Source organism: Streptomyces sp. NBC_01591 (assembly GCF_035918155.1).
Lineage (GTDB): Bacteria > Actinomycetota > Actinomycetes > Streptomycetales > Streptomycetaceae > Streptomyces.
Genome location: NZ_CP109327.1, coordinates 980,191 through 1,037,861, shown reverse-complemented (window position 1 = coordinate 1,037,861; position 57,671 = coordinate 980,191). Strand labels below are relative to the sequence as shown.

The following is a 57,671-nucleotide window of genomic DNA, read 5'->3' as shown; positions in this document are numbered from 1 at the left end:
GAAGGTGTCGCCGAGCGCCGCCCAGTCCAGCTCGGCCGGGGTCGCGCTCTCGAAGAGCACCACTTCGATCCGTACCCCGTCGGCGCGCGGGACCAGCCGGGCCGTCGGCGTACGGCCACCGAAGTCGCCCCCGGCCAGCCTGAAGTCCAGCCGGGCCGTTCCGAGGTCGAGTTCGACACTGCCGTCGATCGCGGTCGTCCCCGCCACGGGCGGCGCGCCGATCGCGTCCACCACCAGGCGCAGCGACCGTGCCCGGAACCGGTCGCCCGGCTCGATCATGTCGAGGTGGTGGTGCCGGTCGCCCGCCGGGCAGGCGAACCCCGTCAGCCAGGCCACATGCGGACCGCTCTGCACGGTGGAGAGCACACCCGAGGCGAAGTCGAAGTCCTCCGCCCCGTCGTCCTTCATCAGATGGACGTGCAGATGCCCGGAAGTCCCGTCCGGGCGCACCCAGTGGCCGAACAGCGGCCGTCGCTGCAGCCAGGTGTCCTGGTGATTCACGCTGCCCAAGGTGGTGACCGCGTCCAGCCAGGTGGTGCCGGTCTCCGGCGCCGGGCTCTCGGTGAACAGCTCCCGGTGCTCGTGCTCGCCCTCCAGCTCCAGCAGCCGGGGCCGGACCCAGTCGGGCATCCGGTAGTCCACACAGGAGTCCATCCCGGTCGACATCTCGCCGCGGACGGGGCGGGGCTCCGGCGCGCCGAGCACCCCGCGCACCGCCTTCACCAGGAACGGCGGCACGCCCAGGTCGTTGCTGTAGCAGCGGGCCATCGGGCCGGAGAGCTGGCGGGTCGGCGGGTGCCAGCGGGCCAGGAAGTGCAGCCAGAGGCGGTCGTGCAGCCGGTCGTTGAGCTGCAGCACCTCCTCGTCGTCGACATGCTCCCTGATCAGGGTCAGGGTCTGGAGCACGACGCCCCAGTAGGACGGGCTGTTGAACTCGGTGAAGCTCCCGGTGCCGTCGATGGCCTGCGAGAGCCGCACCATGCGGTCCTTGCCGTACGCGAACAGCTCCTCGTCGTCGAGGAGTTTCCCGGCGGCGAGCGTCACGAACGTCCCCATGACGGCGACGTTCGTGTACGTCATGTGCACATTCCTGCGGACGATCGACGCGGCCGCGTGCCGTAGCGACTCCCGCAGTTCGTGCCGCACCTCGGCCGGCAGGCCGTCGCCGTGGCGGGCGTGCACCAGCAGCAGGGCGATGCCGAGGAAGTCCGCCCAGTTCCAGTCGGCCGGGTCCATCTCCGCCGCCGGTTCCTCGGCGTAGTAGCCCCAGATTCCGTAGGTGGCGTTCTCCGGCGACCGGTCCTGGAGCCCGGCGATCCGCAGGATCACGGCGTGGGCGCGTTCGGCGTCGCCCTCGCCGCCCCGTTCCAGCAGGAGGAGGGCGTACTGCAGGGAGTTGCGGGTGGGGTGAGCGGGGCCGCCCTTGATGTTGGTGTGGATGGGGTTGTACGGGGCTTCGACCTGCAGCAGGTTCGCCTCGGCGTCCCAGCAGCGGTCGCCCTCGGCAAGGGCGGCTCGCAGCAGGGCGCGGTCGTACTCGGCGGCCGACCAGGCAGGGTGCACGGGATGTCCTCCAGCTCGCGATCGTCGGACCGACGATCTTCGGGAAACGCTTGGGAAACGTTTTCCAGAGGCTAAGCCGACATCAACGCTCCGGCAAGGGGCATGCGGTTGGCTCCGGGACAGAACTCCGGCCCTAACCCATTGACGCGGCGATATCGGGCGGTGCAAGGTGACCCCGGCTGGAAAACGCTTTCCAGCCGGTTTCCGGTCTGCCCTTGAATGGAGTCCCCGATGAGACCCTCCCTGCGCATCGCCCTGACGGGCGTCACCGCGGGTGCGCTCGTCTGCGTGCTTGCCTCGTGTTCCGGTTCCGGCAGCGACGCGGCCGCCGACGGCACGGTGACGATCACCGTCTCCGGGCGCCCGCCCGCCACCAACGCGGCCGCGCTCAAGACGTTCGACGCGCGGGTGGCGGAGTTCCAGAAGGCAAACCCCAAGATCAAGATCAAGACGAACGAGTACCAGTACGACCAGCAGAGCTTCCAGACCAAGGTGGGCGGCGGCAGCCTGGAGACGATCGTACGGGTACCGCTGACCGAGATGTCGGGCCTGATCAAGCGCAAGCAGATCGCCGACCTGACCTCGGACTTCAAGTCGCTGAAGCACAGCGAGGACTTCAACGACGTCGCGCTCGGGCCCGCGAAGGGTGTGGACGGCAAGCTCTACGGCATTCCCACCGAGGAGTACGCCCTCGGTCTGGTCTACAACCGGGACCTGTTCGAGAAGGCCGGACTCGACCCGGACAAGCCGCCGACCAGCTGGTCCGAGGTCCGTTCGGCGGCCAAGGCGATCTCCGAGAATACCGACGCCACCGGTTACGCGCAGATGACCAAGGAGAACACCGGCGGCTGGATGCTCACAGCGATGGCGTACTCCTTCGGTGACAGCATGCAGGAGCAGTCCGGCGGCAAGTGGGCCAACACCTTCGACCGTCCCGGCAGTGGCGCGGAGAAGTCGCTGAAGGCGCTGAAGGACATGCGCTGGACGGACGACTCGATGGGCAAGAACCAGCTGCGCAACATCACCGACATGGAGAAGGACTTCTCCGCCGGGAAGATCGGGATGACGATCGCCGGACCGAGCATGGTCGGCCACTACATCCAGCAGTACAAGGGCGACCCGAAGACCATCGGCCTCGGCGCCATGCCCGTCGACGGCAGCAGCAAGCAGACCCTGGCCGGCGGCACCATCGCGGTGATCAGCCCCAGGGCCACCGCGCAGCAGCGCGAGGCCGCGGCGAAGTTCATCGACTTCTACTACCTCTCCACCAAGTACGACGTCGCGCTCGCCGCGAAGGACGCGGTGGTCAAGAAGAAGGACGGCGCCGCCATCGGCGTGCCGTCCGTGCCGTTCTACAAGCCGGCCATCGCCGACCCGGTCCAGGCCGCGGTCGACAAGGAGGCCAACGTGCCGATCGAGAACTTCGCCCCGTACAGCAAGACGCTCGGCGACTACGAACTGCGCATCGAGCCGCCCGTCGAGGCGCAGAACGTCTACAAGGCCCTCGACAGCGCCGTACAGGCCGTACTGACCCGCCAGGACGCCGACCCGGCGGAGCAGTTGAAGAAGGCCGCGGCACAGGTCAAGTCCCAGGTGGAGCGGGCTCAGAACTAGAACACCCTCCCGGCAGCCGGAGCGTGTCCGGCACATCAGGCAGTGAGCACAGCACGAGGAGAGGCGAGGAGACGTCAATGAGCAGGTCGCAAGCGCCTGCGGCGCCCGCCGGGAACCGCACCCAGAAGGACCGGACGAAGAAACAACGTTCCGCCGACCCGTCCGCCGACCCGTCCGCGGCCCGGCCGCGGACCCCCGACGGGCCGCCGCGCACCGCCTCCCCGCACCGCGGCGGCCCGGCGGAACGCTTCGTCCGCTGGGTCAGGCAAGGAGGTGTCACCACCATCCTGTTCGGCCTGCCGATGGTGCTGTGCTTCGCCTACTTCTCATGGTGGCCGATCGTCCAGAGCGTGCAGCTCAGTTTCCAGCAGACCAATCTGGTCGACCCCGCCACCTGGGTGGGCCTGGACAACTTCCGGCACGTGCTGGACGACCCGCTGCTGTGGAAGGCCGTCCAGAACACCGCGCTGTTCGCCGCGCTCGCCCTGGTGATCGGCTTCCCGGTGCCGCTCTTCCTCGCGGTTCTCATCGCCGAACTGCGGCGCGGCGGCACGCTGTTCCGCATCCTCGCCTACCTTCCGGTGGCGATCCCGCCGGTCGTGTCGGTCCTGCTCTGGAAGGTGTTCTACGACCCGGACGCCGGCCTGTTCAACCAGCTGCTGGCCCATGTGGGCCTCGGCCCGTACCCCTGGCTGCAGTCCACCGACACCGCGATGCTGTCGATCGTGCTGGAAGCCACCTGGGCCGGCTTCGGCTCCACGGTGATCATCTACCTGGCGGCGCTCGGCTCCGTGCCGACCGAGCTGTACGAGGCCGCCGAGATCGACGCCGCGGGCATCTGGCGCCGGGTCTGGCACATCACCCTGCCGTCGCTGCGCGGGGTCATCCTGATCATGCTGCTGCTCCAGATCATCGGCACCCTGCAGATCTTCACCGAACCCTTTGTGATGACGGATGGCGGCCCGGAGGACTCCACTCTCACCGTCCTGATGCTGATCTACAACTACGCCTTCCAGAACGGCGACTTCGGAGCCGCGACCGCACTCAGTGTCATGCTGGCCCTCGTGCTCGGCGTGCTCTCGGCGATCTATCTGCGGGCGACGAGGAGCTGGAGCAACTGATGGCCGTACAGACCCCCGTTCGCGCCCGCCGCAGGAACCGCCCCGAGGAGAGCGCCCGCGGACTCATATCCGGCGCCGACCGGCGGCGGACGTCCGTACGCATCTCGCTCCGCTCCGTGCAGACCCTCTCGCTCCTGCTGCTGCTCGCCTTCGGAGCGGCGCCCCTCTACTGGACGTTCAAGGGCGCCGTCTCACCGACCCAGGAGCTGCTGCGCGACCCGCTGGCGCTCTGGCCCGACCACGCGCAATGGGACAACCTCTCCCGCGCCTGGAACGAACTCCAGGTCGGCCAGTACCTCTGGAACACCGTGGTCCTGGTCACCGGCTCGGTCATCGCCCACCTCGTCGTCGCCACCACCGGCGGCTACGTCCTGTCGGTGCTGCGCCCCAAGTGGGCGGCGCCCGTGCGCTGGATGGTGCTCGCCACCCTCTTCATCCCCGGCTCCATCTCCCTGGTGGCGCTCTACCTCACCGTGCTCGACCTGCCGGGCCTCGGTATCTCCCTCGCCAACAGCCCGTGGGGGGTCTGGCTGCCGCACGCGGCCAGCGCCTTCACCGTGCTGATCGTGATGAAGTTCTTCGACGGCATCCCGCGCGAACTCTTCGAGGCCGCCAAGGTCGACGGGGCGGGGCCGTTCACCATCTTCCGCCGGATCGTGCTGCCCATGTCACGGCCGATCCTCGCGGTGGTGACCTTGCTGACGGTCATGAACTCCTGGAAGGATTTCCTCTGGCCGCTGATCGTCATCCCGGACACCGAGAAGCAGCCCATCTCCGCCGCACTGCCGCGCCTCGCGGAAACGGCGGAACAGTCGCTGCTCATCGCCGGGATGCTGCTCGCCATCCTGCCCCCGGTCGTGCTGTTCCTGATCTTCCAGCGGCAGATCGTACGCGGCGGGGGAGGCTTCACCGGCCTCAAGGGATGAGGATCACCCGGGGCAAGGGCGCGGACCCCCGTCCGCGCCGGCCGACGGCGGCAGCGGTGCGCGCCGACGGCACACGGGCCGGTGTGCTCCGCCGGGGTACAGCCGACGGAGCACACCCCCACCCGGGAACCACCGATACGCACCGCGCCGATCCGATCGAGAGGATGCCTCGATGGAACAGAACGGCACGATCCGGCCAGGTCCTCTGGCTCCGGCCAGAATAAGGGGTCGCTCCAGACGGTCCGCCGCATGGGGCAGCGCCGCTGCCCTGCTCGGCTGTCTGCTGGTGGCGGCGCCGCTGCCCGGCACGGCCCCGGCCGCCCACGCGGCCGGTACCCTCACTGTCACCTCGCCCGACCTGATCTTCATCAAGGGCCAGGCGAAGATCACCCTGACCTCCGACCAGGCCTCGGTGGCCTGGAAGGCCATCGACGACCAGGGCCTGACCGTCGCGTCGGGCACCGCCCCGGTCTCGGGCGGCACGGCCACCGTCGATGTCACCAAGCTCGGCAGCGGCTACTACACGCTCACGGCGACCGCCGGCGGCACCACCCGTACCGCCAACTTCGGCGTGCTGACCGCGCTGACCGGCAAGGAACAGCAGGACAAGCGCTTCGGCACCGGCATCCACTACGGGTGGAACGACGGCGACGACCAGAAACTGCTGCGTTCGGTCAAGCTGATGGGCATGCACGGGATCCGCTCCGACATCAACTGGGGCGCCATCGAGAAGACTCCCGGCACGTACTCCTGGAGCAACTACTCCACCGACCAGCACATCCCGTATGCCAAGTCGCAGGGGCTGACCGCCCTGCCCATCTCCGGTTACCGGAACCCCAATTACGACGGCAACCGGACGCCCGCGTCCGACGAGGCGCTGGAGGCGTACGGGAAGTTCACGGCCGCCGCCGTGGAGAAGTACCAGCAGTCCTCGAAGGAAATCGAGATCTACAACGAGTACAACTCGACCGGCTTCAACAACGGCACCTGCGGAATCACCGCCGACTGCTACCTCAAGCTGCTCCAGGCGAGCTACGGCAAGGTGCACGCCAAGGTCCCGGACGCCACCGTCGTCGGCGGCGGCCTGGCCGGTCTTCAGACCGACTGGCTGAAGCGGCTGTACGCGATCGGCGGCCTGAAGTACATGAACGCGCTCAGCGTTCACCACTACGGCTACCCGAGCCCGCCCGAGACCGCGCTGGAGAAGCTGCCGCAGGTACGCGCCGATCTGGACGCGGCAGGCGGCAAGAACTTCCCGCTGTGGATCACCGAGAACGGCTACCCGACCCACAGCGACGGCGTCACCCCCGCTCAGCAGGCCGCGTACGTGCCGCGCGCCCAGATCTTCTCGTTCGCCTCGGGCGTCAACCGCTACTACTGGTACGACCTCACCAACGACGGCACCGACGCCACCAACAAGGAACACAACTTCGGCGCCTTCAAGCGCCCCACCGCGGAGGTCAAGGCCTGGCAGCCCAAGCCGTCCGTGGTCACCGAGGGCGTGCTGATCCGGCAGCTCGCGGGCCGCGCCTATGCGGGCCGTGACGACGCCGGTTCCGCCGATGTCCGCTCGTACCGCTTCGGCACCGGAACCGACACGGTCCGGGCCCTGTACACCACGGCCGCGACACCGGGAACGGCGGAACTGTCAGCCACCGGCCCGGTCACCGTCACGGACCAGATGGGCCACGACAAGACCTACCTCCCGGTCGGCGGCAAGGTACAGGTCGGCATCGACGGCAAGGTGCTGTACGTCAAGGGCGCGGTGAGCGCGGTCAAGACCGTGAGCGGCCCCGTGTTCTCGCTCCGGCTGCCGCAGCACTCCAACACTGAGGAGGCCGTCGACGCGGTGCTCCAGGTGGACGGCACCAAGGGCCGGACGCTGCCGCTGCGCTACGACTTCCGGATCGCCGGGGAGAAGCACCGGGTGACCGCCGAGCCCGGCAAGGTCGTCCGTCAGAACGTGCAACTGCCCACCTCGGCCCTCACCGGCCCGCGCACGGTCAGCGGCACGGTCGGACTCGGGCCGGTGAACCTCGCCCGCCTCACCTCCGACACCGAGGTGGTGCCGCCGACCCAGGTCACCTTCGACCCGGTGGTGAAGAAGGCGGCCCCGTTCGCCGCCGCGCTCAAGGTGACCGTCACCAACAACCGCGTCCACAGCCCGCTCGAACTCACCAAGCTGGACTGGCAGGTGAACTCGGGCGACACCTACCTGGACCGGGGCACCGTCGACGGGCCGATCAAGGTCGGCGCCGACTCCAGCGCCTCGTACACCGTGGACGCGCGCAACATCAAGCAGTGGAAGCGCTACTGGACGGCCGCCTACATCAACACCCCCGACGGCGCCAGGACCGCCGTGGGTGCCTGGAACGGCTGGGGCGCCGTCCAGCCGGCCGGCACCGACACCACCACACCCATCGACGTCATCGCTGACGGATCCGTGAGCTACAAGGGCGGCTACAACGGCGCGGCCGACCTGTCCGGCGCCATCCGGCCCCAGTACACCGACGCCGGACTCGTGCTCAAGGGCGCGATCACGGACAACGCCCTGGCACAGCCCGCCACCACCGCCGAGAACATGTGGCAGGGCGACAGCATCCAGTTCGCCGTCACCCCCCAGGTGCCGGGCCGCAGCAAGCAGTACGTCGAGTTCGGCGCCTCGCTCGTGGGTGGCAAGCCGCAGGTCCACACCTGGCGGGCACCCTCCGGCCAGTCCGCCGGTCCGACCCCGGGTGCCACCGCACAGATCACCCGTGACGGCACCACCACCCGCTACACGGTGACGGTGCCGTGGGCGTCGCTCGGCCTCGCCGGCAAGCCGACCCAATCCATCGGACTCGGCTTCGTCGTCAACGACAGCGACAACGACGGCCGGGCGCGCGGCTGGACGGAGTGGGGCGGGTCCATCGCCAACAACTCCAAGAGCGCCGCCGGCCTGAGGGCCGTCCAGCTGACCGACTGATCCACCCCATGACGGGCGGGGCCGGGTGCACCTGACAGCACCCGGCCCCGCCGCTCCATGCCGTATTGCCGCACGGCACACTGTTTCCGAGTCCCACCGTGAGGAGACCAGCTCCATGGCCCTGTTCGACATGCCGCTGCCCGAACTCCGCGCCTACCGGCCGCAGATCGACGAACCGGACGACTTCGACGCCTTCTGGGCGAAGACCCTCGCCGAGACCCGCGCCCACGACCTTGCGGTCTCCTTCGAACCCGTCGAGACCGGACTGAGCGGCCTGCGCACCTGGGACGTCACGTTCGCCGGCTTCGGCGGCCACCCGATCAAGGGCTGGTTCAGCGCTCCCGCGAACGCCGAGGGCCCGCTCCCGCTCGTCGTCCAGTTCCACGGCTACAACGGCGGCCGCAGCCTGCCGCACTGCTGGGGCATGTGGCCGCTGGCCGGCTTCGCCCACTTCATCATGGACGTGCGTGGCCAGGGCAGCGGCGGCAACGTCGGCGACACCCCCGACCCGGTCGGCTCGGGCCCCTCCCACGCGGGCTTCATGACCAGGGGCATCGAGGACCCGGAGAGCTACTACTACCGCCGGGTCTACGCCGATGCGGTACGTGCCGTCGAGGCGGCCCGGTCCCATCCGCTCGCCGACCCCGCCCGCACCGTCGCGCTCGGCGGCAGCCAGGGCGGCGGCATCACCCTCGCGGTCGGCGGACTCGTCCCCGACCTGGCGGCCATCGCCGCCGACGTCCCGTTCCTCTGCCACTTCGGACGGGCCGTCACGCTCACCGACTCCAACCCGTACGCGGAGATAGCCCGCTACCTCAAGATGCACCGCGGCAAGGAGGAGACCGTCCTGCGCACCCTGTCGTACTTCGACGGGGTGTCCTTCGCCGCCCGCGGCAGCGCCCCCGCGCTCTTCTCCGTCGCGCTGATGGACCAGGTCTGCCCGCCGTCCACGGTCTTCGCCGCCCACAACGCGTACCCGGGTGAGAAGGAGATCGAGGTCTACCCGTTCAACGGACACGAGGGCGGTGCCATGTTCCAGGAGGCCGCCCAGCTCCGCTGGGTACCGAAGGCGCTGAACAGGGCGGTCTGAGCCCTGCCGGGCTCCGGTCGGCGTGGTGTGGATCACGGACAGGGTGTGGACAGCACGTATATGGTCCACCGGGGCGCGTCCATGCCCCGTGACATGGCGAGGACGAGGGCGGACAGTGCGGCAGAAAGCCTATGCGCAGGCGATGCGCGTCATCGCCTGCGCGCTGATGGCGTGGCAGGTCTGGATGATGTGGTACATCTCCAGCCACGAGGCGGTGGGGGTGAAATGGACCTGTGACGCGGCCGGGGGCTGCGCCAGTGACCAGCTCGCGTCCATGTCCCCGATGCTCGGAATCGTCTTCGCCGTCGCCCTCGGTCTGCTCTGCGCCCGGTACCTGCACCGGGCGGCACCGGGCGCGATGATTGCACTCTCCGCGGTCGCGGCCGCAGCCGGCTGGTACGACGCGCTGGCGGAGGGCCTGGTCGAGCGGAGCACCGTCACCAGCTTCCACATCCTTCTTCCGCTCGGCGACTTCTCCGTCTCCCAATGGCTCACCTTCCTGTGGTCCGTCGCGGGCGTGGGCTGCCTCGCCGCCTGGTGGGGCGCGGCAGTGAGCCTGCGGCGCACCGCGGGGTTGCGCAGGCTGTCCCGCCGCTACACCACGGCGGACGCGGTGCTGGAGGGCTGGCGGTCGGTGGGCCGCAAGTACGGTGAGGTCACTGTGGTGTTCGACGACGAGGACGGGGTGAGTCACGAGGTCCCGGCCGTCGTGGAACGCGTCGCTCTCAAGCGGGACGTCCTCGCCCTGTACGACGCCGACCGACCCGACGACCCGGCCCTCACCGGGGTCGTCATTCCCCGCCGGAAGGTGCTGCGGCGCTCATGAAAGCGACGACCTCTCTCGCGTCCTCCCTGCGCAGCTTCTTCAGGCTGTTCACCGTGGTCTCCGCGATCGGCACCGGCCTCGCGCTCACCGCGGTGGTCCAGGGTGCCGTGGACGGCCCCCGCTGGCTGCTGATGCTCGGGCTCCCCGTGACGGCCCTGGCCCTGACGGCGTTCGGCAGGGTGGCCGAGGACATGAAGTCGGGCGTCGCCCCCGGGCTGCGCTCCGGCGGCCCGCGCGCCTTCGCGCCCGCCGTGGTCAACGGGGTGCAGGCCGTGAACAAGGAGAACGGGCGGCCGGCCACCGACGGGCAGGCCGTGAAATCCGTGTTCGCCTTCGACCTGACCGTGCTGACCGACGATCTGCCCCCGTACCGGATCGAGGTCCGTCACCCCCTCGACCTGCAGGGGTTGCTGCACAGATCCAGGGCGGTCGTCGAGTACGACCCCGAGCAGCCCTGGCGGGTCGTCATCCCCAACAACCCGCCGCGCGAGTGGCTGGCCCGCGCGAACAGCCTCACCCCGCCGACGGCCGAGGTGAAGCGCCGCGGCGGCGGTGTGCCGGCCGGCTTCCGCGCACTGGTGTCGGGCGTCGTGATCGCGGCCGTGCTGCTGGTGCTGGTACGGGTGTTGGGCTGAGCCGCCGCGGGCTCAGCCGTTGCGCGGGTACTTCTTGAGCACCTTGCCGTTGATGTCGGCCCGCAGATAGGCACCGCCGTACTCGTCCGAGACGTAGACGCTGAGCGTCGGCCGGTAGTTGTCGAACGGGGAAGCCGGATCGATGTCCACGTAGTGAGTGGTGGGCTCGGCGACGCCGAGCTCCTTGTCCGCCCGGCGTATCAGCCCCGGGAGGGCGTCCCAGTTGACCTTCTCCAGGTCCACGGACTTGGCGTCCGGTGCGAGGGTGCCGCCCGCGCGTTCGCGGGTGGCCTCGCCGTCCCGGTACGTGTAGACGTCGTACAGGCCCTTGTTCTTCGCGACCGGGGCCTCGACGCTCGCGTGTACGTCGAACAGCGTGAACGACGTGACCCTGGTGCCGCCCATCACCGGCTTGAGCGCCGCGATGACGGACCGCGCGGCGGAGGGCGTCAGCAGATCCTTGGCCGGCGCCGCGGCCTGCTGCGGGCTTTCCTTCTCCTCGGCGGCCGAGGAAGCGCCGGAGTCCCGGACCGAGGCGGACGGGGTGCCGCCGGAAGTCTTCGCGTCCGAGTCGGGCACCAGCGACCACACCAGGGCGCCGGTCAGGGCGGTCCCGGCGAGCGCGGTGGTGACCGCGACTACACGGCCCCGCCGGACCCGGCGACGGATCTCCTGGGTCCCCAGCGTCGCGGGCTCCGGGCGCGGGGGAGCGGCGTCGGCCCGGCGGCCGGGCCCGGACGCACCGGCCGGACGCTGGACGGGGGCGGCGGGCAGGACAGTGGTCGGACCGGGCGCACGGTAGCCCGGCGGGACCGCGTCCTGCCGGGTGGGCGGGTCCTGACGAGGCGGTACGGCATCCTGCCGCGCCGCACGGCTCGGTCCGGGCGCCGCGGCCGGCTCGCTCACCGGCGTGATCACCGATGCCAGCATCCGGTCGAGCTCCTCGGGACCGGGCCTGGTGGCCGTGTCCCGGGTCAGCAGCGCGTTCAGCACCGGAGTCAGCGGACCGGCCTGCCGGGGCGGCGGGATCTCCTCGTCCAGCACGGCCGCCAGCGTCGCCAATGTGGTGGCCTTGCGCAGCGGATGCCGGCCCTCCACGGCGACGTACATCATCATGCCGAGCGACCACAGGTCCGACGTGGGTTCTCCCTCCTCGCCGCGGATGCGCTCGGGCGCCATGTAGTCGGGGGAGCCGATGATGGAACCGGTCGCCGTCAGACTGGTGGACTCGCGGATCGCCGCGATGCCGAAGTCGGTGAGCACCGGGCTCCCGTCGGCCCGCAGCAGTACGTTGGCGGGCTTGACGTCGCGGTGCAGGATTCCGGCGGCATGGGCGGCCCGCAGCGCGGACAGCACCCCGCGGCCCAGCTCGGCGGCCTCGACCGGGGTGAGCGTTCCCTCGGCCAGGCGCTCCGCGAGCGAGGCGCCGGGCACCAGCTCCATCACGATCCACGGGTACGTCCCGGCGCCGCCGTCCACGATGTGATGGACCGTGACCACACCCGGGTGGTCGAGCCGGGCCAGCGCACGGGCCTCACGCAGCACCCGCTCACGCAGCAGCCGGGCCGACTCCGGATCGTTCTCGGTGAGCGCCGGGTCCGGGGGCCGCACTTCCTTGAGCGCCACATCACGGTGCAGCGCCAGGTCGTGGGCCCGCCAGACCATGCCCATTCCGCCACTGCCGAGCCGGTTCACCAGCTCGAAACGGTCGTCGATCACACGGCGCACAGGCCCCCCAGCGTTCATGGAAAAAGAGTACGGGGCGGGTGCGCGGCGGTGCGCACCCACCCCGTGGGCCGCAGAGGCGGTCGGGTGACCTCTGGACCGGGCGGCCACGCCCTGGCACGCACTCCCCCAAGGCCCCAAGGGCCAGGGGGGACCCCCCTCCGCGTTGTCGTCGGTCGACGACGCTCCGCGTCGCCTCCCCCCTCCGCGTTGTCGTCGGTCGACGACGCTCCGCGTCGCCTCCCCCCCTCCGCGTTGTCGTCGGTCGACGACGCTCCGCGTCGCCTCCCTCCTCCGCCTTGGAATCGCACGCACCAGACCGCGTCCGCTTTCCGGTCCGAAGTCACCCGACCGCCTCTCACACGTCGTTGTTCGGTGTGAGCCTGAGCGTCACGATCTGGAAGGGCCGCAGCCCCAGCCGGACCGCATCGCCGTCCACCTCGGCGGTCTCGTCGGCGAGCGGGCGCTCCAGCAGATCGGTGACGCTCGCCCCGGCCAGCGCGAAGCCCGCCGTCAGACGTGCCGAGACCCGTCCGCCGTGGGCCTCGTGAAGCCGGACCACCACATCACCACTGCCGTCGTCGGCGAGCTTCACGGCGGTCACGACCACCGCGTCGTCGTCGACCGAGACCAGCGGGGCGACCGCGGCACCGCCCGCGACCCGGCGCTCGGGGAGGCTGAAGGACCAGCCCTCACGGACCGCGTCACCGATCGTCGCACCCGGCAGCAGCGCGTACCGCAGCCGGTGCACCCCCTGGTCGGTCGCCGGGTCGGGGTAGCGGGGCGCCCGCAGCAGCGACAGCCGCACCGTGGTCGTGGTCGAGCCGTCCTCGCGGACCGTACGGGTCACATCGTGCCCGTACGTCGAATCGTTGATCAGCGCCGCACCCCAGCCCGGCTCGCCGACGTGCAGGAAACGGTGGGCGCAGATCTCGAACTTGGCCGCCTCCCAGCTGGTGTTGGTGTGCGTCGGCCGCTGGACGTGCCCGAACTGGGTCTCTGCCGTGGAGTGATCGGCGCGCACATCGATGGGGAACGCCGCCTTGAGGAACTTCTCCTGCTCGTGCCAGTCGACCTCGGTGTCGATGTCCAGGCGCCGGGCACCGGGCCGCAGCGTCAGCAGCTGGGTGACGCGGGACGAGCCGAAGGTACGCACCACCTCGACGCCGTCACCGTTGCGGCGCACCACGTCCGCCTCGGTCAGATCGGTCACCGTGTTGCGGTAGAAGGCATCGACGTCCCAGGCGTCCCAGCGGTTGGGCAGATCCGGGTGGACCTGGAGCAGATTCGCCGCACTGCCAGGGGCGACGGTCTCGCGCCCGGTCACCAGGTCGACGACGGAGACCACGAGCCCCCGCGCGTCCACGGTCACCCGGAGCACCCCGTTGTCCAGCCGGAAGCCGGAGTCGTACTCCTCGATCTCCACGGCAGGCTCCGGGGCCTGAGGAGCGAGCACCGCGCCCCCCGCCGCGACGCCGGCCCGGCCGTGCGGAGCGGAGTTGAACACCACCGTGCCGCCGCCCTCCGCGGCGCCGGCCAGGGCCCGCTGCGCCGCCCCGATCACCGCTTCGAGCTCGTCGGCGATCCGGGCGTACGTCGCCTCGGCCTCACGGTGCACCCAGGCGATGGACGAACCCGGCAGGATGTCGTGGAACTGGTGCAGCAGCACGCTCTTCCAGATCCGGTCCAACTCCTCGTGCGGATACGGGAATCCGGTCCGCACGGCGGCGGTGGCCGCCCACAGCTCCGCCTCCCGCAGCAGGTGCTCGCTGCGCCGGTTGCCCTGCTTGGTCCGCGCCTGCGAGGTGTACGTACCGCGGTGCAGTTCCAGATACAGCTCGCCCAGCCACACCGGCGGCCGGTCGTACTCCGTCTCGGCGGCTTCGAAGAAGTCCGCGGGCTTCTCGATCGTCACCCGGGGAGAGCCCTCCAGATCCGCGAGCCGCTCGGCACGCGCCAGCATCTCGCGGGTGGGGCCGCCACCGCCGTCGCCCCAGCCGAACGGCACGAGCGAGCGGGTGGCGTGGCCCTTCTCCCGGAAGTTCTCCTCGGCGTGCGCGAGCTCCTCGCCGGACAGCTCCGCCACATAGGTGTCCACCGGCGGGAAGTGCGTGAACACCCGGGTGCCGTCCAGCCCCTCCCACAGGAAGGAATGGTGCGGGAACGGGTTCGTCGTGTTCCACGAGATCTTCTGGGTGAGGAACCAGCGCGAACCGGAGAGCTTCACCAACTGCGGCAGCGCCGCCGAGTAGCCGAACGAGTCGGGCAGCCACACCTCCTCGGTCTCGACCCCGAACTCCTCCAGGAAGAACCGCTTGCCGTACACGAACTGCCGGGCCAGTGCCTCCGACCCGGGCATGTTGGTGTCCGACTCCACCCACATCCCGCCCACCGGCACGAACTGACCGGCGGCCACCTTCTCCTTCACCCGGGCGTACAGCGCGGGCTGGTGCTCGCGCAGCCAGTCCAGCTGCTGTGCCTGCGACATCGCGAAGACGAACTCCGGACGGTCGTCCATCAGCGCCACCACGTTGGAGGTGGTGCGGGTGACCTTGCGCACCGTCTCCCGCAGCGGCCACAGCCACGCCGAGTCGATATGCGCGTGACCCACCGCCGACAGCCGGTGCGCGGAGGCGTGCGCGGGGGAGGAGAGCACAGCCCGCAGCCGCTCCCGCGCGGCGCTCGCGCTCGCGCCCACGGCGTCCAGGTCAAGGGCGTCCAGGCAGCGTTCCACCGCGCGCAGGATCTCCCAGCGGCGCGCCGAACCGAGCGGCAGCTGCCGCATCAGCTGGTCGAGCACCTCCAGGTCCTGGACCAGCTCCCACACCTGCCGGTCGAAGACCGCGAGGTCCATCCGCTCGACGCGGTACAGCGGCTCGCTGCCCGCGGTCTCCCGGTCTCCCAGCAGGCTGACACCGTCCAGGATCTCCGGATTGGCGGCGGCTTCGAGGAAGTACGTGAACTCCTCGCCGCCCGCAACCGGTTCGCCGATCCGCAGCCAGGTGTTGCGCGGGTTGAGCGCCTTGACCACGCTGCCGTCCGGCCGGTGGGCCAGCGCCTCCGCGGAGAACCCGGGCCGGTCCTTGGCGAAGCCGAGGTCGATCACCGCTTCGACGGTCTCACCGGCCCAGTCCTGCGGGACGCGGCCGGTCACCCGGAACCAGCTGGTGCCCCAGGCCGGCCCCCAGTCGTCGCCGATGGCGCCGGGCTTGTACGGGGCGGCCACCGCCTCGGTGAAGGGCACCGGTTCGCCGGGGGCGTGCCAGACCTCGAACTCCAGCGGCGCGGTACGGGGGTGGACGGCGGGGCGGATGCGCTCGCGCAGGGCGCGGCCGAGCCGTTCCTCGGTCAGTGTGCGGTCGTCATGCATGAGTGAAGGGCCCCTCTGAATGAAATGTGTGCGACGCGGTAGTGGTTCACGGGAGCTCGTCGAAGCCCACGCAGGGCAGTGACATCCCATCGGCCACGGCCAGGAGCTTCTCCAGCCGGGCCGGGGTCACATGGTTGGCCTCGTGGGCGTCGGCGACGCAGTGGGCATAGAGCGTGGTCACGCCGCCGTGATCGGCGGTCCGGCGCAGTGCCGTCTCGACGCCGGTCAGATCGTCCCCGTACGCGACGCTTCCGCGCCCGGAATCCACCGAGCAGCCCGGCAGGACCCGCCGGGCGGGGAGGTCGGCGGCCGGGACGTGCAGTTCGGCCGCGAGGGCCGGATCGGCGCGACGGCCGACGGGTACTCCGCCGCGCAGCCGCTCGAAGAGTGTGAGCAGCAGCCGGTCGGTGTTCTCGTCGCGGGCACTGCACGGGTAGGCGAAGCTGCGGGCCGGAAAGCCGAGGCGACGCAGCACGTCGAGGGCGGGCACCACCTCCCGGTCGAGATAGGCGCCCGCGCCGTGCGCGGCGACGAACTCGGGTGCGCGCTCGTGCCGCAGGCCGTGGCAGCCGATGGTGTGGCCGTCGTCCGCGAGCCGGCGCAGCAACCGCACCTCGTCCCGGTCGAGCCGGTCGGGCTCGCAGATGAAGAAGGTGACGCGCGCGCCGTACGACGTGAACAGCGGTGCGGCCGCGGCCCACTCGTGCACATGCCGGTCGTCGAAGGTGAGCAGCAGGGCACGCTCGGCGCCGCTGTCCGGGCGGTCGGTCATCGCCCGGACTCCTGTGGCGCCCAGCCGGGTACCGAGCCGTGCAGCGCCGTGTAGAAGGGGTCGCCCGGGACGATCTCGCCCGCCCGGACCGGGAGACCGGTGAGTGCAGCCTTGTACATCGCGGTGATCAGCTCCAGGGAGCGGCGGCCGTCCCCGGCGCTCGCCCTGGGCCGCCGTCCGGCCCGCATGTCGGCCAGGAGGGAACGGAGCTGGGCGCTGTGCGAGCTCGGTACGTCCTCGGCCGGGGCGTTCCAGCCGTCCACCCGCCCGGGGTCGACACCGGGCGCCGGGGTGTAGGTCCAGTCGCCGTTCCCGTATCCGTAGAGATGGTTCAGCTCGATCGTGGCGTCCCGCAGATCGATCCGCAGGTGGCTCAGCTGGCGCGGCGAGAGGGCGCTGTTGACCACGGTGGCCAGCGCGCCCGAGGCGAAGCGCACGGTGGCGGTGGTGACATCGTCGGTCTCGACGTCACGGGCCAGCCGGCCCGCCATGGCGCGGATCTCCGCCCAGTCACCCAGCAGTTCGAGCAGCAGGTCGATCTGGTGGATGCCGAGTCCCATGGCGGGGCCCGCGCCCTCGGTCTCCCACTTCCCGCGCCAGGGGACCGCGTAGTAGGCGTCGTCGCGGTACCAGGTGGTCTGGCAGTGGGCGACCAGCGGCGCCCCCAGCTCCCCGGAGGCGATGAGCGCCTTGGCGTGCTCGGCCCCCGAGCCGAACCGGTGCTGGAAGACGATCGGGGCGTACGGGCCCTGCTCGCCCTCGGCGGCGGTCATGGCGTCGTACCCCGCGAGGCTGAGCGCGGGCGGCTTCTCGCACCACACCCACGCCCCGGCCGCCAGGGCGGCGACGACCTGCTCCCGGTGGGCGACGGGCGGCGAGGCGATGACGACGAGATCGGGACGGACCTCGCCCAGCGACGCGGCGAGATCGGTGGAGTGGTGGGGGAGCGCGAAGTCGGTGGCGAAGGAACGGGCGGCGGCGGGATCGGCATCGACGGCGCCCACCACCACGAAGTCCGAGGGAAGTTCGAGGAACGCCGGCATATGGACGGCACGGGCGATGTTGCCCGCGCCGACGAGCAGTACACGGTAAGGAGTCACAGTCACAGAGGGCCGTCCAGGCTGAGGGCGTGAGCCGCCGGGATTGGTAAGCGTTTTCCAGCAGGTCGGTAAGGTGCCCTTCCCGAAGGAAGGGCAGTGGGTTTCAGAGCGTGGCGTAGAGCGCCCCGGCACTGGTCACGGGGCCGGTGCGGAGCCGGTCCGGCCAGTCGAGGGCGAGACCGAGAGAGGTGCTCAACCGGTCCTGGAAGGAGGCGAGCCGCTGCTCGCTCCCGCGGACCGCGCGCGGCGGCAGCCGGTGCTCCAGGCAGTACGAGACCAGCGCGCCGACGGCCTCACCGATGCTCCACTGGCCCGCGTGCCCGCCGAGCGCGGGTGCGCTGAGATGTGTGGCGCCGATGTTCCGCCCGGCCGGGAGCAGATTCTCCACCCGTACGGGCAGCAGCGCGCCCAGCGGCAGCTGGAACGGCAGGCACTCCAGGTCCAGTCCCGCGCCGCCACCCGTCCCGGGGTGCAGGGTGATCCGGGAGCGCAGGGTGCCCACACTGTCCGTGAAGGTCTCGGCGCCCGGCGCCCCGGCCCGTGCCGCGGCGGTCAGGTGGTGCTCAAGAAGGGTGAACTCGGCCCGGATGCGCCGGGATTCGCGTACGTGTGCGGCCTTGGCGAACCCGTCGTCCGTGCCCGTGACGTCGGGCCTCAGCCGCAGCTCGGGGTAGCCGTGACCGCCGTCGTGCCGGGGCGCGCGCGTCTGCATCCAGTACAGGAACGACATGGCCTGCTCGCGTGCCTCCTGCTCGGCCCGCGCCCGTACCTCCTCCCCGACCCCGGTGAGCGGGAGCCGGGTGTAGGCGGTCTGCTCCCAGTCGACCAGGGTGATGTCGCTGTCGAACGTACCGGGCAGACAGCGGCTCCGGGCGAGCGCCCGCAGCTGGTGCCAGCGGTCGTTGGGCGGTGCGGCCCAGGGCGGGACGTCGTCCGGCTCGTGCAGGAACAGCGGCACGGAGCGGGCCGGGCCGTCGCCCGGCTCCGCGGTGTCCCAGGAGAAGGCGTCGGACCACCGGGCGTAGCCCGCCGGCCGGTCGACGGTGTGGTCCTCGCCGGGGCGGTGGTCCAGGGCGAAGACCCAGGAGACCGGCTGCTGGTCCAGCGGATCGGCGACGACGGGCGCGTGCGGTTCGCCGGTCTCCTCGCGGGACTCGGCGCCGGTGACGTGCTCGACGCCCGCGAGGCCGAGCAGCTCGCCCAGGTCCGTGGCGTCGACGACGTAGGGGGCGCTGACCGTCAGCGGCTCGCCGTCCGCCGCCTCCAGGGTGACCGCGGTCACCCGGTCCCCGTCCGCCTGGGCCGCGACCGGGCGGTGGCCGAGCAGCAGGGTGAGCCTGCCGGTGGCGAGGTGCGGGGTGAGGAGCTCCTGGACTACCGCGAGTGCGGCGCGCGGCTCGTGGCTGAGATGGCCGGTGGTGCTGAGGCCGGGGTCGAGCAGCGGATCGGCGAACGGCTCGGGGCACAGCGGGTAGTTGCGCCGGTAGAAGTCGCGTATCCGCTCGCGCAGATCGCGGTAGCCGGGGGAGACGGGGTCCAGTTCGATGCGGTGGCCGTCGGCGAGCGGCACGGCCTGCGCGGTGAACAGGCCACCGGGCCAGTCGGTCGCCTCGGTGAGCACGACGCGGTGTCCGAACCGGGCGGCGGTCAGCGCGGCGGCGAGACCACCGAGACCGGCACCGACCACCAGGACATCGGTCCCGAGTTCGCGGGTACGGGGGGTGGGGGCGGCGAACACAGGAGTCTCCTCCCTCAGGGCCGGCGGGCGGCGACGGTACGGAGCCGGACCGGCACGGACTCGCGCGTCCTGATCCGGACGGGAAGCACGATCTGCTCGGCGCTGCGGTACGGGTCCTCGCCCGCCGTGCGCTCCGCGATCCGGGTGACCAGTTGCTCGACCGCCCGGCTGCCGATCTCCCTGGCGGGGAGCCGGGCGGCGAAGCTGGTGAGCGGCAGCAGATCGTAGGGACCGGCGTCGTCCATGCCGGCCAGCACGATCTCGTCGGGTACGGCGATGCCGAGCGAGGCCAGATCGGCGGCCGCGGTGGCGACGGCGAAACCATGGGCGCACAGCAGGGCGGTCGGCGGCTCGGGCGAGCCGAGCAGGTCGGTCAGCAGCTGCTTGCGGTCGTCCTCGGACAGCGCCGTGTACGAACGCAGCGCGGTCAACTGGGGGAGCAGGGGCTGGTCATGGGCGCGCAGCGCCTGTTTGTGCCCGGTCATCCGGTCGTGGACGCTGGTGCACTGCGTCTCGCCCCAGAGCGTCGCGATCCGCTCGTGGCCGTCGGCCAGCAGATGTTCGGTGAGCCGGTAGCCGACGTCGTAGTTGTCGGCGGTGACCGCGTCGATGGCGAGGCCCGGAAAATACCGGTCGACCAGGACCATGGGTATGCGCAGGCGCCTGATCTCGTCGAGGACGTCGGGATCGGGAGCACCCTGGACGGGGTAGAGGATGATGCCTTCGACGCGGTCCTCGACGGCCTGGTGCAGCACCTGGTCCTGGCGGGCCAGCGACGCGTCGTGGGAGGCGTGCCCCGTGTCGGTCATGTGGACGGCGGAGTCGGAGAAGAACAGCCGCAGCCCGCGCTCCGAACAGCTGGACTCGATCCCGCGCAGCACCTCCGACTGGTACGGCCCCTGACCGCTGATGATGCAGGCGATCACACCGGACCTGTGTGCCGGTGCGGGCTCCGCGACCCTGTCCTCGGGGTCGGCGACAAAGGTCCCCTGGCCGCGGCGGCGCACCAACAGCCCTTCCGCGACGAGGTCGTTGAGTGCCCGGACAGCGGTGGTGGAGCTGACTCCGAAGCGCTCGCGCAGCTGGTTCTGAGTGATGAACGGAGCACCGGCCTCGTACTCGTCACGTGCCACCTCGGCCCGCAACTCGTCCTTGATGCGCTGGTACTTGGGCCCGGACGTACCCATCCAGCCATCACCCCCTCGGATTTGACGCGTCAATCGACGTTGATGTCAGTGTGGTGGGGGTTAACGCATTATTTCAAGAGGGTTGCAGGGAAAGGATCGACAACTTAGTGCGTCAAGCCGGGGGTATGTCACCTTAATGCGTCAACTGGGCGTCCCGGACGGTCCCTGGGTCGGGGTCGGGAATCAGCCGGTCACACGGGGCGGCGGTGCCGTGCTGGCACGCACCACCAGCCGCGAAGGCACCGCGAGCGTGCGCGGCGAAGCCGTCGCGTCGCCGAGGGCCAGCAGCAGCGCCCGGCGGCCGATCTCCTCCAGCGGCAGCCGTACGGTGGTCAGCGCGGGGGTGACGTCGCAGGCCACCGGAAGATCGTCGAAGCCGACGACGGAGACATCGGAGGGGACGCTCCTGCCGAGGTCGTCACGGAGCGCCGCGAGGGCGCCCAGCGCCATGGCGTCGTTGAGCGCGAACAGCGCGGTGATCCCCGGCGACCTGCGGAACAGCCGCACCGCCGCGGCCCGCCCGCCGTCCCGGGTGAAGTCGGCCTCGACGCGGTGGTGCTCCTGTACGACGACGCCCAGTTCGGCGGCCCCCTCGAGGAAGCCGTGCAGCCGTTCCTGCACGGAGACCAGCGCCAGCGGTCCGCAGATGACGCCGATCTCGGTGTGCCCCAGCCCGGCGAGGTGCTCGGCGACCGCCCGGCCGCCCTCGCGGTTGCCCGGCACGATCGTGTCCACCGGAAGATCCTGATGCGCGACGGCGGTCACCCGGCCGCCCTGTGCCGCGAAGGCCTCCAACTCCTGGGTGAGCGCGGGGCTGCCGCCGGTGAAACCCGATCCGGCGAGGACCACGGCACGGGCCCGCTGTGCCCGCAGCCGGGCCACGTACTCCGCCTGGAGCCCGGGTTCGTGGAAGGTGCCGGCCAGCATCACCAGGAGCTTGTGGTCGCGGGCGACCTCCATGACACCGGCCGCGATGGCGGAGTAGTAGGCGTCGTTCACATCGTGCACGACCAGGCCGACGATGGATGTCGTGGACTGCACGAGCGCGCGGGCCGGCGCGTTGGAGACGTAGCGGAGCCGGGCGGCGGCCTCCAGGACGCGCTCCTGCAGCTCCTGGGTGACGTTGCGGTCACTGTCGCTGAGGACGCGCGAAGCCGTGGCGAGAGAGACCCCGGCGTCCTGCGCGACCTGCTGGAGCGTCACGGCGGACGACGGGCGGGGACGGGCGGAACGTCGATTGACCTGGCTCTGCATAGGGCTACGATAGCCGCACTGAAAGCGTTTTCCCATTGCGTACGCCATAGGAAACCCGCCACCGGGACACTCCCGCCTGCGAGGTCAGTCCGTCCGCCACCGCCCCGGTACGGCCGGCGGCACCGTGGTCGCACAGCGGTAGACGGCATCCTCCCGGAAGGCGTACCGCCGCTCGGTCTCCGGAGTGAGCCGGACACCGAGCCCCGGGGCCTGCGGAGCGAGCAGGCATCCGTCCGCCAGGCGGAACGGCTCGACCAGCAGCTCCGACCGCAGCGGATACCGCGGCATCGGCCATTCGGCCAGCCGCCCGCCGCCGGCGAAGGCGGCGTGGTAGTTGGCCGCCTGGCACACGGCACTGCCCCAGCAATGCACGACCGCTTCGACGCCGTGCTCCGCCGCGCCCGCGAAGACTGCCAGTGTCTGGTGCAGACCTCCGATGACAGTGGCGTCCGGCTGCACCATGTCGTAGTACCCCGATGCCATGCGCGCCAGCAGCTCCTGCGCGGTGGTGACGGTCTCCCCGCCCGCCACCGGACAGCCGGCCGCCCGCCGCAGAGCGGGGTACGAGGCGGTCCGGGCAGGCCCGAGCGGCTCCTCCAGAAAGCGCACCGGCCACCGGGTGCCGGTCCTGACCGCTTCCAGGAACGCCAGCGTGTCCGCCACCGACTGGCCGGGGTCCTCGAGGTTCTGCGCCATGTCGATGGCGATGCCGACGCCGTGCGCGGCCGCGTGCTCCAGCGTCCACACGGCCTTGTCCGCCTCGTGGCCCCGAGCCCTGATCTTGAAGGTGCCGATGCCCAGGGCCGCCACGGCGGCGATCTCGGCGCCCATCGCCGACGGGGAGGTCGAGTCGCCCCCGCTGGCGTAGAGCCGGATCCCGTCCGTGCGACGGCCGCCCAGCAACTCGTACGCGGGAACGCCCGCCCGTTTTCCGAGGGCGTCGACCAGGGCCGCCTCCACGGCGGAGACGACATGGCGGGCCGCCCCCTGGAGACTCCAGTAGCCCGTCACGCGGACCATGTCCCGGTACCGCCCCGCCAGGTCCCCGGCCGGACGGCCGACCAGGTAGGGGGCGATCAGATCGACCGTCGACACGAAGACCTGCGGCGCGAAGACGGCGAGATAGCCCTCGCCGAGCCCGGTCGTGCCGTCGTCCAGGGTGACCTCCACCAGACCGGTCGTGCGCCACCCTGTCGGCAGTGCCAGACGCACCTCCAGATTGTCCGGATCCGCGTAGGGGGCGCTGAGCAGCACCGGCCGGATCGCCGCGATGCGCACCCCGTCGCCGGGTTGTGCACCGATGTGCGTGGAAGGCGGTTCGGACATGACGTCGCGTCCTCAGAATCCTCTGGACCACTGCACGGGGTTGCGCAGCGGTGAACCGGTGTGGAAACGGCGCCAGTTGTCGGTGAACAGGTCGACGACCCGGGCGCTCTCGTCCGTCGAACCACCTGCGGTGTGCTGGGTGAGGACGACCCCGGGGCAGGTCCACAGGGGGTGGCCGGCAGGCAGCGGCTCCTCCCCGGTGACATCCAGTACCGCTCCGCCGAGCCGCCCGGTGGCCAGCTCGGACACCAGGGCCTCCTCGTCCAGCAGCGATCCCCGGCCGGCGTTCACCAGAACGGCTCCCGGCCGCATCAGGGCCAGCCGTCGCGCATCGAGCAGTCCGCTCGTTTCGGGCGTCCCGGGCAGCAGCCCCACCACCACGTCGAAGCCCGGCAGCTGCTCATCGAGCCCGGCCAGGGTACGGATGTCGCCGGAACCGCGTGCGAAGTGCGAGACGTGGCAGCCGAACGGGCCGAGCAGTTCGGCGAACCGTCGGGCGATGGACCCCCGGCCCAGCACCAGGACCCGGGCCCCGGTCAGCAGACGCAGCCGGGGCCGCACGGCGGACTTCGCCCACCTGCCTTCGGCGCGCAGCCGGGAGAGCCGGTCGATCCCGCGATGAAGCGCGAGGATTCCCGCGAGGCACGACTGCGCGACCGGATCGGCGAAGACATCGCCCAGGTTGGTGACGGTCAGCCGGCGGCCGAGAGCGGGCCAGTCGAGGCCCAGATAGTCGTCGATCCCGACCGAGGCGAGCTGCAGCCACCGCAGCCGGGGCGCGTTCGCCACCCAGGCCGCCCTGGGATTGCCGAGCGCCGTGCCGGCATCGGCGAGGGCGCGGGCGTCCGCCTCCGACGTGGTCCCCGGCTCGGCGAACCACACGGGACCGGGGCCGAGTTCACGCAGGCGGGCGCGGTCGGCATCGGCGAGCGGCAGTTCCACGTACAGGCCGGTGCGGTCCGTGTCCGGCACAGGTGCGGGCGGCGTCCTTGACGGGCCGTTCACCACGGGTGCTCCGCGAGGTACTCGGTGATCCGCTCCCGGTCCCACTCCCCGTCCGCGACGGTGACCCGGTAGCGGCGGGCGAGGGTGTCGCCCGGGGCGAGCTCCAGCTCCTCGTGGAACGCGAAGGAGGGCGCGACGGCGGCGAAGGGCTCGTCGCGGACGAACCAGTGGGCCGGGTGGGTGCCGCCCGCTCCCGTGTGATCGTTCTCCGGGGCGTGCCGGAAGATCAGTGTGGCGTGACCGTCGGCGCCGTCGTGTTCGCCGCTGTAGGCCAGCCAGGGTGCCTGCGTCCCCATCAGCTCCGGGCCTTCCCCTTCCGGGCCGAGGATCCGCCCGCCCCGGAAGGCGCGCGGTCCGCGCCAGAAGAGACCGGTGTAGCCGGCCGCCTCCCGGCCGTGGGTCGTCGGGCTGCCGAAGAGCAGCGGCTCGGTACGCCGGTTGGTGATCGCGCTGGACCAGGTCAGCGTCCAACTGCCGCCGGTGCCCGCACCCGTGCCGCCGGATCCGGCGTGCTCGACGTCGTGCAGCTCGACGCGGCGCAGCTCGTCCGCCCAGTGCGTACCGTCGTTGTGGCGCCAGCTCAGCCGCTCCGCGATGACCGCGCGTCCGGCGTCCGCCGTGACCTCGTCGAATCCGATGTGCGCCATCGACCCGACCCGTTCGGGCAGCTGTTGGTAGTCCTGGCCGTGCACATAGGTGTTGCCTCCCCACAGGTTCTGTCCGGAGAGGTGGGAGGCCGTCATCTGGAGGCCCTTGTGCCAGCGGTGATCGTTGGGCCGATAGTCGGTGACAACGTTATCCGCCAGTGTGCGCATGGGATGGATGTACGGCTTGGGGGCCTCCCATGCCGCTTCCGGACGGTAGACGTAGCTGATCAGGTCGATGCCGCCGCGCTCCTCCGTGACCGTGATCCGGTCTCCGTGGGCGTGCGTGATGCGCAGTGGACTGCTCATGTCCCGAGTCTCCTGGATGCGGCTGGAAAGCGCTTACCGCAACCTAGGGCCTTCGCCGGAGGCGCGTCAACAGCCATCGGGCGTCGGGGAGAGGGGCACGGCCGAGAGGGTGGCCCGGATCGGGGACGGGCGGCGGGGCCGGCCCGGCACGGCGGCCGACGGCTTGCCGCACACTCATGGAAGAGCGGCAAGCCGTCGGCCGTTGGCGTGAGGCAGGTGCTACTTGGGCGGGCGGATGCTTCCGCCGCCCGTGTTGCCCTGCTGGTCGCACTGTTCCTGCAGCTTCCGGGCCTTCTCCTGGAGCCGCTGGCGCTGCTCAGGGTCGGTGGTGCGCTCGGCGGCCTCGGTCATGTGCCGGGCCTTGTCACGCAGCTGCTGCGCACGGTCACCGGATTCACGTGCAACGCTCATCATCGCTCCTTGTGCGGTTGGGAAGAGCGGGCTCCATCAGAGAACCAGCGCCGTCGGGCCGCCGCACCTCGAATCGTCACTCAGAGTCATGGCCTGCAGTGGGGTGCCGGGACGCTGGCATGATCAAGGGCATGAACGAGAGCATCATCGCCGCGTGTGACGGGGCATCCAAGGGCAATCCGGGACCTGCGGCCTGGGCATGGGTCGTGGCCGACGCGCAGGGGCGGCCCGAGCGCTGGGAAGCGGGCCCGCTGGGCACCGCCACCAACAATGTCGCCGAACTCACGGCGTTGCGGGAGCTGTTGGAGTCGACGGACCCCTCCGTGGCGATCGAGGTACGGATGGACTCGCAGTACGCGATGAACGCGGTGACGAAGTGGTTGCCGGGGTGGAAGCGCAACGGCTGGAAGACCTCGGCCGGCAAGCCGGTGGCCAACCGTGACCTCGTGGCCGGGATCGACGCCCGGCTGACCGGCCGGACCGTGCGCTTCACCTACGTTCCCGCCCACCAGGTGGACGGCGACCCGCTCAACGCACTCGCCGACCAGGCGGCCAGCGAGGCCGCGGTGGCACAGCGGCCGGCCGGAACCGCGCACGGTTCCCCACAGATGCCGACACCGGCCCCCGCCCGGGCGACCGAGGGCCGGCGCGGTGGCGCGGCGACGAAGAAGACGGCAGGCGCGGCACGTCCCGCCCGTTCCGGTGGCACCATCAAGGCCAGGTTCGCGGGCCGCTGCCACTGCGGTAAGCCCTACGCGGCACAGGACATGATCGCCAAGAACCCCAACGGCTGGGGCCACCCGGAGTGCCGCACCGCACCCGCCTGAGGCACACCGCCGTCCGGAGCCGGCAAGGGCCCAGGGCCTCTCGTTTGGATCAGGCCGGGCTCGCGTGCCCCGGTGCCGCGCCTCGCCGCGTTGTCGTCGGTCGCCGACGCTCCTTCCCCGAGCTCTCGGCTCCGCTCGAGCAGGGGAGGCCCCATCCGACTCCCTCCTCCGCCTTGCGATGCACGGCACCGGACCCCGCTCCCTGATCCTGCCTGATCCAAACGAAAAACCCTGGAGGCCCCAGTGGCCGCGCGGGACCGGGTCCGCGTGCCATGATGCGGCTCCGACGGCGGCGTCCCGGCATCGCCGTACCGATGCCGCCGGCAACGGCGGGACGCTGGGGGGGCGGATGGGAAGCACAGGCACGGTTCTGCGCGAGCTGCGTGGCGCGCAGAAGACGGCCAAGGGGGTGTCGCTCTACTCGCGGTACGTGAACCGCCCGGCCGGCCGGGTGTTCGCGGCCGGTGCGTACCGGATCGGACTGACGCCCAACCAGGTCACGCTGACCAGCGCGGTGTTCACCTTCGCCGCCATTGCCGCGGTGGCGCTCGTCCGCCCCTCCGTCGGGCTCGCGATCGCGGTGTACGCGGGCCTCGCCATCGGCTTCGCCCTCGATTCGGCCGACGGACAACTGGCCAGACTCACCGGCAGGGGAGGCCCGGACGGCGAGTGGCTGGACCACGTCGTGGACTGCGCCAAGATGATCCTCGTGCACACCGCCGTGCTGATCTCGTTCCAGCGGTTCTCCGGAGTGCCCGGCGAGGGCTGGCTGCTCCTGCCGCTGGGCTTCCTGTTCACGGCCGTGCTGACCTTCTGCGCGGGACTGCTGCGCGAACAGCTGGGAAAGGCGGCCGCCCGGCCCGGGGCGGGCAGCGCCACCGCAGTCCCGGTCTCGCGGCTGCGGGCCGTGGCACTGCTGCCCGCCGATTACGGAGTGTTCTGCCTGGTGTTCCTGCTCCTCGGCGACCGCACCGCGTTCCGCATCGGCTATGCGGTGCTCGCCGTCGTGCACGCGCTCTTCCTGGTGGCGTTCCTCGCCAAGTGGTTCAGGGAGCTGAAAGCGCTCCGGACTGCGGACTGACGAGCGTGTCCAGCACCCTGCGCAACTGGGTGCTGGACGTGTGCACGGTGTACGGGAAGTAGACGACCTCCACGCCGACCTCGGCGAAGTCGCGTTCCAGCCGTTTTCCCTTCTCCGTGTCCCGCCAGTCGTCCCCCTTGAAGATCACGTCGAACCTCACCTGCTGCCAGGTCTCGACCTTGTCGGGCACCGTCTCGACGAACGCCGCGTCCACGTGGCGCACGCTGCGCACGATCTCCAGGCGCTCCGGCAGCGGAATCACCGGCCGGTGGCCCTTGGCGAGCACGGCCATCTCGTCAGAGACGACTCCGGCCACGAGGTAGTCGCACTGACTGCGGGCGTGCCGCAGGATGTTGAGGTGTCCCACGTGGAAGAGGTCGTAGACCCCCGGCGCGTAGCCGACCCTGTGCACCATCCGTTCTCTCCCCCCACGGTGAACGTGACGTCCGTGTCCCGCAGCAGTTGTCCGGACATGGCATCCGGTGCGGTGGGATATCGGTATCGGTGTTGATGGTGCAACGACCTTACTGTGAAGACCACTTGCGCATCTCGTGAACGGATAAGCTCGCTTTTGGGGCTGTTCCTCGGGAGGAACCTCGGGGCTGTTCCCTGGGGGAACACAGACTGTTCCGGGGGGAAGGCGAGCGTCCATGTCCGATGCCGATCGTCACAAGCCGTTCGAGGGCCGCACCCTGCTGGTCGTCTCGACGAACTACGCACCGGAGCTGACGGGCATCGGCCCGTACGCCGCGCAGCTCGCCGAACACTGGGCCGCGGCCGGTGCCGACACGCACGTACTGACCGGGATGCCGCACTACCCGTCCTGGCGGACCGACGCGGAGTACCGCGGGGTGTGGCGGGTCACCGAGAAGCGGGCCGGGGTCACCGTGCACCGGCGAAGACACTATGTGCCGCCCCGTCAGACCGCCCTGCGCAGAGCCGCGTTCGAGGCCACGGTGCTCGGCCACGGTCTGCTGTCGCCGCCCGTTCCGCGCCCCCCGGACGCGGTGGTGTCCCAGATGCCCAGTCTCGCCGGTGGCGTCATCGGTGCCCGGCTGGCCGGCCGCCACCGGGTCCCGTACGTACCCGTCGTGCAGGATCTGATGGGCGCCGCCGCCGCGCAGAGCGGCATCCGGGGCGGGGACAGGGCGGCAGCCCTCGCCTCGGCCGCCGAACGGTACGCGCTGCGCTCCGCGGCCCTCGTCGGCGTCATCCACGAGAGCTTCGTGCCACGCGTCACCGCCTACGGAGTGGACCCGGGGCGCATCCGCACCGTGCCCAACTGGTCGCATGTGCGGGCGCCTTCCGCCGACCGGGCCGCCACCCGGGCGCGCCTCGGCTGGAGCGAGGGCACCCCGGTGGTCCTGCACTCCGGGAACATGGGGCTCAAACAGGGCCTGGAGGTCCTGGTCGACGCGGCACGGCTCGCTCCGGAGATACGCGTGGTGCTCATGGGGGACGGGAATCAGCGCGAGGCGCTGCTGGGGCGCGCGGCGGGCCTGCGCAACCTCGACATCCTGCCCCCGGCCGACGCGAGCGAGTTCACGGACATCCTCGCCGCCGCCGATGTGCTCGCGGTGACGCAGCGGGCATCCGTGCTCGACATGAGCGTCCCGTCCAAACTCACCTCCTACTTCGTCTCGGGCCGGCCCGTCGTGGCCTCGGTCGCCGAAGGCGGAGGCACCGCACAGGAGGTCCAGCGGTCCGGCGCCGGGCTCCTCGTCGCCCCGGAGGACCCCGCGGCGCTGCTGTCGGCCGTACGGAAGCTCGTCGAGGCGCCGGCCGGGGCGGACGCGCTCGGGGCCAACGGACCGCAGTACGTCGCACGTCACCTGAGCCGCGAGGCGGGCCTGGCCCGCTTCGACGCCCTGCTCACCGAGGTCCTCGCGGACGCACAAGGGAGACCACGTCGATGAACCAGCCGATCCGCGCCCTGGAGGACCAGGACGAACCCGCGCTGCTGAGGGACCAGTTCCGCCAGCTCCTGCGCTACCGGGCCCTGCTCGCCTCCGGCGTGGTCGTCGGGCTCCTCGGCGGTGGCTGGCTCGCGCTGAGCGGCGAGGCGAGCTACACATCGACGGGCGAGGTCGTCGTACGCTCCGCCGCCTCGGACCCCTTCGCCGCCGGTGCCTCCGCCGACAAGGGCATCAACATCGGCTCGGAGCGGCAGACCGCCGTCAGCGACACCGTGGGCACCCTGGCCGTCACCACCCTGGCCGGACAGGGCGACCGGGTGGAGGTCGGGCCACTGCTGTCCGGTCTCCAGGTCACCAACCCGCCGAACACCCTCGTGCTCCGTTTCTCCTACACCGGCCGCACCCCCGCGCTGGCGAAGGCGCGGGCCGAGGCGCTCGCCGACGCCTATCTGGAGATACGCCGGCAGCGCACCGAGAACAGCATCGCCCACATGGTCGAGGGCTACCGCGCCCAGTTGACCCCGCTCACCGAACAGCGCGACCAACTGGCGGCGCAGGCCGGCAGCAGCAACGACGTGACCAGCGCACGGGCCAACCTCGTGGTCGCGATCTCCGAACTCACCCGGAAGATCTCCGAGTTGCGCGCGCTGGACACCACGCCCGGATACCTGACGAAGAAGCCCGCCGCCCCGAGCGAACCCACTGGCGCCGGACTGCCCCTGCTGCTGGGCCTCGGCGGTGTCGTCGGTCTCGCACTGGGACTGCTGCTGTCCTGGGTACGCCTGGTCTTCGACCCGGCGGTGCGCTCGACCCGGGAGCTGGTCCGTTCGCTCGGCGCGCCCCTGCTCGGCACCCTGCCCAGGGAGCGCGCGTCCGCCGGCTCACTGCTGGCCATCGGACGGAGCGGGAGCCGGCTTGCCGAGGAGTACCGCGCGGTGGCCTTCCGGCTCGCCTACGATCCGTCGTTCGCCCAGCGCCGCAGGCTCCTGGTCACGTCCCCGCGCGGGGACGGCGCCGGGGCTGCCGCCGCGGCGGCCAACCTGGCCGCGGCCTTCGCCGAGATGGGACGCGATGTCATCCTGGTCGAGGCCGATCTGCGTACCCCCGCGCTGGCCAGGGACCTGGGCCCGGCGGTGCAGGGGTCCCGGCCGCGCTGGGCGACCCGGGGCGAACGGGCCTGGCCGTCGGACAGCCGGATGAACGTGGACGTACCCGGGTCGGGCGCCTTCACCCTGATAGCGGGCCGGCGTACGGACAACGTGCCGCGTGCCCTGACGTCGGCACCCGTCGGCGTGATCGTCGCCGAGGGCGACCGGCCCGGCGCCGTCGTCATCGTGCTGGCCCCGCCCGTGCTGTCGTACGCCGACGCCGTCGCGCTGATCGACCGGGTGGAGGGCGTCGTGGTGGTCTGCGACCCGCGCGAGGTCCACCGCGGCGACCTGGAGCGGATCCGAGAGATCATCGAGGCGGCGGGCGGCTCGGTGCTCGGCGCCCTGCTGCACCCCGGCCGGAGCCGCCACGAGCGCCGCGCCCTCAAGAAGGCGGCCAAGCGCCGCACGGCCGGTGGGCGGCCGGGCCGGGACGCGGGGGGCAACGGCCCGGAACACACCGGTGACCCCGCCGAGACGCTGGGGCTGCGCCCCTTCGACTCCACCGCCGGACACAGATGAGGGCACGGACCGCGATCGTCTGCTCGGTCGCGGACCAGGGGGTGGCCGCACTCACCAACATCCTGGTGCTGGTGACGGCGGCCCGGCTCTCCACCGTGGCCGACTTCGCCCGCTTCTCGGCGGTCTACCTCGTCTTCACGGTGCTCCTGGGCGTATCCGGCGCCTACACCGGGCAGCCGCTCGTGTTACGGCGCGTCGGAGGCGAAGAGGTGCACGGCGGGAGCGTAGAGGTGCGCGGCGCCTGCCGGTCGGCGGTCGCCTTCACCCTGCTCGCGGCGGCGGCGCTCGGCGCGCTGCTGGCCGGAGTCTGTCTGCCGCTGCCGGGCGCCACCGCGCATGCGTTGATGGCGCTGGGAATCGTCCTGCCGGTCGTCCTGGGCCAGGACACCATGCGATACGCCTTCTCCACCCTGCACCTGCCGCACCTGGCGCTGGCGGGCGACGCGCTCCGGCTGGTCTGTGCGCTGGGCGCGCTGGCCCTGCAGCCGTACGGCACCCCGGCCGCCCGGCTCGTCACCGTCTGGGGGCTCTCCGCACTGCCGGCCCTGCTGCTGTCGGCCGTGCTGCTGCACCGAGGGGCGGCCGGTACGCCACTGCGGCTGAAGGTCCTGCTGCGGCGAGGCCATCTGGGGCGGCGCTTCGTGGTGGAGTTCGCGGTGGGCAACGCCACCGGCCAGCTCTCCGTGCTCGGACTCGGCGCGGTCGGCAACCCCTTGGTGGTCGGTGCCCTGCGCGGGGCGACCACGCTCTTCGGACCGCTGAACGTGCTGTTCACCTCGGCCACCGGCTTCGGACCGCCCCTGCTGGGACGGCTCGCCGACGAACGGAGCAGGGTGCGGGCCGTCGCGACACTCGCAGCCGTCCTGGCGGCCGTGGCCGCCGTCTGGGCCACCGTACTGGCCGTGCTGCCCGACCCGGTCGGACGCCGGCTGCTCGGCGACACCTGGCCCACGGCGGCCGCGCTGCTCCCGGCGACGGGCAGCCAGTACGCGGCGATGGCCGTCGGTACCTGCGGGCTGCTGGCCCTGCGGATGCTCGACCCGCGTACCACTCTCGCCATCCAGGTGGTCTTCTCGCTCGCCGCCGTCGCCTTCCTCACCGGCGGCTATGCGCTCGGCGGGGTTCCGGGCGCCGCCTGGGGCCTGTGCCTGGGGTCCGGGTGCAAGGCGGTGGCCACCTGGACCAGGGTGGCCCGGCTGAGGCGCCGCACCGCCGTGGAGCGGGCGCCCGTCAGCGCGGGCGCCGTCCGCCCTGGCTCCGGAAGCTCGTGACCAGCAGCAGACAGAGCGCCGCTACGGCCATTTTGCCGACGGACTGCAACAGCGGCCCGCGCAACAGAATGAAGGTGTACCCGGCGATCAGCGGCGCGGTGACGGCCAGGACACTGCCGGGTCCCGGACCGTCCCGGGAGACGGCCCGCGCGTACCGCCGGTCGGTACGGGCGGCGGCGTACCCGATCAGGGCGAGGGCGCCGACCATGCCCGGCGCACCGAAGTCGACCCAGAGCTCGGTCCACAGCGGCGCCGACAGGTTGGTCATGTTCATCCCCATCCACTCACCCACGCGCACCCCCGTGTCCTCCGGCTTGCCGTTCCACACCGACCGGGGCACGAAGAAGAGGGCGGAGCCCGCCAGTTGACGCCCATAGGTGTGGCCACGGGTGTCGACCCAGGTGATGGTGTTGGCGAACATCACCGTCTGGTCGTAGTCCTTGGTGGCCAGAGGCTCGAACACCGACGAGGAGTCCACCGGCCGCGATCCGGCACTGTCGTAGCGGAACCGGTCCGCGTACGGGAACAGCACCAGCGCCCCGACCACCCCCATGGCCAGCACCGATCGGTACATCGCCGCGCTGCTCGGGAACGCGGTGAACAGCAGCGAGACCAGCACCGTCAGGAACCAGTAACGAGCATTGGAAACCGGGTTGTTGACGATCACATTGAGGACGATCAGCCCGCCCCAGACCAGCACCGTCGACGGGGAGCGCCGGGCCCCGCGGGAGGTCACGAGCCGACGCGTGAAGAAGAGCAGCGCGAGCAGCGCGGGCACCGTACCGAAGCCCATCAGGAAGGCCGATCCCACATTGGACCCACCCGACACCACCCCGCTCGCCGCGACCGAGGCACTGATCTCCTGCCGGCTGGTGAAGAAGACGGCGGGCCCGCCGACCTTGAGCATGTAGTAGCCGCTCGCCGCGAAGGCCAGCAGCACCAGCAGCCCGAGCCGCCCCCGGTGCGCGACGGCCGGACCGCTCCCGGAGCGCGCGGTGACCCTTCGGCGCAGCGGCCGCCGGGACGCCAGCAGGGCCCCCAGATCGAACGCGGCACAGCCCACCAGGACCAGCGCGACGGCCGTCACCAGATCCGACCGCGGCCCGACCATCGGGGTGGGCGTCTGCCCGATGACGGCCTGGGCGAACGGCGCCACGCCCATCGCGATGTAGACGAACATCCAGAACACGCCCTGCAGCAGACGCCGCCGGGTGGACAGGATCATGGTTGCGAGCCGGGCCCCCGCATAACAGGTCAGTACGAGCTGCAGCCAGTACGCGGTGTCGCGGACGCCCGTGCCCGGCTGCGCGGCGATCACCGCGGGCAGGAAACAGACCAGGGCCAGGATCAGGGGCACGGCCAGGGCACGCGAGAGCATGGCCCACGACATGGGCTTCGCCTGCGAACGGCCCGGCTCCCGCTGGCCGTGCTCCGGTACGGGTGCGGACGGCGCCGCCTCGTGCACGGACGTCATGTGCTCCCCGTTTCCGTGGACCTGTGAACACTCTAACGAATCAACCCACTTGGGGTGTTTGGATGACCAGGGCCTGTCCGACCCTGATCCGCCGGACAGGCCCTAGTCTGTAAAAGGTCGGCCGCGGTTGAGGGGAACCTGGGTGAAGATCCTGCACGTCGTCACACTGCACACCCCGGACCATGCGTTCGGTGGCCCGACAAGGGTGGCGCTCAACCTGTCGAAGGTCCAGCGGGCCGCCGGTGACGACGCCAGGATCATGGCGCTGGGCGACGGCTTCGAGGGCCCCCTCCCGCGCGAGGTCGAGGGAGTGCCGGCCCATCTCTTCCGGGCCCGCCATCTGCTCCCCGCGTTCGAGGTCAGCGGAATCACATCCGGAGCGCTCCTGCTCGCCGCACGCCGCATGATGCGTGGCGCCGACATCGTCCACGTCCATCTGATGCGCGACCTGGTGACGCTGCCCGCCGCACTGCTCGCACTGGCCTCCCGCACGCCTCTGGTCGTCCAGACGCACGGCATGGTGGACCCCACCGAGAACCGGGTCGCCCGGCTGACCGATCTGCTGGGGGTGCGCAGGGTGCTGCGCGGGGCCGACGCCGTACTGCACCTCACCGAGACGGAGCGCCTCGATGTGAACGCCGTCGCCGCACCGGTCCCGCTGACCCGCACCGTACGGCTGGTCAACGGCGTACGTCCGCAGGAGATCAAGCCCGCCCGGGAGCCGGGGCGGCCGCCGACGGTCCTCTTCCTCGCCCGGATCCAGGAGCGCAAGCGCCCGGAGGACTTCGTCACCGCGATGCCGGCGGTCCTGGCCGAGCACCCGGACGCCCGCTTCGTGCTGGCCGGTCCCGACACCGGCGCGCTGCCCGCGACCCTCGAACTCGCCCGCAGACTGGGGGTGACGGGATCGCTCGACCATGTGGGACCACTCGGGCATGAGGAGGTCCTGGCGGCCGGGCGGCGCGCCGATGTGTACGTACTGCCGTCGATCGAGGAGCCCCTGGGCGTGTCCGTCCTCGAAGCGATGTCGGTCGGCACCCCCGTGGTCATCACCCGCACCTGTGGACTCGGCCCCGATGTGGCGCGCGCGGGCGCGGGCCGGGTGATCGACAGCAGGGACGGCGAGGACGGGAAGAACGCCCTCGGGGTCGCCGCCGCCATCCTCGAACTCCTCGAACCGGAGACCAACATCTGTGCGGGCAGAGCAGCTTGGGACCTCGTCAATGAGGACTTCACCATCGAGGCCGTGACCGGGACCCTCCGGCGGACCTACGAGAACGTGGTCCGCCGGAGGGGCCGCCGGTTCAAGCGGTCTTCCCCTCACGGGACTTGAGAGCGATCTGCCAGCGGTAGAAGCTCATCGCCAGCGCGAAGTCGAATCCCGCCCGCCCGTCGAGGAACCCCCGCCGGTACACATACATGTAGGCGAACGACACCAGGGGCTTGAACGGTGCCTTGTGGAACAGCTGCCCCTGGCGCGACTTCACCCTCCGCACCTGCTCCTTGACCTCGGGGTGGTGCTCCAGCCACGCCTCCCAGTCCGAGTAGCGATTGTGCCGCTCGAACCAGGCGGTGACCGGGTCGAGATCCTGGTGCTCGATCGGATTGCGGAGCGACCCGACCGACTCGGCGACCGGCTGGTAGTGGCCCTCGACCTCACCGATTCCCGGCGCGTCGAGATCCCCCACCTCCGGATACCGGCAGCGGGTGCGGTCGGTCAGCGACCGCTTGCGGATGGTGTAGCCGTGCCGCAGCCGCTGCCCGGAGAACCAGTAGCCGAGCGGAATGTCGTACGCCGCGGGCTTCGGCGCGCCGGGGTCGGCGAAGATCTGCCGCAGTTCGGCCAGCAGACCCGGACTGATCCGCTCGTCTCCGTCGAGCAGCAGAATCCAGTCCAGGTCCGTGCGGACATGGTCCAGACACCACTGCTTCTTGCGCGGATGGCCGCCGTCCCAGGTGTATGTGATCACCTCGGCCCCGCAGTCCTCGGCGATCTTCGCCGTGTCGTCCGTGCTGTGCGAGTCGACGACGACGACCGCCTCGAAATGGCCGAGTACCGACTTCACCGCCTCGGCGATGTTGAGCCCCTCGTTCTTCGTGGGGATCACCACGGCTATCGGCAGCCTGCTCATCCGAGGTCTCCTTCGGGCAGCCAGGCGTAGCAGCCTGTGGAGGTGAAGGCGCGGGCCTGCTGGGGGACGTTGATCGTGGCCCGCTTCGAGGCGGAGGCGGAGCCGGAAACCAGGGTCCTGCCGTCCGCCCCGGTGATCCGCCAGGTGCAGTCTCCGGTGGGGGAGACGTCGTGGTACCGGCCCGGCCGGATCTGATCGTTCCTGTACGTGCCGTCCGCGTATCCCCGGGCGGCCTCCCGCAGCAGGCCCCGGTGCTGGGTGCAGAGGTGCTCGACGGCGGGTTCCGCATCGGCGATCTCGCCCGTCACGATCGCACCGACCGCCACGTCCCGGTCGGCCTTCACCAGGAATCTCAGCCGGTCGCAGGTCTCCTGACCGGTCTGGAGCACGGCGGCCGGGTCCATGCCCCGGGGCACCCGGTCGACCAGATACTCCTTCTGCTTCCTGGTGAACGAGCCCGAGGCCGGGGTGAGTTCATCCTTGGGCAGCTTCGGCGGCTCGCTCGTGGGCGGGGCCGAGGGGCCTCCGGACGCGGTGGTGCCGGGCCCGGCCGACGGGGCGGCGAGAGGGGCCCGCGTGGCGGACGGTCCGGCGCCGCTCGCCCCCTTGTGCCCCTCGGCGGACGAGCCGCAGGCGGCCAGCGCCGCCGTCAGTGCGACGACGACGGCGCCGGCCCGGAACGGATACCTCATCCAGCTGTCCTCAGTGCGTAGTGGGCACTGACCTGCGAGCTGCTCAGCGCGGTCGGATAGACGGCGGTCTCGTCGATCTGCCCGGCGAAGAAATTGCTCGTCGGCTTGGTCGGCCAGCCGTTCAGGTTGTCCCCGCCCACCCGCCAGTAGCCGTCGTACTTCTCGTTGCCGGTGTACAGGGCGTTGGAGGCGCGGAGCTTCCCGTCGACGTACAGTGCCATGCCGCCGGGGCCCTGCGTGGCGACCACGTGGTGCCAGGCGCCGTTGTTGTAGGCGGTGGGTGTGGTGATGGTCCGGGCACTGCCGCTCTTCACCCCGAAGACCAGCCGGCCGTCGTCGCGCATGTACACATGCTTGTCGTACTGGGTGCTGTTCTGCATGGTCAGACTGCCGAAGCCGATGATCTTCCCTCCCTTGGTGGTCGTCGTCCTGATCCAGGTCTCCACCGAGAACCTGGACGGCTGCGGATGGCGCTTGTTGCTGTACACGTACTGGTTCGATCCGTTGAAGCCGATCGCGGTCGAGGGGCCCGCGACAGCGGCCGGGGTCACCCGCCGGGTGGGGGAGCTGCGCACGAACCCGTTGTTCCGCCCGCCGCTGCTGTCGCCCGCGAGGGTCGAGGCGGTCTCGTCGTACCGCCAATAGAGCGAAGCGCCGTCCGCGAGCACCTTGGCGGGATACTTCTCGGCCGCGGATGTCACGGTGGCGGACACGGCGGCCGACTTGGCGCTGGTGTTGGTGCCGTCGCTCGCGCTGATCCGGTACGAGTGGGTCTCGCCCGGCGCCACGTCCGTGTCGGTCCAGCTCAGCTGCGGCCGGTCCCAGAACAGCGAGTGGCCCGTTGTGGTGTGCACCGGGGTGCTCGCGCCGTCCTTGTAGATCCGGTAGGTGAGTTCCCCGTCGTCGGTGTCGAAGCTGGTCTGCCAGTCGACCACCACCTTCCCCGGGGTGAGCGTGGACAGGGTGACGTTGGGCACCCACGGGGCCCCGGTGTCGGGGCCGTCTGCGAACCGGGTCAGGCCCTGCTGGGCGGAGCCGTTGACGGTGGTGAACTCGCCGCCGACCCACAGATAGTGATGCCCGCCCTTGTCGGCCCGGGCCATCACCCGCGGCCCCACCGGCTCCCCGATCCCGTCGTTGGTGTCCGGGAACCAGGGGAGCAGCTTCGGATCGTTGACGGACTGGGCCAGCAGATGCTTGCGCGGCTGGTTGGGGAACTCGCCCATGCTGGCGCAGTCATGGGCGTGACTCCCGCTGTACAGCACGCCGTTGTGCACCAGGACGGCCTGGGTGGCGCCGAGGCAGGTGTCCCGCCAGCGCTGCTCGAAGTTGCTCAGGTCCAGCGCGATCCGGCCGTCGAAGACACCGCCCCCGGTGCCCTCGTTGGCGGTGTAGAAGCCGGTGGCGTCCGTGGTCAGGTCCTGCACCGTGGAGGTGTTGGGAATGAACCCGGCCGGGTAGCTCTTGGCCACGGCCCCGGTCGTGGCGTCCACGACCGCCAGCGCGTGCGACGTGGTGCCGTTGACCTTGAAGAAGTTGCCGCCGAGCAGCACGTGCTTGCGGTCGGGCGTCAGCTCGACGGCCCGGCCGATCTCGTCCGCATCGGCCTTCCACGGCTTCAGGGCGGCGCCCGTGGTGACCGCGGCGAACTTGTTCCTGGTCTGTCCGGCCACCGTGTTGAAGTCACCGCCCAGGTACACGGTGTCGGCGGTGACGGCGAGGGCCCGCACCGTCGCGGAGACCGAGACCTTGAAGTCCCGGCGCGGGGTGCAGCTCGCGGTGTCGATCGCGGCGATGTTGCTCACCCCGACGCCGCTCACCGAGCCGAACTGCCCTCCCACGTAAAGGGTCTTCTGGTCCGGCGAAAGTGCCAGAGCCCGTACGGTCGCCGTGCCGGACGAGAGTGTGAACGACAGGCTGCAGCCGGTCGGCGCACCGGTCGCGGCGTCGAAGGCGGCGAAGTTCACCGCGGGCCGTTCCGAGGTGCCGGGCGCCGCGTCCGGCGGCCGGACGGTGGAGAAGGTGCCGCCGGTGTAGACGACACCGGCGTCCGACCCGGCCATCGACCAGACGATGCCGTTGGTCTGCCAGGTGGTGAGGTCGTCCGCGGTCAGGGAGACCGGCGGGGTGAGGGCCTCGGCCGGGGAGCCCCCGGACGCGGCGGCGGTCAGCGCTCCGGCGAGCAGGCAGAGCGCGGCGGCAGTGGCACGCACCCGGCCGCGCCCGGCGGGTCTGCGCCCCGTGGTTCCGTTCATCATTCAGCTCCGAAGGTGAGGTCGAGTCGGTGGGCCGAGCGAACTGCTCCGGCCCCTGCGGTTGCGCCCGGCTCCACCGGCAACACGGTGGAGCCGGCTGTCGCGTCGGTCCCGGGAGGCCTCATCGGTCCACCCGCACGGCCGCTCCGGCGAGTTGGTCGGAGAGCTGGCGGATGTCCGCCTCGACCATGATCCGGGCAAGCTCCTGCGACCTCACGACCGGTTTCCAGCCGAGTTTCTCCTCGGCCTTGGTGGCGTCCCCGATCAAGGCATCGACCTCGCTGGGGCGTTCGTACTTGGCGTCGTAGCGGACATGCTCGCGCCAGTCCAGGCCCGCGTGCGCGAAGGCGTACTCCAGGAACTGCCGGACACTGACACCCTCGCCGGTGGCCACCACATAGTCGTCCGGGGCGTCGCACTGGAGCATCCGCCACATCGCGTCGACGTACTCGGGGGCGTAGCCCCAGTCGCGTACCGCATCGAGGTTGCCCAGATGGAGATGGGTCTGCAGGCCCGCCTTGATCCTGGCCACCCCGCGAGTGATCTTCCGGGTCACGAAGGTCTCGCCGCGGCGCGGGGACTCATGGTTGAAGAGGATCCCGTTGACCGCGAACATCCCGTACGCCTCACGGTAGTTGACGGTGGCCCAGTACGAGTAGACCTTGGCGACGCTGTACGGGCTCCGCGGATGGAACGGGGTCCCCTCGTTCTGCGGCGGCGGGGTGGCGCCGAACATCTCGGACGACGACGCCTGGTAGACACGGGTGTCGATCCCGCTCGCGCGGACCGCCTCCAGCAGCCGGATGGTGCCGAGACCGGTGATGTCACCCGTGTACAGCGGGGCGTCGAACGAGACGCGGACGTGCGACTGCGCGCCCAGGTTGTAGACCTCGTCCGGCCGGATGTCACGCAGCAGATTCACCAGCGCGACACCGTCGGCCAGGTCGGCATGGTGCAGGACGAACGAGCGGTTCTCCTCCTCCGGCCCCTGGTAGATGTGGTCGATGCGCTCGGTGTTGAAGCTCGACGAGCGGCGTATCAGCCCATGGACCGTGTACCCCTTGTCGAGCAGCAGCTCGGACAGGTACGAACCGTCCTGTCCGGTCACGCCGGTGATGAGCGCGGTCTTCGCCACGACTCCCCCTTCTCTGGTCACCTCGGTGGCTGTTGTTCCGCACCGAATACTTCCCGCCGAAATATCGGAATTGAGCGTTCTGCGGCAAAACATCGCCGCCGGCTGCGGGGTGCTGGCATCATCCGGACATGACGACTGATCTCCCCGGTCCTTCCCAGGAATCCGTCCGCCCCCTTCTACGATCCGGTGCCCGCATCTTCGTCGCGGGCCACCGCGGCCTGGTCGGCTCGGCGGTGGTGCGCCGCCTCACCGCCGAGGGGCACGAAGTGATCACCCGCGACCGCGGCCACCTCGATCTGCGCAACGCCGCGCGGACCGAGGCGTTTCTCCGCAAGGTCCGTCCCGACGCCGTGGTGCTCGCCGCCGCCAAGGTCGGCGGGATCATGGCCAACAACACGTACCCGGTGCAGTTCCTGGAGGACAATCTGCGCATCCAGCTGAGCGTCGTCGCCGGGGCGCACGCGGCCGGGGTCGAGCGCTTGCTCTTCCTCGGCTCGTCCTGCATCTACCCCAGGCTCGCCCCGCAGCCGATCCCCGAAAGTGCCCTGCTCACCGGCCCGTTGGAGCCGACCAACGAGGCGTACGCGCTGGCCAAGATCGCCGGAATCGTGCAGACCCGGTCGTACCGTCGGCAGTACGGCGCCTCGTACATCAGCGCCATGCCCACCAACCTCTACGGCCCGGGCGACAACTTCGACCTGGAGACCTCGCACGTACTGCCCGCGCTGATCCGCCGCTTCCACGAGGCGCGCCGGGACGGCTCGTCCGCGGTCACACTCTGGGGCTCCGGCAGCCCGCGCCGGGAATTCCTGCACGTCGACGACCTGGCCGCCGCGTGCCTCCTGCTGCTGGAGCGATACGACGGCGACGAACCGGTCAACATCGGTTGCGGCACGGACCTGACGATCCGTGAACTCGCTGGCATTATACAAGATGTGACGGAATTTCAGGGGGTCGTCGAATGGGACAGGGCGAAGCCCGACGGCACCCCGCGTAAGCTGCTCGACGTCTCCCGGCTCACCGCTCTCGGCTTCGCGCCGCGGATCGCGCTGCGTGACGGGATCGCCCAGACCTACGCATGGTGGCTGGAACGGCAGACCGCACAGGTCTGAGCGGGCCCCGCGGGCCGTCCTGGACGGGCCGGCCGGCACGGCGCGACGGCCGCCAGGCCGACCGTCCGTGCACGGCCGGAGACTTCGCCCTCCTCGCATCGACGGCCGCCGCTCTCAGTACGCCCCGCGGCCGTCGGTGACGGCGCGCAGCGTACGGGCCATGAGCCCCATGTCCGTGGCCACCGACCAGTTGTCGACGTACCACAGATCGAGCGAGACCGTCTCCTGCCAGGACAGGTCCGAACGGCCGCTGACCTGCCACAGCCCGGTCAGCCCCGGCTTCACCGCGAGGCGCCGGAGCTCGCGCTCGTCGTAGCGGGACACCTCCTCCGGCAGCGGAGGGCGTGGACCGACCAGCGACATGTCGCCACGGAGCACATTGAGCAGTTGCGGGAGCTCGTCGAGGGAGGTCCGGCGCAGCAGACGGCCGATTCCGGTCACCCGGGGATCGCGGCGCATCTTGAACATCGGGCCGTCGAGCTCGTTCGCGGCGACGAGCCGTTGTTTGTGGTTCTCTGCGTCGGCCACCATGGTGCGGAACTTCCACATCGTGAATGGCCGGTTGTGCTGCCCGTGGCGGATCTGGCGGTGGAACACCGGCCCGTCGGATCCGAGGCGCACCGCCACCCCGATCAGGACCAGCAGGGGCGTCAGGACCAGCAGGCCGAGGGCGGCGCCGACACGGTCCACGAGGGCTTTCAGGGCCGGCTGCGGCCCCCGGCGCAGGGGTGGCGCGATGTGCAGCAGTGTGAGCCCGGCCGCGGCGGTGGGCCGCACCCGGGCGGCCGCGATGCCCGAGAGCTCCGACAGCACGGACAGCGGGAGCCCGCTGTCGTGCAGCCCCCAGGAGAGCCGGCAGAGCCGTTCCTCGGAGAGCTGGGGGCCGGGAACCACCAGCGCCAGGTCCGCGTCCTGGGCGAAGGCCCCGCCCAGCACGGTCGACACATCGTCGTCGGCCGGCGCCGGCGCGAGCCGGCCCGGCACCGGAACTCCGCACTCCAGCGGTGTGGTCCCCACCGGGACCGCGGCCACGACCGCGTACGGATGGTCCGCACGGGACGCGAGCGACCGGACGGCGCGGTCCACTCCGGGAGCCTCGCCGACCACCAGCACCCGCCGGACCGCCCGTGGCCGGCGCCCCGGCCACGGCAGCCGCCGCAGGGCCTGCGCCGCGATGGCCGCCGACAGGCCGGGCAGCAGTCCCACGATCGCCGTCGCCGGGTCGACCGACCCGCCGGTCGCGGTGCGCAGCACGGCGAGCACGCCTATGAGCAGCAGCCAGTCGCGGATCGTACTCAGTACCCCCGGCGGTTCGCCCGGGAGCTGGTCCGCGTACCGGCCGCGCACGGCCCGCAGGCCGGACCACACCAGTGCCGCGACGGCGGCGGCCACCGCGGTCCGGGACTGCCCGCCGGCGCGCAGTACGAGCCATGCCGGAACCCCGAGGCCGAGGAGCTCGGCGCCTACGACAACCGGTATGCACCGGGCCGTCCTTCTTTTCGCGACGGCCGGTTCGGATCGTCCGCGTGGCGCGGTCGGCGCCCTCCACAGTTCGTCGAGTTGGTTGCTGCGAGGCCGGTTCGAGACAGAGCGCGGACGTGGCGCCCCCGCCAGTCCCACGGGTCCTGTTCTGTCCGAATCGGGTAGGTCGACATGCCCCATGAACCCCCCAGTCACAGTCGCATCGTCACAAACAGGGCGCATCCGCCGATCTCATGGACTGACGGATGCGCCCTCGCTCGGTGCACGATATCCACAGACATGCCATTTCGCTGGAGTTCTCGTGAAGTTCAGACATGCACACTGACTCGGATCTCGTCCCGTTCCGCGCCGGATCTCTGGGTCTGTGGGTAAGTGTTGGCATTTGGAATGCACCTGAATCGGGTTGTGTGCGGACATGTACGCCGGTCAACTGCTCGGCCTGTCCACCAGGTTCGTCCGCGACAACGCGCTGTCGGGAGACCTTCCCCGGCCAACAAACGAGCGAGGGACATATGGTGACGGCCGCTGGCCGGATCGTTTCGGTGTGGTGTGTCGGCCCTGGCGGTGGTGGCAGGGGGAGGCGTGGGGCTCAGCGGCCTTCGAGTTCGTCCTCGGACCGGGACCGCCACGCGGCCGCCGCCCTTCCCGGCGCCAGATGATCCACCACTTCGGCCAGTTCCTCGCAGGCGCGCTCGATCCTGTGCCGGATATTGCTCTGCTCGGTCACCACCGCCGCGAGCAGCAGCGCGGTCAGGGCCACGCAGCCGTTGAGCACGGTGAGATTGACCATCACATGAAGGATGGTCTGGCCCTCGAACGGACCCACCCCCTGCGTTCCCGCGATCGCCGCCAGGACCGACACCAGGAGCGCGCAGGGCGCGCTCCCCGCCAGCTGGAATCGCAGAGCCGCCCAGATCAGCAGCGGAAACACCAGGTACATCATCGCCAGTGAGCTCCGGGTGGCCACCAGCGAGACCGTGACGGAGACGATCAGCAGCGCGCTCGCCTCGATCCAGCGGTCACCGCTCCGCGGCATCCGCAGCCTGCGCAGCACGAGCAGCAGCGGAGTGACCACGAGCACCCCCATCGCGTCTCCCGACCACCATGCCGCCCAGACCGGCCAGAACCCGCTCGCGGGCAGTTTGCCGTCCAGCAACAGCATGCCCGTGCCCACGGTCGCGCTGATGACCATCCCGGCCAGCGCGCCGAGGAAGACCAGCATGACCCCGTCGCGCAACCGGTCCAGTTCCTTGCGGAAGCCGGCTCTGCGGAGTATGAGATACGCGCAGACGGGGGCCACGGTGTTGCCCGCCACGACGGCGAAGGTGGAGGGCGTCACCGAGCCGCTGAGCGTGGCCACGACGAGCAGGGAGCCCAGCGCGATACCGGGCCAGGCACTCAGGCCCAGGTAGATCAGGGCGCCCAGCGCGATGCCCGTCGGCGGCCAGAGCGGCGTGACGACCGCGCCGTGGACGGACACCTCCCGGATGAGGCCGAGTCCTCCGCCCGCGTAGTAGGCAGCGGTGACGGCCAGGACACGCAGTACGGCCACGGCCGTACGTCTGGTTCTCTCGCTGCGGATCACACATCTCATCAGACACCGCCCCGGACGGGTGGCGGCTGTTTGACACGCTCAGGTCCTGTCCGGGTCGCCGCCGCTGACGGGCGCTTCGGCCCGGAAGGGCCGGGATTTCAGTACCGGCCGGGGACGGCCCCGTGGCGCACCACGAGGACGGCGGCGTCGTCCTGGTGCCCGGTCTGCTCCGCCGCCTGCAGCACCGCGTCGGCCAGCTCGCCGGCGTCGGCGCCGACCCGTGCGCGCACCAGCCGGGTCACCGCGTCCAGACCCCGGTCGATCGGGAACGCGGGACCCTCGACCACCCCGTCCGTGACCAGGACGAAGGCGCCCGGAGCCGTCAGTCGCCGCCGGGTGACCGGATAGTGCTCACCCGCCTGGATCCCCAGTGGCAGCCCGCCCTCGTCGCGGGTCACGCCGGAACGCCCGTCGGCCGTGGCCCACACCGCGGCGACATGCCCGGCCCGGGCGCTCTGCAGCTCCCGGGACTCCGGGTCGAGGCGGATGAACGTACAGGTCGCGAAGAGGCCCGAGCCCACCGAGACCAGCAGGTCGTTGGTCCGGCCCACGACCTCGCCGGGGTCCGTGGCGGTGGCGGCGATCGCCCGCATGGCGATGCGGATCTGGCCCATGAATGCCGCGGCCTCGACGTCGTGGCCCTGTACGTCGCCGATGGCGAAGGCCAGCGCACCGTCCGGCAGCACGAATCCGTCGTACCAGTCGCCGCCGATGTCCAGACCGCTGCGGGCCGGTGTGTACCGGGCAGCGGTCTGGAGCCCCGGGCGGGCGGGCAGGGACCGGGGGAGCATCTCGCGCTGCAGCACCTCGGCCAGTTCCACCCGCGCCTGATGCAACTCCACCTCGCGGCGCGCCCGGGAGGTGAGCTGTTGCAGCGTGGTGAGCAACTCCTCGGCACTCGCCGAACGGGGAGGACGACGCCGGTTCATGGGCCGCTCCGCACTGCGGTCGTCTGCGCGGCGCACCCCGGGGCCTGCCGCGGCGGGGCCGTCCGGGGTATCGGCGGACCGGATCCCGGTGCGACGTTCGGCCGTCGCCCGCCTTCGGTGGAATTGGACACCCCGCATCTTATTTCGGCGGTGTGATCTCCGCAGGACGAGCCGGAACGCGCGAACCCGCCCGGCCGGGTGGATCCTGGTGGCAGGACCGCGTCGAGGCGGCGCATCGCGACCGGACGCGGTCGCAGGAGGTGCGCGATGACCCGCACGCTGGAGTGGAGGCTCCGCCTCGGTCTGACCGAGGACGACGGGACGACCAGGGCTGAGGCGGTGCTGGACACCGGCTCCACGCAGCTCACCGGACACGGGGTCGCCCGTTGCAACCCGCAGGACGTGGACGTACCCGTCATCGGCGACGAACTCGCGGCGAGCCGTGCCATGAAGGACGTCGCCGCACAGCTGATGAAGGCCGCCGACGCAGAGCTCGAAACCGTCGGCGCCGGACCGGCGAGCGGCCCCGTGGCCCCGCCCTACGCGTGGAACGACACCACGGCCTGAGCCCGGGAGCACATATGACCCGCATTTCGATGACGGTGGACGGCACACGGTACGAGGACGAGGTCGAGCCCCGACTGCTGCTGGTCCACTACCTCAGAGACCATCTGGGCCTCACCGGCACTCCCGTCGGCTGCGACACCAGCAACTGCGGGGCATGCACCGTCGAACTCGACGGTGACAGCGTCAAGAGCTGCTCCGTACTGGCCGTCCAGGCCGACGGAGGGGAAGTGACGACCGTCCAGGGACTCGCCTCCGACGGCGCATGGACACCGCTGCAGACCGCGTTCCACGAACAGCACGCGCTGCAGTGCGGCTACTGCACCCCCGGCATGATCATGGCGGCCCGCGACCTGCTCAAGGAGAACCCCGACCCCACGCCCGAGGAGATCCGTCACGGGCTGGAGGGCAACCTCTGCCGCTGCACCGGCTACCAGAACATCGTGCGTGCCGTCCTGGCGGCGGCCGCCGAGGAGCGACGCCGCCGGGCCCCCACGCCCCGGCCCACGGACACCGGTCGGCCGGACGCGTGGCCCGGGGCCGCCCCGGCCACCGCCGGGCAGGAGGCACGGACATGACCGCCCCGACCACCGCCGGCGAACGACGCCCCGAGGTCGGCCGCTCCCGGACCCGCAAGGAGGACGCACGGCTCGTCACCGGCCGCACCACCTGGACCGACAACATCACGGTGCCGGGCCTGCTGCACCTGGCGATCCTGCGCAGCCCCATGGCCCACGCCCGGATCGACCGCGTCGACGTGTCGGCCGCGCTGGAACGGCCGGGGGTGATCGCCGCTCTCACCGGCCGTGACCTGGCCGACGAGCTCGGACCCATGCCGTGCGTATGGCCGGTGACCGAGGACATCGTCATGCCCGACCACCCGGCCGTCGCCGTCGACGAGGTGCGGTACGCCGGAGAACCCGTCGCCCTGATCGTCGCCCGCGGCCGGTACGCCGCCGCGGACGCGCTGGAGGCCGTGGAGGTCGACTACACACCCCTGCCACCCGTGCTCGGCCTGGAAGCGGCGCTGGCCGACGACGCCCCGCTCGTCCACAACGGCAAGGGCACCAACCGCTGCTACACCTGGCCGCTGGCCACCGGCGACTACGCGGCGCAGAAGGCCCGCGCCGACATCGTGCTGCACCGCCGCTACACCCAGCAGCGCCTCATCCCCAACGCCATGGAACCCAGAGCGGTGGTCGCCACACCGCCCACCTCGTCCAACGAGTACACCCTGTACTCCTCCACCCAGGTCCCGCACGTGGCCCGGGTCGTCCTGTCCATGGTCACCGGGATCCCCGAACAACGGCTGCGGGTGATCGCCCCGGACGTCGGCGGCGGCTTCGGATCCAAGCTCCAGGTGTACGGGGAGGAGGCCGTCGCCCTCGCCCTGGCCAGGAAGCTCGGCAGGCCCGTCAAATGGACCGAGTCCCGTTCCGAGGGCTACCAGGCCACCCATCACGGCCGCGGCCAGATCCAGGACATCGAGATCGCCGCGACGAAGGACGGCGAGATCCTCGGCCTGAGCGTCGACCTGCTCGCCGACATGGGCGCCTACCTGATGCTGATCACCCCCGGCATTCCGCTGCTCGGCGCGTTCATGTACCCGGGGATCTACAAGATGAACGCGTACACCTTCCGGTGCACCGGCGTCTTCACCACGAAGACGCCGACCGACGCCTACCGCGGCGCCGGCCGCCCCGAGGCGACCTTCGCGATCGAGCGGACCATGGACGAACTCGCGGCCGAACTCGGCCTGGACCCCATCGAGTTGCGCCACCGCAACTGGATCGGCCACGAGGAGTTCCCGTACACGTCCATCGCCGGACTCACCTACGACAGCGGCAACTACGAGGCGGCCACCGACCGGGCCCTCGCCCTCTTCGGCTACGACGACCTGCGCGCCGAACAGCGTGAGCGCAACGCCCGCGACGACCCGGTGCGGCTCGGGATCGGCATCTCCGCCTTCACCGAGATGTGCGGCCTCGCACCCAGCCGCGTCCTGCGCGACCTGCGGTACGCGGCCGGGGGCTGGGAGGCCGCCACCATCCGCATGCTGCCCACCGGAAAGGTTGAGGTCACCACTGGGACCAGCCCGCACGGACAGGGCCATGCCACCTGCTGGAGCCAGATCGCCGCGGACGTGCTGGGGGTGCCGTTCGAGGACATCGAGGTCGTGCACGGCGACACCAGGGCGGTCCCGCAGGGCATGGACACCTACGGCTCACGGTCCCTGGTGGTCGGCGGACTGGCCGTCCACCACGCCGCGCTGAAGGTGGTGGCCAAGGCCCGCAGGGTCGCCGCGCACCTGCTGGAGGCGAACGAGGCCGACCTGGAGTTCTCCGCCGGGACCTTCTCGGTGAAGGGATCACCGGAGGCGACGAAGACCATCCAGGACGTGGCCTTCGCGACGTTCTCGTCCCACGACCTGCCCGACGGGATGGAACCGACGATCAACGCCGGGCATCTGGTCGACCCGGACAACTTCTCCTTCCCGCACGGCACACACCTGTGCGCGATCGAGGTCGACACCGAGACCGGGCGGGCCCGCATCCGCAGCTACGTCTGCGTCGACGACATCGGGAAGGTGATCAACCCGATGATCGTCCAGGGCCAGATCCACGGCGGTCTCGCCCAGGGCATCGCGCAGGCGCTCTACGAGGAGGCGGTGTACGACACCGAGGGCAATCTGGTCTCCGGGACGATGGCGGACTACCTGGTGCCCGCCGCACCGGACCTGCCGGACTTCGTCACCGACCGCACCGAGACTCCGGCGACCTCCAACGCCCTCGGCGTCAAGGGGGTCGGCGAGGCCGGGACCATCGCCTCCACCCCGGCCGTCGTCAACGCGGTCGTGGACGCGCTGCGGCCGCTCGGCGTGAAGGACGTGGGCATGCCGTGCACCCCGCAGCGCATCTGGCAGGCCGTCACGGACGCACGGGCGAAGGAGGCGACCGCATGATTCCCGCCGCATTCGACTACGCACGGCCCGACACCGTCGACGAGGCGGTACGCACACTGCACGACGGCGGCGAGGAGGCCAAGGTACTGGCGGGCGGACAGAGCCTGATCCCCATCCTCCGCCTGCGCCTCGCCTTCCCCGAACTCCTCGTCGACCTCGGCCGGATCCCGGAACTGCGCGGCGTCCGCGAGGACACCGCCACCGGATCGCTCGTCATCGGAGCCATGACGACCCACCACGACGTCATCCACGACCCCCTGGTACGCCGCCACGCCGGGCTGCTGGCCGCCGCCACCGAGACCGTCGCCGACCCCGCCGTACGGCATCGCGGCACACTCGGCGGCTCGCTCTCCCACGCCGACCCGGCCGGCGACCTCCCCGCGGTACTGCTCGCCCTGGACGGCGCAATGGTGGCCGCGGGGCCGCGGGGCAGACGCACCGTCCCGGCCCGCGAGTTCTTCGTCGACTATCTGCGCACGGCCCTGGCGGACGACGAGCTGCTGGTGGAGATCCGGGTGCCGAAGACCGACGCCTGGGGCTTCCACTACGAGAAGTTCAGCCGGGTCGCCCAGGGCTGGGCGATCGTCGGCGTGGCGGCACTCGTACGGCGCGACGACGGCCGCATCGCCGAGGCCCGCATCGGCCTGACCAACATGGGCACCACACCCCTGCGCGCGAGCGCCACCGAGGAGGCGCTCGCCGGGGCGGCGGCCGGCCCGGCCGCGGTGGCGCACGCCGCCGGCGCGGCGGCGGAGGGCACCCGTCCCGCCTCGGATCCGTCGGCGACACCCGAGTACCGCGAACACCTCGCACGGGTGCTGACCCGGCGCGCGGTGCTCGCCGCGGCCGGGACGGAGTGACCGGTGACCGGACCGGCGGCCGGGACGAACGGAACGGACGGGCCGCAGGACGGACCGGCCGAGCTGCGCGCCCGCCTGGAGGCAACGGGCTACCTCGTCGACGAAGGGCTCGCCATCGCCTGCTTCCTGGCACTGAGACTGCACCGGCCGCTCTTCTGCGAGGGCGACGCGGGCGTGGGCAGGACCGCACTCGCCCCGGCCCTCGCGGACGTCCTCGACGCGCCCCTGATCCGCCTCCAGTGCTACGAGGGCATCGACGCCTCCCAGGCCCTGTACGACTGGGACTTCCCGCGCCAACTGCTCCATCTGCGGGCCGCCGAGGCCGCCGGGATCACCGAGGCGGACCGGCTGGAGAGCGAGCTGTACAGCAGACGCTTCCTCATCGCGCGCCCGTTGTTGCAGGCGGTGGAGACCCAGCCGTCGGTCCTGCTCGTCGACGAAGTCGACCGGGCGGACGACGAGTTCGAGGCATTCCTGCTGGAACTGCTCTCCGAATACACGGTCACCGTCCCCGAACTGGGCGCCCTGCGCGCCCAGTCGCCGCCCGTGGTCGTCCTGACCTCCAACCGGACCAGGGAAGTCCACGACGCGCTGAAACGGCGCTGCCTCTACCACTGGTTCGACCACCCCGGCTATGACCGCGAACTCGCGATCGTCCGCAGAAGGCAGCCCCAGGTGACCGCCCGGCTCGCCGAACAAGTCACCGCGGTCGTACAGCGGTTGCGCACCGAAAATCTGCTCAAGCCGCCCGGAGTGGCCGAGACCATCGACTGGGCCGAGGCCCTGGACGCGCTCGGGGCCACCGAGCTGGACACCGAACTCGCCTTCGCCACGCTGGGCTCGGTGCTGAAATACCGGGAGGACGCGGAACGCGCCCGCTCCCTCGACCTGTCCGCGGTCCTCGCGGCGAGGGGAGCGTGACCCGTGCCCACCGAACCCGCCATCGATGCGACCGCAGTCGCCGTCGGACTCACCCGGGCACTGCGTGCCGCCGGTGTGGCCACCGGCCCCGACCGCACGCAGACGTTCCTGGGCGCGCTCGACCTGCTGAGCCCCGCACGGCGCTCCGACGTGTACTGGGCGGGCCGGCTCACCCTGTGCGGCAGCCAGGACGACCTGGAGCGGTACGACCGCGTATTCGCCGCCTGCTTCGACCACAGCCCGCGACCGCACGCCCCGGTCCGTACCGCGACCCTTCCGAAGCCGCGGCCACGGGTGGTGGCCACCGGGTCCGTCCCGCCGTGCGGCCCCGACGGGACGGGCGACGACCGGACACCGCCCTCGGCGGCCCTGGCAAGCTCGGCAGAGGTCCTGCGCCACCGGGACATGGCCGGCCTGACCGCCGCCGAACGAGCCCAACTGCGGCGCCTGCTGGACGCGTTCGCGCTGAGCGGCGAGGACCGGCGCACCGCCAGGATGCGTCCCGCCCGACGCGGTGGCACGGACCCCCGGCGCACCGTGCGCGAGCTCCTGCGGCACGGCGGCGAGCCCGCCCGGCTGCGCCACCGCACCCCCGCCACCAAGCCGCGCCGGGTGGTGCTGCTGCTGGACGTGAGCGGCTCCATGGACCCGTACGCGGACGCCCTGCTGCGCTTCGCGCACGCCGCCGCGAACGGTTCGGCGGCCCGTACCCCCACCGAAGTGTTCACGATCGGCACCAGGGTGACCCGGGTGACCCGCGAGATGGGACACCGGGATCCGGACACGGCCCTGGCCGCGGTCGCCGCCGCGGTGCCCGACCGCGGCGGCGGCACCCGGCTCGGCGAGATGCTGCGCACCTTCCTCGACCGCTGGGGACAGCGCTCCTGCGCACGGGGAGCCGTGGTGGTCGTCCTCTCCGACGGCTGGGAGCGCGCGGATCCCGCACTGCTCGCCGCCCAGATGCGTCGGTTGCACCGGTTGGCGCATCGCGTGGTCTGGGCCAACCCCCGCAAGGCGCAACCCGGTTACGCGCCGCTCGCGGCGGGCATGGCGGCGGCGCTGCCGCACGTGGACGCGTTCGTCGAAGGTCACAGCCTGGCGGCCCTGGAGCAACTGGCCGCGGTGGTGCGGGGGGTGGCGTCCGATGCGTGAGATCCTGCCGGTGCTCGGACGCTGGTACGCCGCGGGGGAGCCGTTCGGGCTCGCCACCGTCGTCGCGGTCAGCCGCAGTGCGCCGCGCGGCCCCGGTGCGGCGATGGCCGTGGGACCGGACGACGAGGTCGTGGGCAGCGTTTCCGGCGGCTGCGTCGAGGGAGCGGTATTCGAGCTGGCCAAGGAGGTCGTGGAAACCGGCCGGGCCCGGCTGGAGACCTTCGGGTACAGCGACGAGGACGCCTTCGCCGTCGGACTCACCTGCGGCGGCGAGATCACCCTCCTCGTGCGCCCGGTGACGGCGGCGGACGACCCCACCTTCGGCGAGGTCGCCGCATCGGTCGCCGGGCACCGCCCGGTGGTGGTCGCCACCGTCACCGACGGACCCGCCCCGCGCGGCGCCGCCCTCGCGGTCCGGCCGGACACCGCCACGGGGTCACTGGGTGCGAGCGGCCTCGACGCCGCCGTGACAGCCGACGCACGCGGGGAACTCGCCCAGGGGGCAACGGGGTTGCGGCACTACGGCCCGAACGGTGAACGGCGCGAGGACGATGTCGCCGTGTTCCTGCAGTCGTTCGCCCCGCCGCCCCGGATGCTGGTCTTCGGCGCGATCGACTTCGCGGCGGCGGTGGCCGGGATCGGCGCGTTCCTCGGATACCGGGTCACCGTCTGCGACGCCCGCCCCGCCTTCGCCGACCCCCGCCGCTTCCCCGACGGTGCGGAGGTCGTCGTCGACTGGCCGCACCGGTATCTGCGCGACACGGAGACCGACGGGCGGACCGTGATGTGCGTGCTCACCCACGACCCCAAGTTCGACGTCCCGCTGCTGGAGGTGGCGCTGCGCACCCCGGCCGCGTACATCGGCGTCATGGGCAGCCGCCGGACCCACGAGGACCGCATGGCCCGGCTGCGTGAGACGGGTCTCGGCGAAGCCGAACTGTCGCGGCTGAGATCCCCCATCGGCCTCGACCTCGGGGCGCGTACTCCGGAGGAGGTGGCCGTCTCCATCGCCGCGGAGATCGTGGCCCTGCGCTGGGGCGGTACGGGCAGCCCGCTCACGGACACGGCCGGGGCGATCCACCGCCCGCGGCTCAGATCCGGGTGACCTCGTGAACCCCTTGACCCTGCCCCTTTCGTGCCGCTGTCATTCGTGTGAGGAGCCGACCATGCAGCTGCAGAACTCATTCACCGTGCCGGTCCCGGTAGACGAGGCCTGGCGGGCACTGCTCGACATCGAACATGTCTCGCAGTGCATGCCGGGCGCGACCGTCGAGGAGTTCGACGGTGACACCGTAAAAGGCTCCGTGAAGGTGCGGGTGGGGCCGATCACCGTGACGTACCGGGGCACGGCGACCTTCTTGGAGAAGGACGACGCGGCCCATCGCATGGTCCTGTCCGCCCGGGGCAACGAAGTACGGGGCCAGGGCACCGCGAGCGCGACGGTGACCGCCGCACTGGCCGAGGACGACGGCGGGACGACCGTCTCGGTGACCACCGACCTCACCGTCACCGGACGGCCCGCCCAGTTCGGCCGCGGCGTCGTGCGCGATGTGAGCGACGGACTCGTCGGCCGCTTCGCGGACTGCCTCGCGCAACGGCTCTCGGCCGCAGAACCGTCCGCACCGGCGGAGCCCGCCGCCGACACGGCGGACACCGCGCCGACGGGCGGGGCCGAGCCGATCGACCTGCTGCGCACGGCGGGCGGACCGGTGGCCAGGCGCGCCGCGGGGGCGGCGGCCGTGGCCGCACTCACCGTGCTGGGAGTGCTGCTCGCCCGGCGCTGCTGCCGCGGCTGCCGCTGCGGCGGCGCGTGCCGCACGTGCCATACCCGGTGACCGCCGCCCGAGCCGTAGCGTTGCGTACGGAAGTGAGCGCTTCCGCGCTGCTGGGCCGGGGACGGGCGACACCACGTCACGGGGGACACCATGTGCTGGAGTGCGACCGCCGACCTCGTCGCCGGCACGGGCATCGCCGCCATCGGGGTGGCATGCGTCGCGAGGGTGCGTCGGGTGCGTGATCTGCCGCTCGCGGCGCTGCCGTTGCTGCTCGGCGCCCACCGGATCGCGAAGTCGTGATCTGGCGCTCGGGCGGCGGCACGGGCCCCGCCGTCCTCGCCTGGGCGGTCATTGCCCTGCCGCTGCTGCCGTTGTGGGTTCCGCTGGGTGTGCTGTGCGCCGCGCCCCGTACGCCCGGCGCCGCCTGCTGGTCCCCGTCGCGGATCGCGACCGCCGTTCCGCTCGCGTACTGCCTGGCGACCCGCCCGGTGACCGCCGAGATCCGTGGGCACACCCTCGGCTACGTCCTCGGCCTTCCCCGCTCAGGACTGCTGATCGCCGGGTATCTCCTGGCCACGGTCGGTGCCCTGCTCCTGTCCGGGGACCGGCTGCTGAGAGGGCTCGGGGTGCCGGCCGCAGTCGGGGCCGCCGTCTGCGCGGCGCTGTGCCGTCTGGGTCCGTCTCGACCTGGTGCGCCTTCGCGGCGGTGTGCTCGATGATCCTGCTGTGCCGGCCCCGCCCGGACCCCGCGACGCCTCAGACCTGCCGGGGCAGGCCGATCGGGTTGGGGTACGGCAGCAGCTCCGCCTGCAGCACCTGCCGGGCCGGCAGCTCCAGGGCGGCCAGCAGCTCGTCCACCGCGCTCTCGGCGAGGGGGTGCAGCAGCCGGGCGGCCAGCCGGTCGGTGGTGTCCTCGACGAGCTCCCGTTCCCGGTGGCCGCGTGGCGTGGCATCCGACTCCGCGTCGATCAGGCCGCGGGAGCGGAGCCGTTCCTCGGCGTCCGCCCACTCCGCCTCGCTCCAGCCGCGGTCGAGCCGGATGCCCTCGCGCGGGACGCGGTCCGTGGCAGCGGCGAGAACGAGCGCCTCGGGCGCGTCGAGACCGTGGTCGGCGAGCGCGGCGGCGTGCGCGTCGCCCCGGAACTCCCGCAGCGCGGTGGTGAGTTGCCAGAGGTTCTCCACCGGGTCGGTGCGGTCGCACAGCGGGCGGTTCGCCGCGAACAGCGGGCGGGCGAGCGGTGACGCGTCCGCCACCATCGCGGCGAGCGGTGGGGCGAGCCGGCCGGCGAGGGAGTCGATTCCGGGGACCAGCCGGCGCAGCGCACTCGCGGCGAGCCGGGCGCGCAGGTCGGTGAGCTTCTCGGGAGTGACGAGCCGCCACGCGTCGGGCAGCGCACGGGCCACCATGCCCGGAGCGAAGACGCCCAGGACAGCGGCGGCGGCCTCGGGGCGGATCCGCCCCATGGGGGCCGTACGGGTGGCGAAGTACCCCATCCAGAAGCCCTTGAGGCCGACGGACCTCCCGATGCCCCGGCACTCCTCGTCGAAGTAGATCACTGCGTGGAGGGGCTCGGTACGCAGCCACAGGGTGCGGGGTCTCGACTCCATGGAGCCAACCTAACGCGCAACGTGCCGGCCACGCCCGGCGACGGGGGGCGGGCGGGCTCGGGCCCGCCCGCACGGCGGCGGTGACGGCTCAGCCGTCGGCGCCGAAGTGCCGCTCCACGATCGCCGCGGCGTCGGTGCCGCGCGGCAGGATGCCGTACTGGTGGCCACGGCCCTCGCCGAGCCGGGCGGCCACGAACGCCTCGGCGGACGCCGCAGGAGCGTGACGGAGCATCAGCGAGGCCTGCAGGGCCAGCGCCATGCCCTCGACCGACGCCCGGGCGCGGGTCTGCGCCGCGAGCGGGTCGCGCAGGTCGTCGGCGAGCTCCCGGCGCACCCGGCCGATGTGTGCGTCCAGTACGGAACTGGCGCCGGCCGTCTTCTCCAGCTCCGCCCAGAAGGCGTCCAGCGACTGGGGTGTGCGTCCGATGCCGCGCAGCACATCGAGGGCGATGACGTTGCCCGACCCCTCCCACACCGCCATCACCGGCTGCTCGCGGTAGCGCCGGGCCAGCGGCCAGTCCTCGGTGTAGCCGTTGCCGCCCAGGCATTCCAACGCCTCGTAGGCGTGGTGCGGGCCGCGCTTGCAGATCCAGTACTTGGACACCGCGGTGGCCAGCCGGCGGAACATCTCTTCGGACTCGCCGCTGCCGTTCTCGTACGCATGGGCCAGGCGCAGCGAGGTCCAGGTCGCGGCCTCCGTCTCCAGCGCCAGGTCGGCGAGGACCGCCGTCATGGCCGGCTGGTCGGCCAGCCGGGCCCCGAAGGCGCTGCGGTGCCGTGCGTGCCAGATCGCCTCGGACACCGACTGCCGCATGCCCGCGGTGGTGCCCAGCACACAGTCGAGCCGGGTGTGGTTGACCATCTCGATGATGGTCGGGACACCGCGGCCGGGCTCACCGACCCGTACCGCCCAGGTGCCGTCGAACTCCACCTCGGAGGAGGCGTTCGACTTGTTGCCGAGCTTGTTCTTCAGCCGCTGGATCCGGACGGTGTTGCGAGTGCCGTCGGCCAGTACGCGTGGCACGAGGAAACAGGTGAGTCCGGCCTCGGCCTGGGCCAGCACCAGGAAGGCGTCCGACTGCGGGGCGGAGAAGAACCACTTGTGACCGGTCAGCAGATGGGCCCGGCCCTCGGGGTCGGAGGCCAGCGGGACGGCCCGCGTGGTGTTGGCACGTACGTCGGAGCCGCCCTGCTTCTCCGTCATCCCCATGCCGAAGGTGAGCCCGGACTTCTCGCCCGGGGCGATCAACCGGGGGTCGTACGCGCGGCTGAGCAGGCCCGGCAGCCAGTCCCGGCCCACGTCCGGGTCGCGCTGGAGGACCGGGACCACGGCATGCGACATGGACATCGGGCAGGCGTGGCCGGGCTCGATCTGGGCGAACAACATGAACGACGCGGCCCGTGCCACCGCCGCTCCGGGCTTCGGGTCGGCCCAGCCCGCGGTGTGCGTGCCGTGGTTCACGGCTGCGCCGATGATCTCGTGGTACGCGGGGTGGAAGTCGATCTCGTCGATGCGGTTGCCGTACCGGTCGTGGGTGCGCAGGACGGGCGGCGAGGCGTGGGCGAGCTCCGTGGCGATCTGGAAGTGCTCGGAGCCGACCAGGGTGCCGATCTCGTGCAGTTCCGGTTCGTGCCAGGCCGCGCCGAAGGTGCGGACGGCCTCGGCGAGCGGCAGGTTGGTGCCGTACTCGTCGAGGTCCTTGCGGGGCGGTGCCTGGTTGGTGACCTCGTGGGTGGGGTGCGGCGCGGGGGCCCCGGGCGACGGGTCGGTCCGGTGCTGGGTTACGGTCATGGCGGGTGGTCCTGTCCTGGGTCGGCGGGCGGGGCGGCGGGGGAAGCGGTTGGGCGGGGCGGGCGGCCCGTGGTCAGGCGTTCTCGGCGCCGACCGCTCTGAGGCACAGCGCGGTGATGCTCTCCACGACCGGTTCCGGGTCGGTTCGCGCGCCGACCGGCGAGAGCGGGCCGAGCAGGGCCTCGCCGACCGCGCCGATCACGGCGGCGGCCGACAACTGGGCGTTCTGCGGGGGCAGTTCACCCGAGGAGATGCCGGCGATGATGACCGTCTCGGCGAGCATGTGGTAGCCGCGCCGGTAGGTGAGCCGCTCCTCCTCGACGAGCGGATCGACGGGTTCGGCCAGCAGCGCCCAGGCCGTGCGGGGGCTGCGCAGCGCACGGTACGAGAAGACCTCGACCAGTGCGCGCAGCTGCTCGGTGACGCCACTGCGTGCCTGCACGGTCTCCCGGACCGCGCTCAGCTCATGGCCTGCGACATGCCGGAAGACCGCGGCGAGCAGCTCCTGCTTGGAGGCGAAGTGGTTGTACACGCTGCCGGTCGCGACGCCGGCCCGCCGGGCGAGCGCGGAGATGCTGGCCGCCGGGTATCCACCCTCCGCCAGCAGCTGCCGTGCCGCGTCGAGCAGCCGCTCGCGGTGGGCGAGCCGGGTCGCCTCCGTGCGGGCGGTGGGTCGGTAGGCCATGATCTGAACCCCGATTCATATCTTCTGTTGTTCAGCGAACCACTGTTGTTCCCCCAGTGCAATGGTCCGTCGCGGAATCGCCCCGCCCCGGTCAGGAATCGTCGGCGGCGGACCCCAGCTCCTGCTCGGTCCACAGGGTCTTGCCGTCGGAGCCGTACCGGGTGCCCCAGTGGGCGGCGAGCTGGGAGACGATGAACAGTC

Annotated in this window: 47 protein-coding genes and 1 pseudogene (2 of these 48 only partly in view); 23 read left to right on the top strand and 25 right to left on the bottom strand. The window is 71.5% G+C overall.

The features are described from left to right. Positions 1–1,563, bottom strand: partial view of a hypothetical protein gene (locus tag OG978_RS05020; protein ID WP_326764014.1) — the 5' portion only. The gene continues 249 nt to the left of window position 1, outside the view; only the first 1,563 of its 1,812 coding nucleotides appear in the window; it begins with the start codon at positions 1,561–1,563; its stop codon lies beyond the left edge, outside the window. A gap of 231 nt (positions 1,564–1,794) precedes the next feature. Between OG978_RS05020 and OG978_RS05015 the strand changes: the two genes are divergently transcribed. From OG978_RS05015 to OG978_RS04985, 7 genes are all read left to right on the top strand, one after another. Further along, positions 1,795–3,177, top strand: coding sequence for an extracellular solute-binding protein (locus OG978_RS05015; RefSeq protein ID WP_326764013.1), 1,383 nt, complete (start codon positions 1,795–1,797; stop codon positions 3,175–3,177). Positions 3,178–3,254: 77 nt separating this feature from the next. After that, positions 3,255–4,298 carry a carbohydrate ABC transporter permease gene (locus OG978_RS05010; protein ID WP_326764012.1) on the top strand — a complete coding sequence of 348 codons (1,044 nt, stop codon included), beginning with the start codon at positions 3,255–3,257 and terminating at the stop codon, positions 4,296–4,298. Continuing rightward, the gene (locus tag OG978_RS05005; protein WP_326764011.1) at positions 4,298–5,224 is read left to right on the top strand and encodes a carbohydrate ABC transporter permease; all 927 of its coding nucleotides are present in this window, start codon (positions 4,298–4,300) and stop codon (positions 5,222–5,224) included. Before OG978_RS05010 ends, OG978_RS05005 begins: the two co-directional genes overlap by 1 nt. Positions 5,225–5,396: 172 nt before the next feature. Further along, a complete protein-coding gene (locus OG978_RS05000; protein ID WP_326764010.1) occupies positions 5,397–8,189 on the top strand; it encodes a hypothetical protein in 2,793 nt (930 codons plus the stop codon). Between the two features lie 115 nt (positions 8,190–8,304). Continuing rightward, positions 8,305–9,279, top strand: coding sequence for an acetylxylan esterase (locus OG978_RS04995; RefSeq protein ID WP_326764009.1), 975 nt, complete (start codon positions 8,305–8,307; stop codon positions 9,277–9,279). A 115-nt stretch (positions 9,280–9,394) separates the two neighbouring features. Then, the gene (locus OG978_RS04990; RefSeq protein WP_326764008.1) at positions 9,395–10,105 is read left to right on the top strand and encodes a hypothetical protein; all 711 of its coding nucleotides are present in this window, start codon (positions 9,395–9,397) and stop codon (positions 10,103–10,105) included. Next, positions 10,102–10,740: a hypothetical protein gene (locus OG978_RS04985; RefSeq protein WP_326764007.1), complete on the top strand. Its 639-nt coding sequence runs from the start codon at positions 10,102–10,104 to the stop codon at positions 10,738–10,740. The genes OG978_RS04990 and OG978_RS04985 overlap by 4 nt, the downstream gene beginning before the upstream one ends. A 12-nt stretch (positions 10,741–10,752) precedes the next feature. On the opposite strand, the gene OG978_RS04980 is transcribed toward OG978_RS04985, so the two are convergent. The 11 genes from OG978_RS04980 to OG978_RS04930 form a co-directional block, all read right to left on the bottom strand. Next, positions 10,753–12,486: a protein kinase domain-containing protein gene (locus tag OG978_RS04980; protein WP_326764006.1), complete on the bottom strand. Its 1,734-nt coding sequence runs from the start codon at positions 12,484–12,486 to the stop codon at positions 10,753–10,755. Positions 12,487–12,823: 337 nt separating this feature from the next. Next, entirely contained in the window at positions 12,824–15,835 is a 3,012-nt protein-coding gene (locus OG978_RS04975; protein ID WP_326764005.1) for an alpha-mannosidase, read from the bottom strand. Between the two features lie 46 nt (positions 15,836–15,881). Beyond that, positions 15,882–16,607, bottom strand: coding sequence for a polysaccharide deacetylase family protein (locus OG978_RS04970; RefSeq protein ID WP_326764004.1), 726 nt, complete (start codon positions 16,605–16,607; stop codon positions 15,882–15,884). Continuing rightward, positions 16,604–17,707 carry a Gfo/Idh/MocA family protein gene (locus tag OG978_RS04965; RefSeq protein ID WP_326764003.1) on the bottom strand — a complete coding sequence of 368 codons (1,104 nt, stop codon included), beginning with the start codon at positions 17,705–17,707 and terminating at the stop codon, positions 16,604–16,606. The genes OG978_RS04970 and OG978_RS04965 overlap by 4 nt, the downstream gene beginning before the upstream one ends. Before the next feature lie 103 nt (positions 17,708–17,810). Beyond that, positions 17,811–19,445, bottom strand: a complete 1,635-nt coding sequence (locus tag OG978_RS04960) for an FAD-dependent oxidoreductase (protein WP_326764002.1) — start codon at positions 19,443–19,445, stop codon at positions 17,811–17,813. Between the two features lie 14 nt (positions 19,446–19,459). Beyond that, positions 19,460–20,632, bottom strand: a complete 1,173-nt coding sequence (locus OG978_RS04955) for a GntR family transcriptional regulator (protein ID WP_326764001.1) — start codon at positions 20,630–20,632, stop codon at positions 19,460–19,462. A 183-nt stretch (positions 20,633–20,815) separates the two neighbouring features. Continuing rightward, the gene (locus OG978_RS04950) at positions 20,816–21,886 is read right to left on the bottom strand and encodes a LacI family DNA-binding transcriptional regulator (protein ID WP_326764000.1); all 1,071 of its coding nucleotides are present in this window, start codon (positions 21,884–21,886) and stop codon (positions 20,816–20,818) included. Between the two features lie 84 nt (positions 21,887–21,970). After that, positions 21,971–23,212 (bottom strand): mandelate racemase/muconate lactonizing enzyme family protein, encoded by a 1,242-nt coding sequence (locus OG978_RS04945; RefSeq protein WP_326763999.1) that lies wholly within the window; start codon positions 23,210–23,212, stop codon positions 21,971–21,973. Between the two features lie 12 nt (positions 23,213–23,224). Beyond that, complete coding sequence (locus tag OG978_RS04940; protein WP_326763998.1) at positions 23,225–24,184, bottom strand: D-2-hydroxyacid dehydrogenase; 960 nt, start codon at positions 24,182–24,184, stop codon at positions 23,225–23,227. 29 nt (positions 24,185–24,213) lie between these two features. Continuing rightward, the gene (locus OG978_RS04935) at positions 24,214–25,170 is read right to left on the bottom strand and encodes a PmoA family protein (protein WP_326763997.1); all 957 of its coding nucleotides are present in this window, start codon (positions 25,168–25,170) and stop codon (positions 24,214–24,216) included. 219 nt (positions 25,171–25,389) lie between these two features. Then, the gene (locus OG978_RS04930) at positions 25,390–25,581 is read right to left on the bottom strand and encodes a DUF6381 family protein (protein WP_326763996.1); all 192 of its coding nucleotides are present in this window, start codon (positions 25,579–25,581) and stop codon (positions 25,390–25,392) included. 131 nt (positions 25,582–25,712) lie between these two features. Here OG978_RS04930 and OG978_RS04925 point away from each other — a divergent pair, with 131 nt between their 5' ends. Further along, entirely contained in the window at positions 25,713–26,408 is a 696-nt protein-coding gene (locus OG978_RS04925; protein WP_326763995.1) for a ribonuclease H family protein, read from the top strand. A gap of 349 nt (positions 26,409–26,757) precedes the next feature. Beyond that, positions 26,758–27,489, top strand: a complete 732-nt coding sequence (locus OG978_RS04920) for a CDP-alcohol phosphatidyltransferase family protein (RefSeq protein WP_326763994.1) — start codon at positions 26,758–26,760, stop codon at positions 27,487–27,489. Here OG978_RS04920 and OG978_RS04915 read toward each other — a convergent pair. Beyond that, the gene (locus tag OG978_RS04915) at positions 27,455–27,904 is read right to left on the bottom strand and encodes an adenylyltransferase/cytidyltransferase family protein (RefSeq protein ID WP_326763993.1); all 450 of its coding nucleotides are present in this window, start codon (positions 27,902–27,904) and stop codon (positions 27,455–27,457) included. The genes OG978_RS04920 and OG978_RS04915 overlap by 35 nt on opposite strands. A 235-nt stretch (positions 27,905–28,139) precedes the next feature. Here OG978_RS04915 and OG978_RS04910 point away from each other — a divergent pair, with 235 nt between their 5' ends. Genes OG978_RS04910 through OG978_RS04900 form a run of 3 tightly spaced genes read left to right on the top strand, consistent with a single transcriptional unit; the run spans position 28,140 to position 32,346 of the window. Beyond that, the gene (locus OG978_RS04910) at positions 28,140–29,405 is read left to right on the top strand and encodes a glycosyltransferase (RefSeq protein ID WP_326763992.1); all 1,266 of its coding nucleotides are present in this window, start codon (positions 28,140–28,142) and stop codon (positions 29,403–29,405) included. Beyond that, positions 29,402–31,075, top strand: a complete 1,674-nt coding sequence (locus tag OG978_RS04905; RefSeq protein ID WP_326763991.1) for a lipopolysaccharide biosynthesis protein — start codon at positions 29,402–29,404, stop codon at positions 31,073–31,075. Before OG978_RS04910 ends, OG978_RS04905 begins: the two co-directional genes overlap by 4 nt. Then, entirely contained in the window at positions 31,072–32,346 is a 1,275-nt protein-coding gene (locus OG978_RS04900; protein WP_326763990.1) for a hypothetical protein, read from the top strand. The genes OG978_RS04905 and OG978_RS04900 overlap by 4 nt, the downstream gene beginning before the upstream one ends. Here OG978_RS04900 and OG978_RS04895 read toward each other — a convergent pair. Next, entirely contained in the window at positions 32,306–33,820 is a 1,515-nt protein-coding gene (locus OG978_RS04895) for a hypothetical protein (protein ID WP_326763989.1), read from the bottom strand. The genes OG978_RS04900 and OG978_RS04895 overlap by 41 nt on opposite strands. Positions 33,821–33,962: 142 nt before the next feature. On the opposite strand from OG978_RS04895, the gene OG978_RS04890 reads away from it, so the two are divergent. Then, positions 33,963–35,153: a glycosyltransferase gene (locus OG978_RS04890; protein WP_326763988.1), complete on the top strand. Its 1,191-nt coding sequence runs from the start codon at positions 33,963–33,965 to the stop codon at positions 35,151–35,153. On the opposite strand, the gene OG978_RS04885 is transcribed toward OG978_RS04890, so the two are convergent. From OG978_RS04885 to gmd, 4 genes are all read right to left on the bottom strand, one after another. Beyond that, positions 35,125–35,952, bottom strand: coding sequence for a glycosyltransferase family 2 protein (locus OG978_RS04885; protein WP_326763987.1), 828 nt, complete (start codon positions 35,950–35,952; stop codon positions 35,125–35,127). The two genes, OG978_RS04890 and OG978_RS04885, sit on opposite strands and share 29 nt — an antisense overlap. After that, the gene (locus OG978_RS04880) at positions 35,949–36,644 is read right to left on the bottom strand and encodes a hypothetical protein (protein WP_326763986.1); all 696 of its coding nucleotides are present in this window, start codon (positions 36,642–36,644) and stop codon (positions 35,949–35,951) included. The genes OG978_RS04885 and OG978_RS04880 overlap by 4 nt, the downstream gene beginning before the upstream one ends. After that, positions 36,641–38,902, bottom strand: coding sequence for a LamG domain-containing protein (locus OG978_RS04875; RefSeq protein ID WP_326763985.1), 2,262 nt, complete (start codon positions 38,900–38,902; stop codon positions 36,641–36,643). The genes OG978_RS04880 and OG978_RS04875 overlap by 4 nt, the downstream gene beginning before the upstream one ends. Before the next feature lie 118 nt (positions 38,903–39,020). Beyond that, on the bottom strand, positions 39,021–40,034 hold the full coding sequence (gene gmd / locus OG978_RS04870) for a GDP-mannose 4,6-dehydratase (protein ID WP_326763984.1): 1,014 nt from the start codon (positions 40,032–40,034) through the stop codon (positions 39,021–39,023). A gap of 128 nt (positions 40,035–40,162) precedes the next feature. Between gmd and OG978_RS04865 the strand changes: the two genes are divergently transcribed. Continuing rightward, on the top strand, positions 40,163–41,146 hold the full coding sequence (locus tag OG978_RS04865) for a GDP-L-fucose synthase family protein (protein WP_326763983.1): 984 nt from the start codon (positions 40,163–40,165) through the stop codon (positions 41,144–41,146). Positions 41,147–41,260: 114 nt separating this feature from the next. Here the strand turns inward: OG978_RS04865 and OG978_RS04860 are convergent, their stop codons facing one another. From OG978_RS04860 to OG978_RS04850, 3 genes are all read right to left on the bottom strand, one after another. Further along, entirely contained in the window at positions 41,261–42,808 is a 1,548-nt protein-coding gene (locus OG978_RS04860; RefSeq protein ID WP_326769932.1) for a sugar transferase, read from the bottom strand. A 409-nt stretch (positions 42,809–43,217) separates the two neighbouring features. Beyond that, the gene (locus OG978_RS04855; RefSeq protein ID WP_326763982.1) at positions 43,218–44,213 is read right to left on the bottom strand and encodes an MASE1 domain-containing protein; all 996 of its coding nucleotides are present in this window, start codon (positions 44,211–44,213) and stop codon (positions 43,218–43,220) included. A 107-nt stretch (positions 44,214–44,320) separates the two neighbouring features. Continuing rightward, positions 44,321–45,151, bottom strand: a complete 831-nt coding sequence (locus OG978_RS04850; RefSeq protein WP_326763981.1) for a PP2C family protein-serine/threonine phosphatase — start codon at positions 45,149–45,151, stop codon at positions 44,321–44,323. Between the two features lie 267 nt (positions 45,152–45,418). Between OG978_RS04850 and OG978_RS04845 the strand changes: the two genes are divergently transcribed. The 9 genes and pseudogenes from OG978_RS04845 (at position 45,419) to OG978_RS04805 (ending at position 54,104) form a co-directional block, all read left to right on the top strand. Then, entirely contained in the window at positions 45,419–45,718 is a 300-nt protein-coding gene (locus tag OG978_RS04845; RefSeq protein ID WP_326763980.1) for a DUF1876 domain-containing protein, read from the top strand. Positions 45,719–45,732: 14 nt separating this feature from the next. After that, positions 45,733–46,293 carry a (2Fe-2S)-binding protein gene (locus tag OG978_RS04840; protein ID WP_326763979.1) on the top strand — a complete coding sequence of 187 codons (561 nt, stop codon included), beginning with the start codon at positions 45,733–45,735 and terminating at the stop codon, positions 46,291–46,293. Then, positions 46,290–48,677: a xanthine dehydrogenase family protein molybdopterin-binding subunit gene (locus tag OG978_RS04835; RefSeq protein WP_326763978.1), complete on the top strand. Its 2,388-nt coding sequence runs from the start codon at positions 46,290–46,292 to the stop codon at positions 48,675–48,677. The genes OG978_RS04840 and OG978_RS04835 overlap by 4 nt, the downstream gene beginning before the upstream one ends. Continuing rightward, positions 48,674–49,537: an FAD binding domain-containing protein gene (locus tag OG978_RS04830; protein WP_326763977.1), complete on the top strand. Its 864-nt coding sequence runs from the start codon at positions 48,674–48,676 to the stop codon at positions 49,535–49,537. The genes OG978_RS04835 and OG978_RS04830 overlap by 4 nt, the downstream gene beginning before the upstream one ends. 3 nt (positions 49,538–49,540) lie before the next feature. Beyond that, positions 49,541–50,458, top strand: a complete 918-nt coding sequence (locus tag OG978_RS04825; RefSeq protein ID WP_326763976.1) for an AAA family ATPase — start codon at positions 49,541–49,543, stop codon at positions 50,456–50,458. Positions 50,459–50,461: 3 nt separating this feature from the next. Further along, positions 50,462–51,610 (top strand): vWA domain-containing protein, encoded by a 1,149-nt coding sequence (locus tag OG978_RS04820; protein ID WP_326763975.1) that lies wholly within the window; start codon positions 50,462–50,464, stop codon positions 51,608–51,610. Continuing rightward, positions 51,603–52,715 (top strand): XdhC/CoxI family protein, encoded by a 1,113-nt coding sequence (locus tag OG978_RS04815; RefSeq protein ID WP_326763974.1) that lies wholly within the window; start codon positions 51,603–51,605, stop codon positions 52,713–52,715. The genes OG978_RS04820 and OG978_RS04815 overlap by 8 nt, the downstream gene beginning before the upstream one ends. 61 nt (positions 52,716–52,776) lie before the next feature. Continuing rightward, positions 52,777–53,445 carry an SRPBCC family protein gene (locus tag OG978_RS04810; RefSeq protein WP_326763973.1) on the top strand — a complete coding sequence of 223 codons (669 nt, stop codon included), beginning with the start codon at positions 52,777–52,779 and terminating at the stop codon, positions 53,443–53,445. 90 nt (positions 53,446–53,535) lie between these two features. Continuing rightward, positions 53,536–54,104 (top strand): annotated as a pseudogene (locus tag OG978_RS04805) (DUF6629 family protein). A gap of 37 nt (positions 54,105–54,141) precedes the next feature. Here OG978_RS04805 and OG978_RS04800 read toward each other — a convergent pair. The 4 genes from OG978_RS04800 to OG978_RS04785 all read right to left on the bottom strand — a co-directional run. Next, positions 54,142–54,993, bottom strand: coding sequence for an SCO6745 family protein (locus tag OG978_RS04800; RefSeq protein WP_326763972.1), 852 nt, complete (start codon positions 54,991–54,993; stop codon positions 54,142–54,144). 88 nt (positions 54,994–55,081) lie between these two features. Next, complete coding sequence (locus tag OG978_RS04795) at positions 55,082–56,785, bottom strand: acyl-CoA dehydrogenase family protein (protein WP_326763971.1); 1,704 nt, start codon at positions 56,783–56,785, stop codon at positions 55,082–55,084. A gap of 73 nt (positions 56,786–56,858) precedes the next feature. Then, on the bottom strand, positions 56,859–57,470 hold the full coding sequence (locus tag OG978_RS04790; protein ID WP_326763970.1) for a TetR/AcrR family transcriptional regulator: 612 nt from the start codon (positions 57,468–57,470) through the stop codon (positions 56,859–56,861). Positions 57,471–57,561: 91 nt separating this feature from the next. Next, positions 57,562–57,671, bottom strand: the end of a protein-coding gene (locus tag OG978_RS04785) for a SpoIIE family protein phosphatase (protein ID WP_442817655.1). The gene runs 1,978 nt beyond the window's last position; the window shows 110 of its 2,088 coding nt (coding positions 1,979–2,088); its start codon lies off the right edge, out of view; the stop codon is at positions 57,562–57,564.

Excerpts from the sequence above, each read along its gene's own strand:
- OG978_RS05015 (WP_326764013.1), top strand. The coding sequence starts at position 1,795 with ATGAGACCCTCCCTGCGCATCGCCCTGACGGGCGTCACCGCGGGTGCG.
- OG978_RS05010 (WP_326764012.1), top strand. The coding sequence starts at position 3,255 with ATGAGCAGGTCGCAAGCGCCTGCGGCGCCCGCCGGGAACCGCACCCAG.
- OG978_RS05005 (WP_326764011.1), top strand. The coding sequence starts at position 4,298 with ATGGCCGTACAGACCCCCGTTCGCGCCCGCCGCAGGAACCGCCCCGAG.
- OG978_RS05000 (WP_326764010.1), top strand. The coding sequence starts at position 5,397 with ATGGAACAGAACGGCACGATCCGGCCAGGTCCTCTGGCTCCGGCCAGA.
- OG978_RS04995 (WP_326764009.1), top strand. The coding sequence starts at position 8,305 with ATGGCCCTGTTCGACATGCCGCTGCCCGAACTCCGCGCCTACCGGCCG.
- OG978_RS04985 (WP_326764007.1), top strand. The coding sequence starts at position 10,102 with ATGAAAGCGACGACCTCTCTCGCGTCCTCCCTGCGCAGCTTCTTCAGG.
- OG978_RS04980 (WP_326764006.1), bottom strand. The coding sequence starts at position 12,486 with ATGAACGCTGGGGGGCCTGTGCGCCGTGTGATCGACGACCGTTTCGAG.
- OG978_RS04975 (WP_326764005.1), bottom strand. The coding sequence starts at position 15,835 with ATGCATGACGACCGCACACTGACCGAGGAACGGCTCGGCCGCGCCCTG.
- OG978_RS04970 (WP_326764004.1), bottom strand. The coding sequence starts at position 16,607 with ATGACCGACCGCCCGGACAGCGGCGCCGAGCGTGCCCTGCTGCTCACC.
- OG978_RS04955 (WP_326764001.1), bottom strand. The coding sequence starts at position 20,632 with ATGGGTACGTCCGGGCCCAAGTACCAGCGCATCAAGGACGAGTTGCGG.
- OG978_RS04950 (WP_326764000.1), bottom strand. The coding sequence starts at position 21,886 with ATGCAGAGCCAGGTCAATCGACGTTCCGCCCGTCCCCGCCCGTCGTCC.
- OG978_RS04945 (WP_326763999.1), bottom strand. The coding sequence starts at position 23,212 with ATGTCCGAACCGCCTTCCACGCACATCGGTGCACAACCCGGCGACGGG.
- OG978_RS04935 (WP_326763997.1), bottom strand. The coding sequence starts at position 25,170 with ATGAGCAGTCCACTGCGCATCACGCACGCCCACGGAGACCGGATCACG.
- OG978_RS04930 (WP_326763996.1), bottom strand. The coding sequence starts at position 25,581 with ATGAGCGTTGCACGTGAATCCGGTGACCGTGCGCAGCAGCTGCGTGAC.
- OG978_RS04925 (WP_326763995.1), top strand. The coding sequence starts at position 25,713 with ATGAACGAGAGCATCATCGCCGCGTGTGACGGGGCATCCAAGGGCAAT.
- OG978_RS04920 (WP_326763994.1), top strand. The coding sequence starts at position 26,758 with ATGGGAAGCACAGGCACGGTTCTGCGCGAGCTGCGTGGCGCGCAGAAG.
- OG978_RS04915 (WP_326763993.1), bottom strand. The coding sequence starts at position 27,904 with ATGGTGCACAGGGTCGGCTACGCGCCGGGGGTCTACGACCTCTTCCAC.
- OG978_RS04910 (WP_326763992.1), top strand. The coding sequence starts at position 28,140 with ATGTCCGATGCCGATCGTCACAAGCCGTTCGAGGGCCGCACCCTGCTG.
- OG978_RS04905 (WP_326763991.1), top strand. The coding sequence starts at position 29,402 with ATGAACCAGCCGATCCGCGCCCTGGAGGACCAGGACGAACCCGCGCTG.
- OG978_RS04900 (WP_326763990.1), top strand. The coding sequence starts at position 31,072 with ATGAGGGCACGGACCGCGATCGTCTGCTCGGTCGCGGACCAGGGGGTG.
- OG978_RS04895 (WP_326763989.1), bottom strand. The coding sequence starts at position 33,820 with ATGACGTCCGTGCACGAGGCGGCGCCGTCCGCACCCGTACCGGAGCAC.
- OG978_RS04885 (WP_326763987.1), bottom strand. The coding sequence starts at position 35,952 with ATGAGCAGGCTGCCGATAGCCGTGGTGATCCCCACGAAGAACGAGGGG.
- OG978_RS04880 (WP_326763986.1), bottom strand. The coding sequence starts at position 36,644 with ATGAGGTATCCGTTCCGGGCCGGCGCCGTCGTCGTCGCACTGACGGCG.
- OG978_RS04875 (WP_326763985.1), bottom strand. The coding sequence starts at position 38,902 with ATGATGAACGGAACCACGGGGCGCAGACCCGCCGGGCGCGGCCGGGTG.
- OG978_RS04865 (WP_326763983.1), top strand. The coding sequence starts at position 40,163 with ATGACGACTGATCTCCCCGGTCCTTCCCAGGAATCCGTCCGCCCCCTT.
- OG978_RS04860 (WP_326769932.1), bottom strand. The coding sequence starts at position 42,808 with ATGGGGCATGTCGACCTACCCGATTCGGACAGAACAGGACCCGTGGGA.
- OG978_RS04850 (WP_326763981.1), bottom strand. The coding sequence starts at position 45,151 with ATGAACCGGCGTCGTCCTCCCCGTTCGGCGAGTGCCGAGGAGTTGCTC.
- OG978_RS04845 (WP_326763980.1), top strand. The coding sequence starts at position 45,419 with ATGACCCGCACGCTGGAGTGGAGGCTCCGCCTCGGTCTGACCGAGGAC.
- OG978_RS04840 (WP_326763979.1), top strand. The coding sequence starts at position 45,733 with ATGACCCGCATTTCGATGACGGTGGACGGCACACGGTACGAGGACGAG.
- OG978_RS04835 (WP_326763978.1), top strand. The coding sequence starts at position 46,290 with ATGACCGCCCCGACCACCGCCGGCGAACGACGCCCCGAGGTCGGCCGC.
- OG978_RS04830 (WP_326763977.1), top strand. The coding sequence starts at position 48,674 with ATGATTCCCGCCGCATTCGACTACGCACGGCCCGACACCGTCGACGAG.
- OG978_RS04815 (WP_326763974.1), top strand. The coding sequence starts at position 51,603 with ATGCGTGAGATCCTGCCGGTGCTCGGACGCTGGTACGCCGCGGGGGAG.
- OG978_RS04810 (WP_326763973.1), top strand. The coding sequence starts at position 52,777 with ATGCAGCTGCAGAACTCATTCACCGTGCCGGTCCCGGTAGACGAGGCC.
- OG978_RS04800 (WP_326763972.1), bottom strand. The coding sequence starts at position 54,993 with ATGGAGTCGAGACCCCGCACCCTGTGGCTGCGTACCGAGCCCCTCCAC.
- OG978_RS04795 (WP_326763971.1), bottom strand. The coding sequence starts at position 56,785 with ATGACCGTAACCCAGCACCGGACCGACCCGTCGCCCGGGGCCCCCGCG.
- OG978_RS04790 (WP_326763970.1), bottom strand. The coding sequence starts at position 57,470 with ATGGCCTACCGACCCACCGCCCGCACGGAGGCGACCCGGCTCGCCCAC.